Source organism: Thalassospira sp. (genome assembly GCF_048059015.1).
Classification (GTDB): Bacteria; Pseudomonadota; Alphaproteobacteria; order Rhodospirillales; family Thalassospiraceae; genus Thalassospira.
This window is the reverse complement of record NZ_JBLLNT010000004.1, coordinates 1-57,671: the sequence shown is the minus strand read 5'-3', so window position 1 is coordinate 57,671 and position 57,671 is coordinate 1. Positions and strand designations below refer to the sequence as shown.

The window sequence follows — 57,671 nt, the reverse complement described above, 5'->3', positions numbered from 1 at the left end:
CCATATCGGCATCGGTCATCATCGGCATGCAGCGGATTGACGGGTCTTCGACGTCAACCGGCATGTCTTCTTCCTTGATGCCAATCGGCTGCCACTGGGTTGCACCGGCCGGGCTTTTGGTCCGCTCCCACTCATAGTTCAGAAGCAGATGGCAATAGCCATTGTCCCACTTGGTCGGATGGGTGGTCCAGGCACCTTCGATGCCCGACGTCACACTGTCACGGCCAACACCACGGGTGGTGTGGTTGTTCCAGCCAAGGCCCTGTTCGGAGATATCAGCCCCTTCGGGGGCGTCGCCAAGAAGGCCGGCATCGCCGTTACCATGCGCCTTGCCAACGGTATGACCACCAACGGTCAGCGCAGCGGTTTCTTCGTCATCCATCGCCATACGGGCAAAGGTTTCACGCACCTGTGCGGCGGTTTTCATCGGATCGGAAACGCCGTTAACACCTTCCGGGTTCACATAGATCAGGCCCATCTGCACAGCGGCAAGCGGGTTTTCCATTGTTTCCGGTTTGGAAACATCGTCATAGCGATTGTCGCTTGGCGCGAGCCATTCTTTTTCCGAACCCCAGTAAACGTCTTTCTCCGGGTGCCAGATGTCTTCACGACCGCCACCGAAACCAAAGACCTTAAGACCCATGGATTCATAGGCCATGGTGCCGGCCAGGATGATCAGATCAGCCCAGGAAAGCTTGTTGCCGTATTTCTTTTTGATCGGCCACAGAAGGCGACGTGCCTTGTCAATATTGGCGTTATCAGGCCAGGAGTTCAGCGGGGCAAAACGGATATTGCCCGCACCGCCGCCACCACGGCCATCAGCCAGACGATACGAACCGGCAGAATGCCAAGCCATACGGATCATAAGCCCGCCATAGTGACCCCAGTCGGCCGGCCACCAATCCTGGCTGTCGGTCATGAGGTTTTTGATGTCGGTCTTGACCGCTTCAAGGTCGAGCTTTTTGAATTCTTCGGCATAGTTGAAGTCCTTGCCATACGGGCTGGACTTGGTGTCGTGCTGATGCAGAATGTCGAGATTAAGGGTTTTCGGCCACCACTCGGTGTTGCTGTTGCCGGTCTCGGTCATGCTGCCGTGCATTACCGGACATTTCCCTGCGGTATGTTTTCCGTCCATTTTTCTCTCTCTCCGTCGTGGCTTGAGATGTTCTTAAAACAGCTCCTTGACCCGTATCGTGCAGCCCGCAAGGCGATTTAAGGGGCGAAAATGACCGATCCCGATCTGTCATCTTCATCGCCTTTTGGTTGTTTATCCCTGAGCGGATTATTTAAACAAAACCAAGCTGATCACACCAGTAATTCTACGTGAAGCTTTCATGTTCAAGGTAATGTTCAACTCAGAGATCGCAACAAGACAGGGTCACATATTTCGATGCGACGGGTTTCCCCATCGCTTTACGCAGGCTAACAAGTGATGCGTCCATAGGGGAAATAGTTATTTCAAGTATCTTTGATAGTTTTTTTCGATGAAATGTTGCGGGCGCAGGGGCGGTGCCGTTGGGCTGTTTTCTCTGTCATTGACCAGGCCGATTCTAAATAGTATGAGGATATAAAAATCGGTGTGCCAAGCTGTGCATGCCACAACAAACATCAAAGGGCAGGATCTTGAGCGCAGCAGGAATTTCTCAGCATTCAATTACGCCAGGTGACGTGCTTTCATGGATTGCTGTTGACTGGGGCACATCCAATCTACGCGCCTGGGCGATGGGAAAGGCCGCAGAAATCCTTGCAACGGCTGAAAGCCCGCTTGGCATGAATGCGATTGCCGGTGATCCGAAGCTATCGTTCGAAGGTGTTTTGATCAGCCTGATTGATGAATGGCTGGGGGCGGGAAATACTCCGGTGCCGGTTGTGATTTGCGGTATGGCGGGGGCGAAGCAAGGCTGGCTTGAAGCACCCTATTGCGAAGTTCCGGCAAAGCCATCTGATCTGGCATCGGGGGCTGTGAAACCGAATGTGAGTGATCCTCGCATTACCGTTTCGATCCTGCCGGGCCTCTGCCAACGTAATGATGCCGATGTCATGCGTGGCGAGGAAACCCAGCTGGTTGGCTTCATCGCACGGCATCCCGATTTTTCCGGCTGGGTTTGTCTGCCCGGGACCCATTCAAAATGGGCCCATGTCAGCAATGGCACGATCACAGCCTTTCGCACCTATATGAGCGGCGAGGTGTTTGGTCTTCTATCGCAAAACTCGATCCTGCGTCATTCGGTGGGTGATGATTGGGATGATGCGGCCTTTGACGATGCCGTCCGTGCGGCAAAGGCGCAACCGACAGCGTTCCTTCATACCCTTTTTACCGTGCGGGCCGGGGCCTTGGTGGCAAAGGATGGCGCGAACGTACCACCGGGTGCTGCCGTTCTATCTGGCACTGTTATTGGTGCGGAGATTGCCGATGTGCTCAGCCGACTGACGCCGGGCGAAGACATCGCCCTGATCGGGGCGGGTAAGCTGGCATCGCTTTATCAGGCGGCACTTGCCGTTCATAACCACCAGGCTACGCCACAGGACGGGGCGGTGATCACGCTGGCCGGGCTTGGCCGGGCATATGATGTGGTGACAGGTAACTAGGGTCAGGACCTATTAATTTGATTTGAATGGCAGAGCTTATATTTGTGAAATCCAAGAAAAATCCCGCCGAGCGGGTTGGCATCCCGCGCAAGGGGTTTGACGCGGGAGTTCGCAAATATAAGCTCTGTCCGCTGGATCGCTCAGATTTGCGCGGGCTACTTTGTCGCAAAACCTTGAAAGATAAGTATCTTCCTGCGGCTTTGCTTCGCGTATCCGCACAAATCTGAGCGACCATTCGAACCAAATTAATAGGTCCTGACCCTAAGCATTCTGGCCGCCGAGCCCATTGATGGTTCCGGCAGGCTCAACAAACAGGAAGACAAAGATGGCATACCCGACCTCGGTCAATGATCAGATCACCGATAGCGTGTCCTCCACCAAGCATCGCAAACTGATTGCGATCCTGCGCGGTGTGCAGCCTCACGAGGCCGCCGATATGGCGCGCGCATTGGTCGGCGCGGGAATCACCATGATCGAAGTGCCACTGAATTCCCCTGAGCCGCTTAAAAGCATCGCCGCGATGAAAGAGGCGGTGGGGGATGCGGCCTTGATCGGTGCCGGGACTGTCCTGACGCCCGAAGATGCTGCGAACGTGAAGGCCGCAAGTGGCGAGTTCGTGGTGTCGCCCAATTGCGATATCGAGGTGATCGCCAAGACCAAGGAACTTGGCATGGGATCATGGCCTGGCGTGCTGACGCCAACCGAATGCTTTGCCGCGATCAAAGCAGGTGCGGACGGACTTAAAATCTTCCCGGCCAGCATCATCGGGGCGGATGGTATCAAGGCCATGCGTGCGGTTCTGCCAAAGGACATGCCAGTTTATGCCGTCGGTGGCGTCGGCCCGGATGATTTTAGCGTTTATGCCAAGGCGGGCTGTGATGGCTTTGGGTTGGGTTCGGGTATCTATAAACCCGGCATGACAGCCAGCGACGTCTCAAAGGCGGCGATTGCCTATGTTACGGCGCATGATGCGGTGTTTGGCTGAGGTCTTTGCTGTTAATTCGCCGTTTATTCTATGGGCAATTGATGGTGCTAAAGCCTACAGAACGTGTCGGTGTCGCCGCAGCAAAGAAACAGCTACCATCATTGGTCGTGTTCCCGGTTGATGCGACGTTGAAAATCGTTGCTCCGTTGCCGGTAATAACTCTTTTGGTGCCGGTGGTTGAAAGCGAAAACGTGTTGTTGGCAATGGTCGCATTGGTGGCGTTTCCAACAACAATTCCGTTCGTAGTGGCGGTATTGGATGATGCCGATAACGTGTTGTTACGAACGACCAGATTGGTTGAACCACTGGCTGCGATGGCAACGCTACTCGTTGTCCCATCAAAGGACGTAAGTGTGCTGTTTTCGATTGTGACACCGGTTGTGTTGTCAGCGCGAACGGCAAAAGTGCCAGTCCCATTATTCGAATTGCTGACAGTCATTCCGATCAGTTTGGTATTGTTTCTCATCAGCAGTGCATAGGCGTTATTTTGGTTCGTCGCCGCGATTTTTCCGCCAGAGACGGTCAGGACCGCTTCCCGACCGGAAGGGGATTTAACAGTGATATTGCCAGACCCGACAAGAGTTTGACCGGCAACCATATTTACCTGCTTATCTACATCAATTGCCCCGCCGATGATAACAGTGCTGGCACCTGCTGTCGTCAGGGCACTATTCAATGCATCTGTATCGGCCACCGATGAGGCGTTGATAACCGTCAAAGTTTGGCCATCGGCTGTTTCTGTGGCGGTTTCAACCGGGCCGAAGGCGCCAGCTTGGCTGACAATATCAATGTCACGGACCACCGGATCAGTCATGCGCCGTTCCATCGGTGTCAGGCGCTTGCGGCCTGCGCCAAAGAACTGCAGCGGAATGCGCAGACGTGCTGTAACAAATCCCTGTGAGCCACGCGGTTTGTCATGTTGCCATTCGCTGCCAAAGGAAAAGCGCGATCCGTTCCAAAGCCAGGGTACCTCGTCGAATGTCATTTCAGCCCGCAGTCGTGGGCCGGTTATGTCCTCGACTTTATCGGCAAAGAAATGATATCCACCGGCAAACAATCGGATTTGCCGGGGTTCTTCTGGTTCATAGACCGGCAGACGCCAGCCAATTTCGCCATCAAAGCCCGCCATGCTGCGTTCTTCGCCGCCGCGGAAGCTGATGGTTGTGCCCGACAGATTGGCCTCGTTCAAGGCGTTAACATTGCGAACACGGCTTCCCTGCGGGATATAGGCGTTGCTACGAAAATCCCAGTCGGTTGAAAGCGCTTCCGCACCAAGTGTTACCTGATTGAAGTAGTTGCCCCATTCGCTTTGTCGGCGATCAAAATAGGCAACACCACCCAGATTCCAGCCACTTTCATGCATGTGGCGGATGCCAAGGCCGAAATTGCCTTCAACACTGCTGCCATCATCCATGCGTGTACGTAAATTAGTAAAGAACAGCGTATCTTCATTCTGAAGAAGCGGAATGAAAAGATCGGTCTCACCGAGATTGCGGTCTGTGCCTGCTTTGCCTTCAAGATCAAGGTGCGCTCCCCATTTGGCAGAAGTTTGATCCTGTGCACTGCTGGGCGAGGTCAGACTGAGAAGCGTTGCAAAAACGGCAAGTGGCAGTGGTATCTGGGGGCGGAAGAGTGTCTTCACGGTAAAACCTGTCGGGCTACATATAAGCGTGTTGAGCGTCGGGCAGGCACGCCTTTGGATGTGCCCCGGTGCTTTGGTTGATTGATTGTTTGTGGGCGAAGGCTAGTGACGATCAAATGGGCAAGCCACGGAAATTCTTTATCAATTTCGCAAAAGTTATCATTTTCCGAACCGGCGGCGTCTGACCGGTGCTCAGATTATGTAAATGCACCGATGGTGATAAATGGCGGCGGCGCTTTTCTACTGGCGTTTGGGATTGTCGAATATTTTGGAACATTCGTTTTCCAAATCGTGGAAGGGCGTTTGACCCGGTTGGCCTGTGCGGGCTAAATTCCTGCCATTGTCTGAATTCCTGAAAATGGGAGGATCCATTGGATCTTGGAATTAAGGGCCGCAAGGCCATTGTGTGTGCATCGTCCAAGGGCCTGGGCCGTGGTTGTGCGATCAAACTTGCCGAAGCCGGTGTTGACCTTGTGCTTAATGCGCGTTCCGAAGGGCCGCTCAATGAAACGGCGGAATATATCCGTGATACCTTTGGCGTGAATGTCACGACGGTTGCGTGTGACATCACCACCGAAGAAGGCCGTAACAAGGTTCTGGCTGCTGTTGATGCGCCCGACATCCTTGTCAACAATGCCGGTGGTCCGCCCCCGGGGGTGTGGTCCGACTGGGGTCAGAAGGAATGGGAAGCCGCCGTTCAGTCGAACATGCTGACACCGATCCTGCTTGCGACCGCGGTTCTGCCGGGCATGATTTCGCGCCAGTGGGGCCGGATTGTGAATATCACATCGGGTTCGGTTAAATCGCCAATCCCGCATCTGGGCCTTTCAAACGGTGCGCGTGCCGGTCTGACCGGCTTTGTCGCCGGGACTTCGCGCCAGGTGGCCAAGGATGGTGTGATTATGAACAACCTTCTGCCGGGTCAGCACGACACAGATCGCATCAATGCCCTGATGACCAACAAGTCCAAGGCAGAGGGCATCAGCCTTGATGAAGCGCGCACCAAAACCCAGGCGGGGCTTCCGACCGGGCGTTTCGGTGATCCGCTTGATTTCGGTGCGACCTGTGCATTCATGTGCAGCGAGCATGCGAAATTCATGGTCGGGCAGAATGTCTTGCTCGATGGTGGCGCCTTCAACTCCACCCTTTAATTCGTCCCATGCTGGTCTGCAAACGGCTGGCTTCTGCGCTTCCGGTGCTCACGTACCTTAAGTACGTTGCGCGCCGGTTCTCAAAGTCAGCCGTTTTCGCCACAGCATGAAACGAATTCGGTCGTGTCATCAAAGACCGGGTAATTCGCAGATGGCGTCCTTCACTTTTGTTTATGTGCTGCGCGAGCTGGATTTTGTACCGGGGCAGGGCAAGGTTAAGCTGCCCCGGACCTATGTTGGCTGGTCAACCGATGTTGATGCCAGACTTGCGACCCACAATAGTGGCAAGGGTGCCAAAACCACGCGCGGGCGGCAGTGGGAACTGATTTATGTCGAACGGTTCCGCACATTCGGGCAGGCCATGAGCCGCGAATGGCACCTTAAGCGGGACCGCAAACTGCGCAAGATGCTGGCGGGCGGTTAGGAAAACCGTGCCAAGCCCTGCAAGGATTGCAATGAGGCATGGCAAATCAGAGCTTGCATGATCACGCCAAGTAACAGATATGTCCTTGCAAATACCGTATTTGAACCGAGGGGAGACCGGTTATGGCGTTCGTTCGCAAAAATCCGCTGAAACTCAATAAACTTCAGCTTCGTACACTCGTCCTGGCACAGGTTATCGCCAATGATCCGAATTCCGGTCAGGTGGATGATGAAACCGGTGAAGGCACGCTTCTGCGCGTCCCGCACGCCCATGGCGATCATGTCCATGTTGGCAAATTCACCGTTGCTGCGCGCGATGCCAGTGGTTTTGAAAACCCGGCTGTCTGGGTGGCGCTGACCCGCAAAGGTCTGGTCAAGGATGGCTATCCGGCAAGCATCGTTCTGACCAAGGAAGGCATGGCCTATGACACGGGTCTTGGCGATCACTTCCTGGAAGAAAGCGATCACTAAGGTCGTCTTGCACGATCCTGGAATTGCAAAAGCCCCGCCAAAGCGGGGCTTTTTTCATGCGCGGGTGATCGCTATGGCGCGTTACTGGACGCGGATAAATTTGCCGTCCTGAATGGCAACGAAATAGATGGCCCGGTTGCCATCGCCAAACTGATCAAACATCAATTCCTGATGCAGGCCCATCTGCGGTGGCAGGTTGGTCAGCGCATCGGCAAGGGTTTGATCCGGATGTTTGGTTTTCATCGCAGCAAACAAAACCGTTGCCGCGTCATAGGTCAGAACCGCGCTATAGCCCGGATGCTGATCAAACATCGCGGTATAGTCGGTGATAAAGTTCTGGAACCGCGGATTGGTGTCATAGCGATCATAAGCCTGCACCAATTCCATCCCCTCAACCGCCTCACCACCCATTTCAATCAGCGATTCCGATCCGGCCCATTCTGCTGCAGATAGCGGTACATCCGGGTCAAGTTTGCGGATTTCCTGTGCCAAGCTTGCGCTGTCCGCACTGTTGGCGATCAAAACGATGCCCTCGGGGCCGTCTTTCACAAGTTGTGCGGCGGCATCTGCATGGGTGATGCCATCGACATTGACCCAGACTTGCGAAATCACGCGACCGTCAAGCTCATCAAACTCCAACAGGAATTCCCTGTTCCAACTGCCGGTGAAAGCTTCGTTCTGGCCATCAAGGGCAACCGAAACCCGGCTATGCCCAAGATCAATACTGCGTCTGGCATAGGCACGCGCATTTTCACGCGTGGTGGTGTTCATGCGAAACAGGTAATCACGGAAACCGGCAAAGTCCGCAGCCGAAACCGTCGGCGATACAGTGACGATGCCAAGCTCGTTAATCACGGGCAGCATCGCCATGCCGATCGAACTAATGATCGGACCAACGATGGCATCTACGCCAATTTCCTTGAATTCGCGCACATGGTCTTGGGCAATATCGGGGGTTTTTTCATCATCACGCGGGATGATTTCAATCATCCGGCCATCGATGCCACCGTCATTGTTGATTTGCTGTGCGGCAAGTCTCAGTGCGTTCAGGGATGCTGTGCCTGTTTCTGATCCGGGGCCGGAAAGTCCGGCAATAAAGCCGATCCTGATCGGACCGGATTGATCACAGGCGACCAGAAGAAAGCAGCCGATCACAAAGGAACTCAGAATTCTGATGGATCGCATCATATCCCTAGGATGTTAATGCCGCACTGCTTGGGGCCGCAATGGGACGCGGTTGTTTTGGGTTGTGACGAGTGTCTGCAACGCTTTCGATATGGCAGTTGGGGACGCGCTATTCAAGAATTAGAAGATGCGTAAATAGTATTACCCAAAATCACGTCGTGCCTGTAACACTCGACCAAGGGTTGTCATCAGGCAAAGCCCGCCAAAGATCGCGGCAATTTGCGGGAACCACGCCGGAAACACACAGATCAGACACAGGACAAAGATGGTTTCGCTGCCCTCGGTAATGCCGGTCAGGTAATAGAAGCTTTTCTTGCCCTGTTGCTCATGGTTGCGGTTTTGCTTGGCGGCAATGATTGCATAGGCCAGAAAACTTGAACCCGTCCCGACAAAGCAGAAAATCAGAAAAGCCGCCATCAAGGCATGTTCCGGCCGACCGATGGCAAAGGCCAGAATGATGCCGGAATAAAACAAAAAGTCCGAAACAATGTCGTAATAGCCGCCCAGATCGCTTTCCTGGCTTTTCGCACCGGGATGGCGGGATCGGGGGATTGTATGGCGTGCAACAGCCCCATCCAACCCATCCATGATGCGCGATGCCAGGATCAGGACAAGGGCCGCGTAATCAAGCTTGAAGGCAAGCGATGCTGCTGCCAGCAACCCCAAAAAGAAGCCAAACCCGGTCACCATATTTGGTGTGATGCCACTGCCCGAAAGGGCGCGGGCAATCGCATTGAGCGGCTTATCAATCAAGGGGCGCAGGCTGGCATCAAGCATCGATCATGTCCGGTTAAGCTGTTGTTGTCGCACTATAAGCGTAACAGCACCGAATTGAAAATGACGTCTTGCTGATCAGATGTGAACGGGCCTTTGGGCGCGAAGTCGTGAAATATCCCCATGCCGCGCTGATGCGTGCGGGGCATGGGGCATAGAGGTCAGCTTTGAGCAGGCGCCGCGATGTTATTTGCGGAAATCCTGAAGACGACGGCGTTGCTTGCCATCTTCATTGAAATTATCCGGCGACATCCATGCTTCAAAGGCGGCATTGATCGCGGGCCATTCCTCGATCGTGATGGAAAACCATGCGGTGTCGCGATTGCGGCCCTTATAGACCATGTGATTGCGAAACGTGCCTTCATAGGTGAAGCCATAGCGTGTTGCCGCTGCACGGGACGGCGCGTTTTGATCGTCGCATTTCCATTCATAGCGGCGATAGCCCAGCTCATCAAAGGCACGCTTCATCAGAAGATACATGGCTTCCGTCCCGCCGATGGTCTGCGAAAGGGTTGGCGCATAGTTGATATTGCCGACCTCGATCGTGCCATGGGTCGGATCAATCCGCATCAGGGCGGCAACACCAACGGCCTTGTTGGTGGCTTTGTCGATGATGGTATGGAGGATCGCATCCTTGCTGTCGGCAACCGATTGAAGCCAGGCGCTATAGGATGCCAGATCATCAAAGGCCGGCGTGAACAGATAAGTAAAGCGTGACCCATCCATTGCCGTGCGGTTGGCGTCAAACAGTTGCTGTGCGTCGCGCGCGATATCAATCGGGCTTACGATCACATGGGTGCCAACCATATCGGTGCGCGGCGGGAAGTCACATCCGGTCCAGTTTTCGACCGGGTGGCCAACGGGTTTGCCGAATTCATCAATGTGGGGCGTGCTCATCATTCTTCCTGACTGGTTTTGGTCAGATTGCAGATTGCCGATGATTGGTCCCGTATAAAAGGTCCAGTTTTGTCAATCTGATAGGGCCAATTAAGGGCCGCATTATTGGGTCAGGCTTTCCTGATCGAGCATTTTGACAAAGCTCCGATTGCCTTCGGTGTCATGGCAAAGAAGCGGCACACCAAACTGTCGCACTGGCGGCAGATTGGCCGGGACAATACCGGCATGTGGACCATCGGCATCATTTTGCACATGGGATGGATCGGCCAAAAGCGCATCGATCCGGCCCGCACGCAAAAGATCAAATCCCTGTTGCAGGTTCTGGAGTGGCAACCAGTCGATCATGGTTTTCTCAATCGGCAAGGCAGGCGGCGGGAATTGCTTCATGCGTCCGACAAGGATTTCATCCTGCGCGCCAAGATCAAAGTCCGCGCGGGTAAACAGGCGCACTTCAAACATCAGGGCGCGCTTGGTCATTAATTGCGGATCATCATGGGGCCAGCCACCGGTCAGGATGCAATCAAGTTGATGCGCGCGATAAAGCTGATAGAGCCGGTCTGTCGGCAGGGTTTCGATTGCGCCGGATGCTGTTTTGGTACGTAAGCTCGAAACAAAGCTGCGGTTGGCTTGGCTGGTATATTTCGCCCATTGCCCATCCAAAACAACATGGGCGCCGATGCGAAACTCTTTTTCATCAGCCAAGGTCGCTATTGGCATCGCAGCAGACATAACTGCCACAACCGCCAACGCGTCCAACATGTACCGAACAGGCGGCAACACAAACCGCATCACATCCTCCATTCCGTGCCATATCATTGATGTTACGACTGAAATGCGGATTTACAAGATGACGCCCATGATATTGGTCGGGAGCGTATCGGTTAGCCGTGCTTGGGTAATTTCAAGCGACTGGTCAGAAGTTCGCCCTGATCTTTCAGTACTGGATAGGCCGCCGCCGCCACCAGATGGGCGTTGATGCGTTTAAGGTCGCGGACGATATCCAGATGCAGCGTGCTTGTTTCCGTGCTGTCCTGACGCCCGGCCTGCAGGCGTTCAAAATGTGCGCTGATCGTGCGTTCCTCAAGATCGCGGAAGGCTTCTTTTTCCTTGGCCAATTTGCGTGCCATGCGCGGGTCTTCATTCATGAAAACAGCCGATGCCGAACGCAGGTTATTCCCGAGGCGCTCAAGCATATCAAGCAATTCACGCTGCCCGTCCGGCGAAAAGGTCAGGCCGCGCTTGATCCGCTTATTCGTCAGGTTCACAAGATCACGTTCAATCACATCGCCCGCTTGCTCAAGATTAGTGGCAAAGGTCAGAATTTCACGCATACGACGATGATCACGTTCGTCAAATTTCCGCACATCAAGCGACGTCAGATATTCTTTGATCGCGGTATTGAGGTGATCAAGGATGTCATCCATCTGGCGCGTCTGGGCAGCACGTTTGCGATCACCGTTTTGCAGGGCATCTTCGACCCCTGCCAACATTTGTTGCAGGGTATCGGACATCCGAAGTGCTTCGCGCGCGGCAACGGCAATCGCCATCGGCGGGGATGAGCGCACATCTGCATCAAGATAGACCGGCTTGGCCGGATCGCTGCCGTCATTACGCGTTGGCAACCACCGGCACAGAAGCCTTGCATAAGGTGGCAGGATTGGCAGGAACAAAAACGCCATCGCCAGATTAAAGATCAGATGAAATGCCGCAACGGCCTGTGCGGGGTCGGGCACCAGTAGGGTGATATAGGCGGTGGCGGGTTCAAGTACGGCAAGCCCGATCACAGCACCAATCATCCGCCCCAAAAGATTGCCCAGCGGCAGGCGCTTGGACGCCGGATCGTTATTATTTCCGCCTTCAAGCCACGGATTGATCGCCGTTCCCAAATTGGCACCCAGCACCAGTGCAAGGCAGGCCTCAAGCGGAACAATGCCCGCCGTGGCAAAGGACATAATGATCAGAACCGTCGCGACACTTGAATGGGCAAGCCATGCCAAAACGGCCGCAAGCAAGACGTTGAGAACCGGCGCCACCGTGATCGCTCCCAAAACCGCACGCAGTTCCGGGGCATTGGCATAGGGCAGGATCGCGCCATGCACCAGATGAAGCGACAGCAACATCAGTCCAAGCCCGATCGCAACCCGGCCAAGATCGCGGGTGCGCGTGATGTGACCGCGCCTGAACATCAAAACGCCGATCAGAACGAAAATCGGTGCGATCTGGGTGATGTCAAAGGACAGGACCTGAACAATCAATGTGGTGCCGACATTCGCACCCAGCATTATGGCCAGGGCGGTGACCAGACTGATCAAACCCTCTGAGGTAAAGGATGTCGCCATCAGACCGGTGGCGGTGCTGCTTTGCAGGGCCGATGTCACGCCGATGCCCGCAAGGAACGCCTTAAACCGATTGCCAAGTGCGGCTGAAAGAAGCTTTCGAAGTTCGGGGCCATAGGCGCGCTGAATGCCGGTTTGCACCATATGAAGACCCCAAAGCAGAAGGGCAATCATGCCTGCAATTTCAAGCAGTTTCAGCGATATATCCATATTGGCGCCTTTTCTTGTGGGTCGGCTGACGCGGTGGTCAGCACAGTGAGGCCCTTTGATTTATAGATGTTGCCGCAGCTACATTTATTCAATGTCAGCTTGTAGGTATGGCATCCATGCAATTCACTTGAACTTTTAAAATGTTCATATGAACATAAAACATTTGCGTAAAAAGGCAAGAAAAGCAGAGCTGGCAGAACCAAAAGTGATCCTATCGAATGTTTCTAGGCGGTGCTGCTTTGAGATGCAACTTGATGAAAGCGCGTCATGGTTTGAAGGCTAGGTGTCTGAGAAGACAATATTTTTTCAACCGATAAGTGTTGCCTGCGCGGTGAACCTCCTTTAATTTCGAATGAACAAAGAAACATGATTTTTGCTTTTACAGTGTTATGCAGAAACTGCGCGTTTCGCAGCGCGTAAGGAGACAAAGCTTAGCGTCATGGCACTACTTTCCAAATTTACAGTACTGCAGTCGCGCGACTTGTCTGAGCTGCAAGAGATGGTATCGAGCTTTTCATCGCCTGTTCGACTGACACTTAATCGAAAAGGCGAGGAAGTAGATGCCAATATGGCCATTGCGCAGATTGGCGATGTGCCGTTGATGTATGGGACGTTTGGCGAAGCACGTGTAGATTGGCATTCGGACGGCGAATGCACTGATACCATGTTGATGTTTGCCCCAATTGAAGGGGGCGGCGAAATTACGCATCGTGGTCAAAGCTGGCGACTATCAAAGGAAACCGGGATGATGCGGGACCTCGGTATTGAGGCAACTGCCTATCAGGAGAAGTTCCACTCACTTGTAATGCCCATATCCAAGCTGAGCCTTCGCGAACATGCCAGAAATCTGGGCGGTGAGCAGTTTGGCCTTTATCCGATTGAGTTTAACCCGACGGCTGACTTCACGACGACGGGCGGGAAAATGATCAAACAGTATTTGCTGTATCTGGCAAACGCGCTTGATCATGGCTTGATTGATGTCGGTAACGTCTTGTTAACATCACAGATGCGCGACTTGCTGCTGACGCAGATACTCACCCAGATGGATAGCAGTGTAAGAGATGCCTTGACCGGGAGAGAGACGGCGTTGGTTGTGCCGCGACATGTAAAACGTGCGCAGGAGTATATTCATGCGCATACCGGGGAGGCGCTTGATATGCAAACGTTGTCTGAGGCGGCAGGTTGCAGTTATCGGACGTTGCAGCGCGGATTCTTTGATGCTTTTGGCCTGACCCCAAACCAATACATCCGGAAAATAAGATTACAGTTTGTGCGCAATGACCTGATCGGAGCAGATATTGGGACCCCTATTGCATCCATTGCCCGCAAATGGGGATTTGGTCACATGGGTAGATTTTCACAGGAATACGCGCGCGAGTTTGGCGAGCTTCCGACGGATACAGTTCGCTAGATTCTCGTCTGAACTATCCATTTCAAGACATCTATGTCCATATTAGGACAAAAAAGAAAAGGTATATAGATCATCGACTTGTCTGATCCGGAAGCATTGCCTAAGCACGTGAAGGCAGTTGCTTCTTAGGTTTTCAGATTGATTTTCGATGATCCGGTCCGAAGCGCTGTTAATCAAAAATAACAGTGGTAAGGAACGAGCAGTGATTTCATTGGCCTTGCGGGCGTTACGATACACAGGTCTTTTTGGGGCCGGTATCTTCGCGTTGCTATTCTTTTCGCACATCAATACAGCTCAGGCGCAGAATTATCAGACGCAAAGTGGCGCGATCACCAGTAACGCGACATGTGGTGCAGCAGATCTTTTTACCGGAAAACTTCTGGAACCTTGCGGGTTTGAAAAGGCAACAAAGATCGGCAAGGCCAGAGCAGAGTGCCCTCCTGGATCCTTCTTCGATGTTGGGCTTTGGGCCTGCTTCACTTGTCCGTCAGGCTATAATCGAACGGCCAATGCAGTTGATACCAATGTTGCTTGCTCTAGGGAAGTAAGCCCACCGCAGTTTCTTTCTGCAACGCGTGTCGGATCGCACAACATCTGCCCTTCTGGCAGTGTTACCGATCCGCGCAATGGCGGCGAATGCTGGAAATGCCCGTCAGGATACAGCCGTACCATGTCATCAGTTGATGCTTGGGATGCGTGTGGCAAAGTTTTCGCAACCGCGCGTTCTGCCGAATTTTTGGGGTCCGTTTGCCCAAATGGCACCTTCGCAGACCCGAATGGCAGTTGCTATAGTTGCCCGGAAAACTCGATCCGTACCTGGGAAGCCGTTACCCATCCGAAAGCATGTGTTCGTAACGAACTTCTGACGGCTGCAAACCGTGAAGCCCCGCTGACCTGCGAGCCGGGCGAGCATTTTGATTTCATTGATGGGGGTACTTGCTGGACCTGCCCGGCGGGTTCGGTGCGCACGGCGGGGCATGTCAAAGCAAACGATGCTTGCGAATTCGTCACCATGCGTTGGGAAAGTACACCGCGAACCACCAATGGTTTGTTCGCAATCCCCGGCGGCATGGAAATCGCAGCAGATGTTCTGAGCACGCCGAACGCAGTGGAAAGCGTGATCCGTCGCTATATGACAGCGCAGAACATCACCGATGAGTCATATTTCGCCCAGTCAATGGAAGTAATCCAAACCGCACCGGAAGAGTCGCCAGCCCTTCTTGTCGCGGTATATGAACGGATCATAAACATTATTACCAAGGGGCCAAAAACCAACTACGAACGCGATTTCCTTGGCTATTTTGCGATTTACATTCAGCAAACCCGCCAACTGACCGCAACGGAAATGAGCCGTTCCTGGGAAAGCTGGCAACGGGGCGTGGTGCTGCGCGCAGGTTCGAGCAACATGCGCACAAACATGGCACGTCTTTATGATGTTGGATACAAACCGCCATCGATCGAAACGCTAGTCAGTTCGTCTGTGCATTTGGCACCGAGTGCTGTGATCACTCTTGGCTATGCATCTTTGATTGGTGTGGAGTCAGTTTCTTCCGGCTTCAAGAGCGCAGCTGCAGGTCTTGCCAAACAGATATTGCCTTATACCTTCCAGCGAGCAGCAGGGTATGTTGGGATAATGTCCAAAAGCTTCGCGCTTCCCTTCATTGCCGTGACGGTTGCTTCGATTGTTACAAGTATTGCTGCTGAAAACGCGGGTGAAATGATCAAGCAGGAAGCTCTTGTTCATGATGCACAGGAAATTGCCAAACGCCCGATCAATCTGGCTTTGATGTTGCAGCGTCCCAACACCCGCGATGAACTTGTGACCAACTGGGCCCTGATGACCCAGGATCAAGTCAAGCCGAACCAGGTGCGTTGGGCATCCTTGATGAAGGATATTGCCAAGGCATCCCCGACTGTGATGGGGACCAAATGGGTCGACTACAACCAGACGGCGCGCGATATCGCAATTTCGTCGGATGGTTCGGTTTTCATTCTTTCTGACATGTTGCTTAAACGTCATCAGAGCACCGATGGCAGCATGATTACATTCCGTGATGTCGCAGAAGCAGATGAAGCTTCTCGGGTCATGATGTTCAATCACCAGACCGAAAAGTTCGAGGATATCTCAGGTCTGGCGGCAAAACGCATTGCCGTTGCCGGCAATATTCTTTGGGGCATCAATGATGAGGGGCAGACCTTCTACGCCTATGGCAATAGTCCGCCCTATCGCGTCAATGTTATCCAGAGCACAAACGCAGTCGACATCGCTGCGGCCGATGGCAACATCTGGATGCTGGATGACAAAGGGACGATCTATCGCCTGATTAACAACCGCTGGATGCGTGAGTCCGGACAGGCGACCAGCCTTGATGTCGCAAGCGACAATCAGGTCTGGGCAGTCAATGCCAACAAGGAAATCTGGATGCTTGATGACGGCAGGTGGCAGCGCATGAGCGGTGCCGCAACGGACGTTGCCGTCTTCCAGTCCGGTTTAAGCTACGTCGTTGGCACAGATGGGAAAATCTATGCCTATCAGGCCGATACCAAAAACTGGGCGGCGAAGGGGAATAACGGCGATGCTGCCCGGGTTGCTGCGGGTGGAAATCAGCTTTGGCGTATCACGAAAGCGGGTAAAGCGTCTCATTGGCGCTAAACGCTGATCTGAAAAAGGGGGCACGTCTTGGCGTTGCCCCCTTTCTTCCTTGTTTCCTTTCTTTTCCCACGCGGAAGACATCTGTTTTGAAATGATGGGACACATCGCTTTGCTTTGGCGGTGATCGATCCCCAAAGGCTTTACGAACATGATTTCAATTAAAAACCTTCTTCTCTCTGGTGCGGCATTGCCAATCATGATGATGCTTTCTGGCTGCCAAACGCTTGGAGATACGGGATTTTCTACCTCGAACTCGGTGTCGGATGTGCAAGGAGAAACATTTAAAGTCTCTGAGATGCGCAACGCCAGTGTCATCCATGAACTGGTCAACGCCACCATCGAGAAATTGAAATCAAATGAGTTTGATGAAGCGTCACGGCTTGTGAATGTGGCGCTGAAGATGGATATCACCAATTCGGATTTGCAGTTCCTGAATGGCTTTGTCTATCACCTGATGGGTAAGTCCGGCGATGCATCGAAATTCGAGCTGGCAGAGCAGGGCTATCAACAAGCTCTTCAGTTTGATCCGGGTAATCTGGTTGCCCAGTACCAGCTGGGCCATCTTTATATGGATCAGCGCCGCTATGGACTGGCGCAGCTTGAATTTGCCGCCGTTGCCCAGCATTACGGCGATGATGCCCATGTGCTTTATAATCTGGCGGCTGCGTCCTATTACGCGCATGATCCGGAAACCGCCGAAGGGGCGTTGAAACGCCTGATCGAAGTTGCGCCGGAAAAAGCGACGGACCCAAACGTGGTCAAGGCGATGACGGTCAGTCTGGCGGCGATGAATGATGCTGCTGCGCGTGACTATCTTGATAGTTATCGGGATTTTGTCGAAGATCCCTACAAGGTCAGAATGCTTGAGCGGCGTGTGTCTGGCTGGGACAGTTTTTATGATACTGATGCTCAGGTTCTGCTGGCACAGTTTCAGAGCACAGATCCTTATGCCATAACGTCCCAGTCCTCGCAGTCCTCCCAGTCCGGCCAATCGCCCTATGGAAGTTCCGGCTCGGCCTATGGCGGGTCGGCCTATGGCGGATCAGCCTATGGAGGGGCGACATCGCAATTGCCGACGGTTGATGTTGGATCGACCGGCGGATCGTTTAGTGACACATCCATGGTGGTGGTCGATGTTGTTCTGATCGGGACACAGGAAGACGTACGTAATTCGCGCGGCGTTAATTTGCTGAATGGATTGCAGTTGCAATTTGGTGATCCGCTTTCGGGGACGCCTGGCTTTTCGTTCGGATCAAACCGGGTGAAAGATTACCACAATGACGGGTATGAGCAGAGCACCCAGACCATCACGCGCATGATTTCCATTCCGGCTGTGACTTATTCGTTGAACATCGCAAACTCTGCCGATGCCGACAATCAGGTTCTGGCAAAACCAAGTCTTGTCGCGCAAACCGGTCAGACATCCGAATTCTTCTCGGGCACGGAAATTCTGGCTGCGGCGGTTTCGGGTGGCAATGGTGATAGTGTTTCTGTGCAAAAGGAAGTCGGCGTCAAGCTGGCGATCACGCCCGAAATTCTGCCTGACGATATGCTGCGTTTGCATGTCGTGGCAGAGCGTACCTTTTTGACCGACCCGTCAAACTCGGTTGTCTTTGAATTCCGTCTTGATACGACCAAAACCAACGTTAATTCGACCGTCACCATGCGGTTTGACGAAACGCTTATTCTGGGGGGCTTGAGCGAGCGTGAGACGTCGAAGTCGGTCGATGGTGTTCCGGTGTTGATGGATATTCCCGGGCTCAACATGCTGTTTTCTCAACGGACCGAGCGTGAGTTCGAGAGATCCGTTCTGATCTTGCTGACACCGCGTCGCCCGCAATTTACCCGCCAATCCGAAGAAAGCCGCGAAGTTGTACTCGAACAGCTTTCGCCGCTTGAGCAGGATCTTGAACGTCTTCATCGCCGTCATAAGGACTGGTTTACCCCGCGTCCGGCGTTTAACGAGATCCTCGATAAAATCCAGGGTCAGGAGTTCTTCGAGGAATTCCGTTCTGGTGACGTCGACCTTGTGTCCTGGCACGAAGACGAAACCGTTCAGGACAACATCGCCATGGTTCAGTCCCGCATCTTGATGCAGTGAAGTGGTCTTAGCTGGAAGGAACATTGCGTTTGAAAAAGCTGATGCTTGCCCTAATCGGGCTTGCCACGTTCGCGATCAATCTCGGCGTGACAACTACGCTGCCGTTCGCGGCTCAGGAAACATCAACGGCCCCGTCGGCCCCGTGGACGGCTCTTTCGGGATCGGTTGCCGATCTTGCGATGAATGCCGATGGTCAGGCCTATGCGGTGGGGCGTGATGGTACGGTCTGGCGGTGGGATCTTGTCGAAATTCGCTGGCGACCGATGTCGGGAAAGATGCAGCGTATTACCGCCGCCGAGGGCAATCGCCCTTGGGCGGTTTCGGGTGATGGGACTGTGTTTCGCTATAACGGGCTGTGGTGGGAAAACCGCGCAGAAGACGTTGTCGACGTTGCGGCAGACATCCTCGGCAATGTCTATATTGCCAAAAACGATGGCGCGATTTTCAAATGGTACGATCTGCGCAGTGAATGGCGGCCAATACCGGGTAGGGCGGTGCGCCTGGTGCTTGATTATGACGGGATGCTTTGGGCAATCGCGCCTGACGGCACGGTGCAATCCTTTGATGGAGAAAGCTGGCAGGCATGGAATGGACGTGCGCGCGATATCGCCGCCGGTAGCACCGGGCAGGTCGGGATCGCGACCCCTGAAGGTGATATTCGCCTTCTCAATGACACCGCGAAGGTCTGGAGCAAACTTGCCGGGATCAATGACGTGATCAGCCTTGTGATCGCACCAGATAGTGCTGTCTGGGCGGTTCAGGCGGATGGTGACCTTTATACCAACAAGCCAATTTCATCGGCAGGGGAGCAAACCCGAAACCAGCAGGCCAGATCGGCAAATGCCCGTTCGATGACTGCCGAGGGGATTGCAGTAGATACCCCATCCGCCCCAGTACAGTCCGCGCAATCAATTGTTGCCCCGTCCGTTGCGCCGCAAACCGCGGTGGTTAAAGACAGCAGGCCGACCGAAGATCGCGGCAGTGTGGTCGATCAGGCATCCATTACGGCCGATGATCCGATCACGTTCTTTGATACCAACAAATCGGCTGACCGGATCGCGATTGGCAAGGATGGCAGCATCTTTGCGCTTGATGCAGATGGCAATGTGCTGCGCTGGTCCAATAGCCGTCGTGATTTCGAAAGTTTCCCGGGCTCGCTCGTGCGGATTGCAGTGGACCCCGAAGGCAAGCCTTGGGGGATTTCCAATCTGGGTAGAGTGTTTTTCAATACCGGTGTCGAATGGGAACAGGTACGTGATGCAACCGCCTCAAACATTGCGATCGGATCAGACGGGACCGTTGTGATTTCTGATGCGTCCGGGACGCTGTTTGAATTTGATGAAAGCAGCAAACGGTTTAACCGGATACAGGGGGCGGGGATTGATGTGGCCGTGTCGCCCGACGGAGTTGTTTGGGTGATCAATGTTGACGGATTTGTTCAGCATTGCGATGACTTTCCCTGCAAACTTCTGCCGCAAAAGGCGACAGATATATCCATTGGGCCTGATGGCCGCGTCTGGATTGTGTCCGATCAGGGGCGTTTGATGCGCCTAAAAGAGGATGAGGCAACGTTCGAGATGGTGACCACCTTGGGGCAGGAGCCGCGTGATGTGGCCAGTGGCCCGAATGGCTTACCGTGGTTTGTTGCGACCGATGGCAGCGTTTATGCGTCATCCTATTTCGAGCGGGATGAAAGTGCAGATCGCATGATTGCTGCACGTAGCAGCGGCGATACTCTTGGCAGTGGGGCCAGCGAAAGTCCGGTGTCAGACAGTCCGTCTGCGATCACCTTTTCCAAGAACATGCGCTTTGACGTACTTGATAACGGCGATATCGCAAGCGGCGAAGCCTGGATCGAGGCCGGCAATGACGAGCTTGTCTATGTCTATAGCCTCCAGGATCGTAAATTCACGACCTATGACGAGCGACGCCGAACCTTTGTCTCCAAGTCGACACAACTGGGGGCGAATTCCTATGAGATCGACGGGTTTGTCGTCGATTCAGAAGGTGGCATCTGGGCGGACGTCAATGAGATGGGGCAGACGACCGTGGTTGGTCTATTTCGCGATTTCGAAGGCTCTTTGCGCGAATATGATGATCCCTGCAACACGATCGAGGATCTTGGCATGGCACCGGACGACACGCTTTATGTCGTTTGCAGCTTTACCAGCGGGAACAACCGGCTTTATCACAAGCCGTCCAATTCCCTGACCTTCCGTCAAATTCAGACGGATGTGAATATCAGCAAGGTTGCCGTTGGTCGTGCACAGGGTATCTGGATCATTGATAGCAATGATAAAGTTCGTCAGTGGGATGGGCGGAACTTTGTTCTGCGTCCCCGTAGCGGGCAGGAAGCGCAGGCGATCAGTGTCGGTGCAGATGGTTCGGTCTATATCCGCATCAATAACGATCTGGCGAAATGGAACAGCGCCAATCAGAGTTTTGATACCGTCAACAATATCGACATCAGCCACCTGACCGTCGATCACACCGGTCGGCCGTGGATTACTTTTGATACGACACCGGATGTTAAACGCGCACGCCAATAGGGGCAGCCTCAGCCAAGCCGATTGTGTGCTCCGTTGTATGCAGCCGGCAAAGCTTCTCGCGTCCGTGCCCCTTCCCGGGGATTTCGCAGTCTTCGGGAAACAGAAAACCCGGCAGGTGATCCTGCCGGGTTTTCTCTCATTTGCTTCGAGGCTCTGTAAAACTAGTTAACATCGGAAATTTGCTCAGCGGACGAGCTGATTTGTTCATTCTGCCAGTCGGCATAGGTTTTGTTGGTACCTGCAACTCGCCACGTTGTCCGTCCATTGTCTGGTCGACCAAAAATCGTTGCAGATGCTGCACTGGGACTTGAGAAAACCGTGTCTTCCCTGAAGCGGAGAATTCCATCGCGTTCTGGAACTAGCCTCTCCTCCTCAACAAGTTGTTCGTGAAGGCTACGATAACCTCCGGCATTGCTATCCCAAGATGATCTGGCATGGGAGCCCGCTAATACAACAAAGTCACCATCAACCTGCCGGGCTTTTGCCGCCAGTTTGTATTTTGGACTATATATTTCAAACGTAGGAGAGCGTTCTGTGGAAGAGTCCGCGATGACGGCTGACTCGGATGTGTTCGGCTTTTCTCTCAGGAAATCCATGCCAAGAACTGGCATTGTGATGCGGATCTGTTCTATGAAAAACTCCATGTCCGCAAGATCAGCTTCAGGTAGGTATCCATATTCAGGGGCTGTTGCGTTTACTAGATTAATACGACCGGCATTTGCCGCGATCGAGATCAACTTGCTTTCAAGGCATCTCACATGGGCTTTCGTGAGATTTTGATCTTTACTGGTGATTACGAACGTTTTGTCCCAAAAATCTTTCGTTTGATCGTTGTTGTGGCTGATTAAACGACGAGAGACATTGTCGCTTTCTCCGATGTAAACGAGACTTTTGGCTGGATTGTCAGGGTTAGGGCCGGTGAGAAAGTAAACGCCTGTCCGAGTAACTTCATGGCGCTTTAGAAGATGCGGCAGGCTATTTCTTGGCGCTGAAATGATATGGCCAGTCCAATTCATAATCTCAGCGGTGATGATACCAGTAGGGGTGCCATCTACTAGAAATAAGCGGATACTTCTGCCCAACGCCATAAGAGCTAATTGCCTTTGCTAATAAGTGTATAAGTCGAAACAGTTTAATCTTATTCATCTAATAGATGTCAAAAGAAAACCCGGCAGAAATACCTGCCGGGTTTTCTACGCTTGCATCTAATGCCTGATCAGATGTCCGGATACCACGCCCCCAGAACGCCGAACTCTTCGAGTTTTGCGACGATCTGTTCTGCGGCTGCTTCGGCACTTTGATCAACGGTGTTGACGATGATCTCGGCGTTTTCCGGGCGTTCATACGGGCTGTCGATGCCCGTGAAGTTCGCGATCTCGCCAGCGCGGGCCTTTTTATAAAGGCCTTTGACGTCGCGCTGTTCGCAGACCTCAAGCGGGGTGTCGATAAAGACTTCGATGAACTCGTCTTTTTCAACAAGGCTGCGGGCGAGCTGACGTTCGGAACGGAACGGCGAGATGAAGGACACCAGCGTGATCACACCGGCATCAACAAACAGCTTGGCTGTTTCGCCAACGCGGCGGATGTTTTCCACGCGGTCCGCATCGGTAAAGCCAAGATCCTTGTTCAGGCCATGACGCACATTGTCACCATCAAGGGTGTAGGTATGCTTGCCAAGCGCATGGAGCTTTTTCTCCACCAGGTTGGCGACGGTTGATTTACCCGCACCCGACAGGCCCGTGAACCACAGAACGACCGATTTCTGGCCTTTCTGATAGGCACGTGCGCCCTTGTTAATGTCCATTTCCTGCCATTTGATGTTGGTCGCACGGCGAAGGGAATGGTTGACCATGCCCGCACCAACAGTCGCATTGGTGAAGCGGTCAATGATGATGAAACGGCCCGAATGACGGTTCTGATCATAAGGATCAAACGCCAAAGCCTTATCGGCCGAGATATTGGCAATGCCGACTTCGTTAAGTTCAAGCGTTTTGCCCGCGACATGTTCAAGCGTATTCACATTGACCTTGTATTTAAGGTCGCTGATCTGCGCATTGGCAACCTGTGCGCCCATCTTGATCAGATAGGGGCGACCTGGCAGAAGATGGTCTTCATGCATCCAGATGATGCGTGCTTCGAACTGATCGGCGAAGTCCGGCTTTGCGTCGGACGCGGCCAAGATGTCACCACGCGAAATGTCGATTTCATCTTCAAGCGTCAGGGTGATCGCCTGACCGGCAATGGCAACATCAAGGTTACCATCAAAGGTGACGATTTCCTTGACCTTGCTGGTCTGACCTGACGCGGTCACGACAATCTCGTCACCCGGCTTAACTTTGCCCGATGAAATCGTGCCGGAAAATCCACGGAAATCAAGGTTCGGGCGGTTGACCCACTGAACCGGAAGACGGAACGGTTTTTCAATCGCGTCCTGTTCAACCTGAACATCTTCAAGATGGGCCAGAAGTGTTGGGCCGGAATACCAAGGCGTGTTCGCGCTGGGCTCGATCATGTTATCGCCACGAAGGGCCGAAAGCGGGATCGCGGTGATCGAGCTGTAATTCAGCTGTGCGGCAAATTTCTGATATTCGGCAACGATCTGATCAAATTTGGCCTGATCATAGTCGATCAGATCCATCTTGTTGACGGCCAGCACCACATGCTTGATGCCCAGAAGGGACGTGATGAAGCTATGGCGGCGGGTCTGGGTCAGGATGCCTTTACGCGCATCAATCAGGATCACGGCAACATCGGCGGTCGACGCACCGGTTGCCATGTTGCGCGTATATTGTTCATGGCCCGGCGTGTCGGCGACGATGAATTTGCGCTTGTCGGTCGAGAAGAAGCGATAGGCAACGTCAATGGTGATGCCCTGTTCGCGTTCGGCCTGCAGACCGTCAAGCAGCAGGGCAAAATCAATCTCGCCACCCTGGGTGCCAACCTTGCGGCTGTCGGCTTCAAGGGCAGCCAGCTGATCTTCAAAGATCAGTTTGGAATCCCAAAGCAGACGGCCAATCAGGGTCGATTTGCCATCATCCACACTGCCGCACGTGATGAAACGCAGAAGGCTTTTTTCTTCCTGGGCTTTGAGGTAGCCGAGAATATCGTCGGCAATCAAATCAGATTTATGCGCCATCAGAAATAACCTTCCTGCTTCTTCTTCTCCATCGACCCGGCCTGGTCGTGGTCAATCATACGGCCCTGACGTTCGCTTGAGCGGGTCAGAAGCATTTCCTGAATAATCTCGGGCAGGGTGGCAGCCTCGGACTTAACGGCACCCGTAAGCGGGTAGCAGCCAAGGGTCCTGAAACGCACCGATTTCATTTCCGGGGTCTCGCCCGGATTAAGCGGCATGCGGTCGTCATCAACCATGATCAGCATGCCGTCGCGCTCAACCACCGGACGTTTGGCGGAGTAGTAAAGCGGAACAATCGGGATCTGCTCAAGATAGATATATTGCCAGATATCAAGCTCGGTCCAGTTCGAGATCGGGAAAGCACGGATGCTTTCACCCTTGTTGATCCGGGCGTTATAGATATCCCACAATTCCGGGCGCTGATTTTTCGGATCCCAGCGGTGGTTCTCGGTGCGGAAAGAAAAGACACGTTCCTTGGCACGTGCTTTTTCCTCGTCACGGCGCGCGCCACCAAAGGCTGCATCGAACTTGTATTTGCTCAGCGCCTGTTTAAGCGATTCCGTTTTCATGATGTCGGTATGCAGGCTCGACCCATGGGTGAACGGTCCAACGCCCTGTTTCACACCTTCTTCATTGATGTGGACAATCAACTCAAAGCCGTATTCCTTGGCAACCCGGTCGCGAAACTCGATCATCTCGCGGAATTTCCAGGTGGTATCGACATGCATCAACGGGAAAGGCGGCGGGGCAGGGTAAAATGCCTTGCGCGCAAGATGCAGCAGAACCGATGAATCCTTGCCGATGGAATAAAGCATCACCGGCCGTTCAAACGATGCCGCAACCTCGCGGATGATATGAATACTCTCTGCCTCAAGCTGGCGGAGATGGGTCAGATTAGGCTGCATTCTCTTTCCTGACGATATATCAACACAAAATTTGTGTTTATAAATGTATTTCACTTGGCTTTGATGGGTAATACGGAACGCTACACAACGCAAGTGTGATTTCTATTTTTACACAAAAAATTGAGGCGGAATTTAGTTCAACACTGATTGGTGTGTTTAATGTGGATTTGTGTCAGAAACAAGATTAATCATCGCCCGATATTACGCGCCGCATTTTGACATGCGCAGTTTTGCGCAAGGGGTGTGTGCTTTTGCGGCTGGCGCAAAGCAAAATGCCGGGGCAAATTGACCGCGATCCAACCCGGTTCGGGTGGTATGACGTGCGTTTAAGGGGGCACTGTGTTTCGTCTCTGGTTCAAGTTCCAACAGGCATCCGGCCTGTTTTTCACATCGATGTTTGCCGCAAGGCTCGCTGATCAGTTTCTTTTGTTTGTTGTGCCATTGGTGGTCTATCAGACCACGCAAAGTGTTGCGTTGTCGGGCCTGGCCTATGCGGCCGAGACATTGCCGCGCGTCTTATTCTATCCCGTGTGCGGGGTGCTTTCAGATCGCTATTCGCCACTTCGTTTGATGCAGCTAAGCCAGATCGGGCGTGCTGTGATCTGTGTGCTCGGGCTGGGCGGTTATGCTTTGTTTGGCGGGCTTGGTTGGGTTGTCGGGATTTCAGCCCTTTGCGGGCTTTTGACCACGCAGGGGTTTATGGCGCGCGAAGTCATGTTACCGCAGATCTTTGCCAATGCCCGGTTTGAGAAAGTCCAGTCAATCTCGCAAAGTGTCAATCAAACCAGCATTGTCACCGGCCCGCTTTTGGCCGCCAGCCTGTTTGCGCTTAGCAACTGGCAAACGGTTGTTGGCGTTGCAGCCGTCATGTTTGTTGGTGCCGAACTCTCGATGATGATCTGGCGCAAAGGCAATAAAACGCCGATTGCAGCAACCGATGACAATCCATCCTGGGGCGCGCCGTTTAAAACCGCGTTTGGGCATTTGCTTTATCTGCCTGGGCTTAAGCGTGTGATTGGTCTGACGGCGAGTGTGAACCTTGTCTTTGGTATTACGCTTGCGACGTCGGCGGCCATGGTTACGGGGCTTCATGGCCAAAGCGAAGAGCATTATGCCCTGCTTCAAACCATCGGTGCGGTCTTTACCATCATTGTTTTGATGATGGCCGGTGCCAGCCGCATGTCGGTTGGCATGATCGGGCTTGTTTCGTTTGCCGGTGTGTTTCTGGGCGGGGTCATGACCGCGCTTAGCCCGGATTACTGGCTTTATATGATCGGTTTTGCCGTGGTGCTGGGTTTTGACGGCATGTTTAACATCTATATCCGCACCATCCGGCAAAAGATCATCCCGGCGCGCGATTACGGCAAAACCACCGGTGTCATCATTCTGTTTAACAATATGACCCAGCCGATCGCGGGTCTTCTGGTGGGCCTGACGGCAAGTCTTGAACAAACCAGTTGGTTGATCCTTGGCCTTTCGCTGGTGATGCTTCTGGGTGGGGCGATCCTGTCGCTGCCGCGTTTTCAGGCAAGAACGACCTGAAAACATTGAACTAGGCCCCCATACATCGCCATATCAAACGCAATGAAGTGCGACTGTTATGTGATGCGATTGTATGAGGATCAATGAACGCGAATGCGCGCCCGTTTAAAAGTTGGGTCGTTCAAGACGGCATGACGCTGATGTGGCAGGGGCGGGCGGTTATCGCCATTGCTGTTCTGCTGACGATCCTGCTTGCCGGGCTGAGTGCCGCCATTCCCGGTCCCGCATTGCTGGGGGAGGATGGGGCGCCCAGCCTGCCGGGCGCTATCTGGCAGGTGATTCTCTTTATCCTCCATGCTGCTCCTCTGATCCCCGTTGCTTATGTCAGCCACATCGCTGTTCTGCGCAGTGTTGTGGGCATCGCTGCCCTGCGATCAGATGGCTTGTGCGGCATTTTGCGGTTTGGGCGGGCAATGTTGGTTGCGGTCTTTGTGCTGGCGATCTTGGCGACGCTTTATCAGCTGATCTTTGTTTCAGACATCCTTCTCATGACGGCGGGGCGTTTGGAGGCGGATAGTTCGCTGCGTCTGGTGTTTGGTGCTGTGATGGTGATCGCGGCATTGGTGGCATTTGTGCTTTTGGGATCGTGGGGAGCTGTAAGCACTCAACGCGGGCAGGTGGCATTTGGGGATGTGCTGCAGGTCGGGCGACAAAGCTTCTGGTTTGCGCTGCTGCGCGTGATCGCCGTCATGCTGTTTCTGCCGATCATGTCTGCGCTGGGCCTGCCATTGATGGGGCAAGTGGGTGCGATTTTGGTGGCACTTGGTGTTGCGGCTGATCCGGCATTTCTGATCGTCAGCGCGGGATTCTCGGCACTGATCGCTTGCTTTGCGGTGGTTTTGGTTTCTGTGATCTTTTGCCGGGTTTGGCTGGAATCTGAAAAGGTGAAGCTAAAACAATAGTTTGGGTCGGCTTCTACGGTATAGGCTGAAATTAACTTTGTAATTTTATTTCAAAATTTTATTCCTTAATAAAATAAACTTGATTTAGGTCAGTGTTGCTTGCCAAATAATGGCAATGTTGCTGACCTAAAGAGAGCCGCCATGACCATCCAATGGAATGAAATGATCGTCCCCGATGCCCGTGCCCTGCGGGCTTCCGAAATTCGTGACCTGTTGAAAGTGGCCGAGCGGCCAGAGATTATTTCATTTGCCGGTGGCGTGCCCGATCCCAAGCTTTTCCCGCTTGCGACCTTTAATGATGTCTATGGTCAGCTGACGACGGATGATCAGGCCGGGCGTCGCAGCCTCCAATATTCGATCAGCGAAGGCCTGCCCGGTTTGCGCCAATGGATTGCCGATGATTTGGCGACCATGGGGACCACGCGCGTGATTGAGAACATCCTGATCACCTGTGGTGCGCAGCAGGGACTGGATATGCTTGCCCGATTGCTGCTTGAACCCTGTCGCGAGATCGTTCTGGAAAAGCCAAGCTATCTGGGCGCGATGCAGGCCTTTTCAATGCGTCGTCCCACCTATGTTGGCATTGCCATGGATGACGAAGGCCCGGTGATTGAGGAGCTCGATGCCGCCTTTGCCAATGGAGCGCGGGTTGCCTATCTGTCACCCGATTTTCAAAACCCGACCGGTCGATCCTATTCCCTTGCACGGCGCAAGGCTGTTTTGGCAACCGCACGTAAATATGGGGCGGTGATCCTTGAGGATGCGGCCTATTGCAAGCTGGCCTATGAAGGCGAAAGCCTGCCATCGCTTCTGGCACTCGATGAAACCAATGGCGATCCGGTTGAAGGCACGGTTATTCAGCTTGGGACGTTTTCCAAAACACTGGCACCCGCTCTTCGCATTGGCTGGATCACGGGGCCGCGTCCGGTGATCAAACAGCTTGTTCTGATGAAGCAGGCGGGTGATCTGCATGTATCGACCATCAATCAGGAAATCGCACTTCGTGCTGCGACCAAACTGTTCCCGGGCCATCTTGAAACCCTGCAGGATGCCTATCGCGCCAAACGTGATGTGATGCTGGGCGCGCTTGAAGAATTCATGCCCGAAAGTGTTCGCTGGTCGCGCCCGGAAGGGGGGATGTTTGTATGGTTAACATTGCCCGAGAATATCAATAGCCGAGAACTTCTGATCGATGCGATGGAAGACGTAAAAGTCGCCTTCGTCCCCGGTCAGGCGTTTTTCTGTGATCAAAGCGGGATCAATACCGCACGGCTCAGCTTTGCAACCGAAAGCGAACAACGCATCCGTGATGGTATTGAACGGCTGGCCTTGCTGATCCGGCGCAAGGACAATCAATAGGCCCGAAAACGTCGCATAAAAAGAGCCCGGCAGCAGGCGGGGGAACGCTGCCGGGCGATATGCCTGCCAGAAAGTTGGTTGGCAGGTATGGGGGATTTGTTTGCGACGGAGCTAAGCCTGTCCCAGCATGGCCTTAAGGATGAAGGCCGCCGTACCAATCACGACGATCCCGCCAAGATAAAGCGCTACAAACCAAAGAAGTCGTCTGGTTTTTTCCGATGTTACCTGTGGCATCAATGATATCCTTCATCACTGACCTTGCCGCGAAACACCCAATAGGCATATGCCGTATAGGCAATGATCACTGGCAGCAGGATGGCAGCACCCACCAGCATGAAGGCAAGGCTGTTATTAGGGGCGGCTGCATCGCGGAACGTGATCATTGGCGGCACGATATTGGGATAAAGCGTGATGCCAAACCCGACATAACACAGGAAAAAGATGCCAAGCGTGATGCCAAAGACGGTCTTTTCACGTTTGCGCACGGCATGCCAAAGCCAATACAATAAACCGGCAGTCACAATCGGGATCGGGGCGAGAAACGCTATATTGGGCATCGCAAACCAGCGATCCGCATAGGCCGGGTTCACATAAGTCGTCATCAATGACACGACCGCCAGATTGGCCGCCATCCAGATCACGGCCGGTTTGGCAAGACGGCGCAGATTGCCCTGAAAATCGCCCTCCATTTTCATGATCAGCCAGCCGGTCCCCAAAAGGGCATAACCCACCACCACGGCCGAGGCGCAAAAGATCGAAAACGGGCTTAGCCAATCAAACGCACCGCCAACGAACCGTCCGTTTTCAACGGCAATGCCCTCGATAAAACCACCCAACATCGCGCCCTGCATGCTTGCTGCAATGATGGAGCCAGCCGAAAAGGCAATGTCCCAGTGTTTTTGATGGTTAAGGCTTTTAAACCGGAACTCAAATGCCACCCCGCGAAACACAAGGGCGAGCAGCATGACAAAAACCGGAATGTAAAAGGCCGTCATCAGCAATGAGTATGCCTTGGGGAAGGCTGCATAAAGCCCGCCACCACCCAGCACCAGCCAGGTTTCATTGCCATCCCAGATGGGGGCAACTGTGTTCATCATCCGCCCGCGTTTGGCCGGGTCCTTGATGAAGGGAAACAGAATGCCGATGCCTAGGTCAAAGCCATCAAGCGTGACATAGGCAAAGACGGCAACCGCAATCAACAGAACCCAGATCAGTTGATAATCCATGATCATTCTCCTGCCTCCGAGGGTTTCCGGGGGGCATTATGTGCCGCCAGCTGCCGACCACCGGCACGAAGGACTTCGCCCTTGGGCAGGTGCGCATGACGTGGGTCATGGTTCATGGCGCGGATGATATAGGCCGTGCCAACCCCAAAGACGATCGTATAGACAGCGACGAAGGCCAGAAGCGATCCGGCAATTGCCGTTGCAGTGATGGGCGATCCGGCTTCGGATGTACGCATTACGCCATATACCACCCATGGCTGACGCCCGATTTCGGTGGTGAACCAGCCTGCCAGAATGGCGACAAATCCGCTTGGTCCCATGACAAGGGCAAATCGATGCAGGTGTTTGCAGTCATAAAGCTTGTGGCGGAACCGCGCGATCAGGCTTGCGACGCCCAGAAGCGCCATCAAAACACCAATGCCGACCATGATGCGGAAAGTCCAAAAGACGATGGTCGCATTCGGGCGATCCTCGGGGGCGAAATCCTTCAACCCCGTAATCCTGCCATCCCAGTCATGGGTCAGAATCATTGATCCCAGTTTGGGGATTTCAATCGCATATCTGGTTTCCTCGGCATCCATATCGGGCAAACCAAACAGGATCAGCGGTGCGCCATTTTGTGTTTCAAAATGGCCTTCCATTGCCGCGACCTTGGCCGGTTGATGCTCAAGGGTATTGAGCCCGTGCATATCGCCTGCCACGATCTGGATCGGGGCCACGATGGCGGCCATCCACATCGCCATGGAAAACATGATCCGTGCCGCACGGTTTTCCCGGTCGCGCAGCAAATGCCAAGCCCCAACCGCACCGACAACAAAGGCGGTGGTGAGGTAAGCTGCCAGAACCATATGCACCAGCCGGTATGGGAAGCTTGGATTGAAAATCGCATCGATCCAGCTTGTGACAACTGCCCGGCCATTTTCGATGACAAAGCCATCAGGCGTTTGCATCCAGCTATTGGCCGACAGTATCCAGAAGGCAGAAAACAAAGTGCCGACCGCAACCATCGTGGTCGCCATAAAATGAAGCTTCGGCCCAACCCGGTTAAGGCCAAACAGCATGATCCCAAGGAAGCCTGCCTCAAGGAAAAAGGCGCTTAGAACCTCATAGGCCATCAGCGGGCCGATCACGCCACCGGTGAATTCCGAAAACGGTCCCCAGTTGGTGCCAAACTGATAGGACATCACAATCCCGGAGACGACCCCCATGCCGAAGGCCAGCGCAAAGATCTTTAGCCAGAACTTGTAAAGCGCAAGATAGGTATCATCGCGGGTGCGCAACCACATCGCTTCAAGCATGAACAAAAAGCTCGCAAGCCCGATGGTGAATGACGGGAAGATGATGTGAAACGATACGGTAAAGGCAAACTGTATGCGCGCCAATATTTCTGCATCAAGCATTGGCCTTGGTCCTTCTAATAGGCGAAGCCTCCGGCCAATTCCGCATCATCGTAAAGTACGACGTGCCTGTTACCAGATACCATCAGGTTTGCTTGCGCCAACTGGTATGGATTGACCTGTCAGAAAGACCGATAAAGTTTTATGTGCAGTGCGACATTGCGAATGCGCAATTTGCAATTGGAATATTTAAAGTTGGAAAAATTACATTACGTATTTTCTGGTAAGCTGCATTCTACTGCACTTTAACCGCTGCTTGTCCTACACGTAACACTGAATTCAGAGTGATCGTATGTTATCTGCTATCGGATTGGTGTTAGATCTTATCGGTGCAATACTTATATTCTTCTTTGGCGTGATGCCCAAAGTCAGGTCGGACGGCTACGACACTATCGTCGTTGAGCAGGAGAATCAGGCGGAAAGGGTAAGAGGTGAGCGTTATGAGAGAGTTTCTCGGCTCTGTATAGTACTATTGGCGCTCGGATTCGTGTTTCAGATCGCCGGTAATGAGTATGTGCGTGCTTTGAATTGGTAGCCATGTTGTCGAAGGCCTAGTTTAGCGTCCACCCAATTGCATACACAGTTTCTCCAGCGCCAGCGAACTTTGGGTTTGCTGGCGTTCTTTATGGCGCAGCACCATGAACTTGCGCGGCGGGATCGGGAAACTTGCGCGGGCGAGCCTGCCTTGGGCGATCAGTGAGCTTACCGCGAATTGCGAGACGGCGGTGGCGGCAAGGCCGGTTTCGACCGCTGTGATGACGGCCTCGTTACTCGGCAGGACGAGGGCGGTTTTAAGCCGGGTTGGGTCGATGCCAAGATCGCGAAGTGCGCTTTCAAATTCCGATCGGGTGCCAGACCCAGCTTCGCGCAGGATCCAGTTGGTTTGCGTGATCAGGGCGCTTGGCGTTAGCGGCCTACCATCGGCCCAGGGGTGCTTGGGGCCAACCACAATGACCAAGGCATCTTCGGCGACTTCACGTTTGGCAAGGGCCGGTTCATCAATATCGCCTTCGATAAAGCCGATGTCGGCGGCCCCGCCGCGGACCGCGTCAGACACGGTCTTGGTGTTACCAATGGTCAGGTGGATTTCAATGCCGGGATATTGATCGTGAAACTTCATTAAAAAGGGCGGTAGCCAGTAACTGGCAATCGTCTGACTGGCATAGACGTTCAAATCACCGCGCTGCATGCCTCCCAGTTCGGCCAGTGTCAGCTCAGCTGCGCGTGCGCGGGCCAGTGTTGATTTGGCTTCATCTAGGAAAAGCCGCCCGGTCTGGGTCAGTTCAATCCGCCGACCAACCCGGTTAAACAGCGCGACACCATAAAAACCTTCAAGGTTCTTGATCGCCGAGCTGACCGCAGAAGGCGTCAGGCCAATCGCCTCGGCCGCGCGGGTCAGATGTTCGCGTTCGGCAACGGCGACAAAGATTTGAAGTTGTTCAAGTGTCATCATGGCGCTGGCCTATCCGGTGTCAGTTCGCATTAATCGTTCGATTTTATCGAATGAAATATGAATTTTTATTCGATGGAAGTAAATGGTTTGGCGTGAGATTTTCCGACTGTGATCAAAACACAGGAAAATCATGTTTTTTAACGCCCGCATCAAACCGATCCTGCCTGGCCTTGCCGTGACATTGCTTGTCGCATTGGCTGCCAAGCTTGCCGAACATGCAGAGCGCGTGTTTTTCGGGCGTGGCTGGGTGGAAAGTCTGGTCTTTGCCATTCTGATCGGGGTAGTGGTGCGATCGGTGTTCGGGCTTGCCCCGCGTTTCTATGCGGGTGTTCGGTTCTGCGGCAAGACAGTGCTTGAGATCGCGATTGTTTTGCTGGGCGGATCGATCAGTGCACAGGCGATTGGCTCGGCCGGGGGCGGGTTGATTGCTGCCATCATTGCGGTTGTCTGTGTCAGCCTGTTTGTCAGCTATCATATTGGCCGCGCGCTTGGATTATCCGAACATCTTTCAATGCTTGTCGCCTGCGGCAATTCGATCTGCGGCAATTCGGCAATTGCCGCGACCGCACCGGTGATTGATGCGAGGTCCGATGATGTGGCGGCATCGATATCCTTTACCGCTGTTTTGGGCGTGTTGTTTGTTTTCGTTCTTCCAATGCTTCATGCCGGGCTTGGGTTATCGGCTACCCAATATGGTATTTTTTCCGGTTTAACTGTCTATGCCGTGCCACAGGTTTTGGCGGCAACCGCCCCGGCCGGTGCACTTGCCGTTCAGGTCGGGACGCTGGTGAAACTAATCCGGGTTTTGATGTTGGGGCCGGTGATCTTTGCCCTTGCCCTGATTGGCGGGCGGGCGCGCGAGACCAGGCTTCCGGTCGCCCAGGTCGTGCCGTGGTTCATTATCGGCTTTATTGCCATGATGGCGGGCCGGTCGTTCGGGCTTCTGCCGGAATTTGCACTGGGCGGCATGAAAACCGCATCGTCGTTCCTGACGATCCTTGCCATGGCGGCCTTGGGTTTAAGCGTTGATATCCGCAATGTCATGCATGTGGGCGGGCGGGTTGTGATCGCGGCTCTGATGTCGCTGATCGTGCTGTGCATGTTAAGCGGTGCGGTGATCGTTATTCTAGGTGCCTGACCCTATAGGCTTAGCCCGATCGCCCGATTAATGATCTTCCCGGTATTCACCGCCTGATAGGTTGGAAACGGGGTTCGCTGTGAGACATCAATCTCGCGGCGAAGCCAGTCGCGTTCTTCGAGCATTCCCAGTGAATTGGAAAGTGCGCGATCCGTGATCGCCCCCAGACCGGACCGGATGGTGGAAAAGCGACTGGGGGCCTCCGTCAATGCCAGGATCGGTACAGGCCAGCTTCGTTTGACAAGATCAAACCCGTCCTCGTCCGGTGCGGCTTCGAGGATGCGATGCGCCATCGCGGCAACGACCTTTCCTTGTTCCGTTAACCGGAATTCAGGCCGCAGCGGGTGGCCATGGCCCGGATTTCTCTCAAGCAATCCAAGTTGGAAAAGATGTTCCAGACTGGCGGCAAAGGCGCTGCGCGTCGCCGTGGTGGCCGCGATCAGGGGCGCTTGCCGCCCGGGAGTACCGGAATGCAACAGCGCGAGAATTTTAAGGGACCAAGCTTTAGATGTGAGCTTGACAAGCAGTGGTATATCCATAAATGATAGTTACTATATTTTTACTACAAAGGAAAGTGTCATGTCTGTCGTTTCTTTGGATAACACCATCACGCTCGCCCTATCTGTGCGGGACCGTCATGCCAGTGCGCAATGGTATGAGAAGAACCTGGGTTTCCAGCTTCTCATGCATATTGACGAGGCTGGTTGGAGTGAAATGCAGACCAAGACCGAAGGCGTCACCCTTGGATTGGGGGAGCAGGTGGAGCCATTGCCGGGCAATATGGTGCCGGTGTTTGGCGTGGCAGACATTGCCGTTGCCCGCGCAGCCCTTGAGAAGGAAAACGTGAAGTTTGATGGTGATACCGAAACAATCGAAGGCATGGTCAGCACCGCGACATTTTATGATCCGGACGGCAATGCGTTGATGTTGGCGCAGGATCTGACGAAGTCGTAATTATCCGGGGTATGGGTACGCGTTTGCGTGCCCAGCGACCTCGTTCGGTTTTCGTCCTCGGAACCTTGGGTGCGGGCAAAAAAATGCCCGCTGCCTGAATGGGGGATGGGCAGCGGGCGAGGAGGAAGAAGCCGCACATAAGCTGGAAATACTGGCTGCTTCTTCCGGCGTTTCGGGGGTGTGTGACATCTTGGGAGAGGGTGTCAGAAACGAAACGCCCGGGTAGATAGACGTTGATATCGCTAGTCCGTGATCGGTGCCTTTTCCTCATGCGCCTTGAGCGCGATCCATTCATCATCGCTAAAGATGCGTGATCGGGTCAGGAAGCGTTTGCCTTCCGGGCCCTCGAGCGAAAACATGCCGCCACGCCCATCGACCACATCAATGATCAACTGGGTATGGCGCCAATATTCGAACTGTGCGCGCCCGATAAAGAACGGGCTTTCTTCAATCGTGCCAAGCAGCACATCCTGATCGCCGGTTTTGAACTCGCCATCGGGAAAGCACATGGGCGCACTGCCATCACAGCAGCCGCCCGACTGATGAAACATCACCGGTCCATGGATGTCCTTGAGCTTCCTGATCAGGGCTTTTGCCGCGTCTGTCGCGGTTACCCGATCGGGAATGGTGTCTGATCCGGTCAATGGTGCCTCCTTGAATGTAAATTGCGACCGGACGTGCATGGTTATGCGCGTCCGGCCCCATTCATGGATGGATCAGAAGAAGCCCATCGGTTTCGGATCGTAGGAAACCAGAAGGTTCTTGGTCTGCTGATAATGGTTGAGCATCATCTTGTGGTTTTCACGCCCGATGCCCGACTGCTTGTAGCCACCAAAGGCCGCATGTGCCGGATAGAGGTGATAGCAGTTGGTCCAGACACGACCGGCCTTGATGTCGCGACCAAAGCGGTATGAACGGTTGGCATCGCGCGTCCAGACACCCGCACCGAGGCCATAAAGCGTGTCATTGGCGATATGAAGGGCTTCGGCTTCGTCCTTAAACGTCGTTGCCGAAACAACCGGACCAAAGATCTCTTCCTGGAAAATCCGCATGCGGTTATGGCCCTTGAAGATGGTCGGCTGGATATAGAAACCATCCGAAAGATCACCACCAAGATCGGCCTTGTCACCGCCACACAGGACTTCAGCACCTTCCTGCTTGCCGATATCGAGATAGGACATGATCTTTTCCATCTGCTCGGTCGAGGCCTGCGCACCCATCATGGTGTCGGTATCAAGCGGGTTGCCCTGTTTGATGCTGGCAACGCGTGACAGGACGCTATCCATGAACTTGTCATAGATGGTTTCCTGAATGATGGCGCGCGACGGGCAGGTGCACACTTCACCCTGGTTAAGGGCAAACATCGCCATGCCTTCGGCGGCCTTTTGGCGGAAATCATCATCAGATGCCATGATGTCTTCAAAGAAGATGTTTGGTGATTTGCCGCCAAGCTCAAGCGTCACCGGAATTATGTTTTCCGATGCATATTGCATGATCAGGCGACCGGTGGTGGTTTCACCGGTAAAGGCAACCTTGGCAACGCGGTTGCTTTGTGCCAGCGGCTTGCCCGCTTCAACGCCAAAGCCCTGAACAACGTTGACCACACCTGCCGGGATCAGATCGGAAATCAGTTCCAGAAGGACACAGATTGATGCCGGGGTCTGTTCGGCCGGTTTCAGGACAACGCAGTTGCCCGCCGCCAGTGCCGGGGCCAGTTTCCAGACCGCCATCAGGATCGGGAAGTTCCATGGAATGATCTGACCGACCACACCAAGCGGTTCATGGAAGTGATAGGCGACGGTGTTGTCGTCAATCTCGCCAAGCGATCCTTCCTGTGCGCGGATGGCTCCGGCGAAATAACGGAAATGGTCGATGGCAAGCGGGATGTCAGCGGCCAGCGTTTCGCGCACGGCCTTACCATTGTCCCAGGTTTCAGCAACTGCGAGCATTTCAAGATTGGCTTCCATACGATCAGCAATCTTGTTGAGCATATTGGCGCGTTCGGTCACCGACGTTTTGCCCCAGGCCGGGAAAGCAGCATGGGCGGCATCAAGCGCGCGTTCGATATCTTCACTTGATGACCGGGCAACTTCGCAGAACGGTTTGCCATTTACCGGCGAGACATTTTCAAAATACTGGCCCTTGGCCGGGGCGACCCATTCACCGCCAATGAAGTTCTCATAGCGGCCCTTGAAGCTGACATTGCTACCGGCGTCATTTGGATTCTTGTAGATCATTGTGGTTCCTCCGTGATCCACAGGCGATTTTTTCGCCCGTTTTTTGATTGTGACGCCGCCATACCCGCAAAGCCCATGCCACCTGCGAAACAGCGTGCCAATTCATTGCGAAACCCTTTATTTGCAATTGGTTGAGGCGCTCATTTTCCCGTCGGGTATTGTGCCATCGCCGCCCGCGATACAGGACAGTTGGAACAAAATGTTCCAAAAATGGAACACTGGTGATTGTGCAGTATTTTTGACGTGAAACTGTTTGGCGTGCGGGGGCTTTGATGTGTTAGGATTTTGGCCGTGATCGGAGGTGGCAAAAGCTGCGCACCGGAAATTTCCGGACCAAAACACCGACACTAGGGAGATAACGTCTATGTCAGGAAACCTTCCCGGCGGACGGATTGAAGCGGCCCTGCAGCTAAGCGGCGGGGCGCAAAATCGTGCGGTGCTTGAAAGCTGGCAACGGTGTGAAGAACGCTTTGGCCTGGCTCATGACACCTTGCGCCGTCCCGAAGTGATGCCCGAAAGCCAGACCCGCCAATTGCGTGATCGCAACGGGCGGCTTTATCACCATGCCCATGATCTTGTGCGCACGCTGTATCGCAAGATTGATGCATCGGGCTATGCGGTGTTCCTGACCGATAATAGCGGCGTGATCCTTGACAGTGTCGCCGCCCATTCCCTGTTACCGTCATTTCGCACCAACGGGCTTTTGCCCGGCGCAGTCTGGAGCGAGGAGCGCGAAGGCACCAACGGCATTGGTACCTGTATTGTCGAAGGCCGCGCGATCACGATCCACAAGGACGAACATTTTCTGGCGCAGCATTCGGTTCTGACCTGCACGGCCGCCCCGGTATTTGATCCCGATGGCAAGGTGTGCTCGGTCCTTGACGTTTCGGCCGTGCGCGATGACATCAAACGAACCGATTGCCTGCGTGTGCGCGGCATGGTGGCCGATTACGCCGATGCACTTGAACGTATCCTGTTCTTTGACGAGCGCACAGGAGACGTGATTTTGCATCTGCATCCCGAAGCCCAGCATGTCGGATCGACCCGTGATGCGATGATTTCGATTGCACCCGATGGCACGATCAGCGGGGCGACATCAACAGCACGCCGCATTCTGGCTGCAGCCAATAATTCAACCGACATCAATGAAATGTTTGAAATGGATGTCGATAGCCTGCTGTCGAAATTCGCCGATCAAAGCCCGATGAAGGCTAGGTCAGGCCAATCGGCCATGGCACTTAATATCGCCGGTGGCGGGGTTCTGTTTGGCAGTCTGACGGTGCCCGAACGGATGCGTCGCAAATATATCGGCCGCTCAACCCCGGTTGCGTCAAAGGCGCCAATGCCAGCCAAGCCGGTTGCCGACATTCCCGATCAGGACCCGGCATTGCGCCGCATCTTTGACATCGGATCGCGTCTACATGCGCGTGATATCAATGTCCTGATGTCGGGCGAAACCGGAAGCGGCAAGGAATATCTCGCGCGCAGCATCCACGACGCCACCCTTGGCAAAGCCAAAAGCTTTGTTGCGATCAACTGCGCGGCATTGCCTGAAGGCTTGATTGAGAACGAACTGTTTGGTCATGCCGGTGGGGCCTTTACCGGGGCCGCGCGTGACGGGTTTGGCGGGCGTATCCGCGAGGCCAATGGCGGAACCTTGTTCCTTGACGAAATCGGCGATATGCCGCTGGCGGCCCAAGGGCGGTTGTTGCGTGTTCTTGAAAGCCGTAAGGTCGAGCCGCTTGGTAGTACGAAATCGGTGTCGGTCGATTTCCGTCTGATCTGTGCGAGTAACGTCGATCTCAACAAGGCGGTCGCTGAAGGCAAATTTCGCGAAGATTTGCTGTATCGGATCAAGGGCGCGCGTCTTGCTGTGCCGCCCTTGCGCGAACGCAGTGATCTCAGCCAGCTTATTGGTCGCCTGTTATATGGCTTGGCAGGCGAAAGCGTTGTTTGTGATGACGAGACATTATCGCTTCTCACCCGCCATCAATGGCCGGGCAATGTGCGCGAACTGATCAATGTATTGCAATATGCCAGTGTCTTTGCCGAAGACGGCGTGATTTCAACCAATCATCTGCCCGATGATTTCCGGGTGCAGACGATGGATGAGGAACCAACGGCGCGCCAAACGATTGAGCGCGCCGAAGGAGCGGCTTTGCGCGAACTTCTTGAAAATCATCACTGGCATATCAGCAACACGGCCAAGGCACTTGGCATCGGGCGCAACACGCTTTATCGCCGCATGGCACGATTGGGTATCGAGCGGTCCTGATCCGTCATTTCGGTGGGGGTTTTTCCGTTTTGTGGGCTTGTCTGAAGGGCAAGGCAAAAATTCTGCATCAATTGGCCTGAAGGGCAGTGATTGCAGAATGTTTTCATTGTAGAACTGCGCGATATTGTTTTAAGTAACTGCACGGTTTTACAGGATTATTTTATGTGCGGAATTGCCGGTTTATGGCTGTCTGATCAGGGTGACGCAAGCGGATTGCACGATACTGTATCGCGCATGAATACGGCGTTGCATCATCGTGGCCCAGATGGCGGCGATGTTTGGGTGGACCCTGAAAACGGGCTTGGCCTTGGTCAGCGCCGTCTGGCGATTATTGATCTTTCCGATGCTGGCAAGCAGCCAATGCATTCGGCCAGTGGCCGTTATGTCATGGTCTATAACGGCGAGATTTATAACGCGCCGGAGCTGCGTGAGAAGCTGGCAGCGGCCAATATCAACATCGCCTGGCGCGGTCATTCCGACACCGAAGTTATCCTTGAATGTATTGCCCATTGGGGGGTGCGCGACACGATCAAGCGCCTGATTGGCATGTTTGCCATTGCCCTTTGGGACAAGCAGAAAAAGAAGCTGACCCTTGTGCGAGACCGGCTGGGCATCAAGCCGCTTTACTGGTCGCGTTATGAGGGCAATATCGGCTTTGCGTCCGAGGTGAAGGGACTTCTGGCGGGCAATGCGATTTCACGCGAAGTGAACCATTCGGGTCTGGAAGCCTATTTGCGGTTTGGCTATGTGCCATCGGGGCTTTCGATCTATGCCCATGCCAAGATGCTCAAGCCCGGCCACATCCTTGAAATTTCATCGCATGATCAGGCGACGGAAACTGCCTATTGGTCGGTTGAGGACGCGGTTCTCAATGGTCAGAACCATATGTGGAGCGGCGATGATCAAAGTGCGATTGACGCGCTTGAAGACTTGCTGCGCGATGCGGTTCAGCGCCGCATGGTGGCCGATGTGCCGTTGGGTGCGTTCCTGTCAGGCGGGATTGATTCATCGACCATCGTTGCCCTGATGCAATCGGTCTCGGACCGTCCGGTGAAAACCTATTCCGTCGGGTTTGAGGATGAGGCCTTTAACGAGGCAGCCTTTGCCGGTGAAGTGGCCAAGCACCTCAAGACTGATCACACCGAGCTTTATGTCACGCCCAAAGATGCGCTTGATCTGGTGCCGAAGCTTTCGGAAACCTATGACGAGCCGTTTTTTGATAGTTCGGGCATTCCGACCTATTTGATTTCAGCGCTTACGCGCAAGGAAGTCACGGTAGCACTTTCCGGTGATGGCGGGGATGAGACATTTGGCGGCTATACCCGCTATCTCTGGGCAAAGCAGCTTAGTGCTGCTGCGGGTAGTATTCCGTTTGGCGCATCGCTTGTCGCGCGTGGCTTGACCATGCTGTCGCCGGAACAATGGGATAATCTGGTTGGATTGGTGCCGGGCAAACTTTCAACCAGTGCAATTGGCGATAAAATCCACAAGGCAGCACCACTGATCGCGATCAAGGATGACATCGAACGCTATCACGCGTTGCTGTCACTGTTTGATACCAACAAGCTTCTGGGCAGCAAGGCCGGGCAGAAGAAATTCCGCGTTCCGGGCGAGAAGTTCTGTCGTAACCGCAATCTTGATTATGTCTCTTCCATGCAGGTCATGGATACGATGATGTATATGGTCGATGATGTTCTGACCAAGGTTGACCGGGCATCGATGGCCAATTCGCTTGAGGTTCGCGTGCCATTCATTGATCACCGCGTGATTGAATTCGGCTGGCGTATGCCCGCACGGCTTAAGATGAATGGATCGGTCGGTAAACATGCGCTCCGCCAAATCCTGTATAAATATGTGCCGCGCGAAATGATCGATCGGCCGAAAACCGGCTTTGGTGTGCCGCTTGCGCAATGGCTGCGCGGGCCGCTTCGCGAATGGATGGGCGACCATCTGGCCAATGAGGCGCTTTATAACGATTTCGGTCTGGATCGTCGTTATATTGATCGCCTGCATCAGGAACATATGTCGGGCAAGCGCAATTGGGGCCATCAGCTTTGGACGATTTCCATGCTGTCTGATTGGCAGAAACGCTGGCTGGCATAAGCCAGCGCCGGGCGCGTTGCCCCAAAATCCCGCTACATGATGAACGCCCCGCCTGAATATCAGGCGGGGTTTTTCTATTTATTTCGCTAATGAACTTTTTGGGAAAAATGGTCCAATTCCCGGTTAATGGCGTAGAGTGATGTGTTTCTGACATGTCTGCGTCGAATAAATGTCACAATTTGAAACTTGAAAATTTTCGAAAATGAACTATTTATCGATGCAACGAGATATTCTTCCTGCACAGAGAGGCCCGAATGGCTGGCACTTCACAGTACGATCTGATCATTATTGGCGGCGGCATCAACGGTGCCGGCATTGCGCGTGACGCAGCGGGCCGCGGCCTTAAAGTGTTGTTATGTGAAAAGGATGACCTTGCCAGCGCAACCTCGTCGGCCAGCACCAAGCTGATTCATGGTGGGTTGCGTTATCTTGAACATTACGAATTCCGTCTGGTGCGCGAAGCTCTGACCGAGCGCGAAGTGTTGTTGGACAACGCGCCGCATATCATTTGGCCGCTGCGCTTTGTCCTGCCGCATCGCAAGGATCTGCGTCCGGCCTGGATGATCCGTCTTGGCCTGTTCCTGTATGATCACCTTGGTGGTCGTAAAAAGCTTCCGGCGTCCGAGGGGATTTCATTTGCCAAGCATGTATCGGGCGAACCGTTGCGTGATGAGATGACCAAGGGTTTTGTCTATTCCGATTGCTGGGTCGATGATGCGCGTCTTGTGGTTCTGAACGCAATGGATGCCAAGGCGATGGGGGCAGAAATCCACACCCGGACCGAATGCGTTGGTGCGAAACGCGTTGACGGTCAGTGGAATGTCAATTTGCGCGATCAGGAAAGTGGTGAAACCCGCTTGGTTTCCGGCCGCATGCTGATCAATGCCGCAGGGCCGTGGTGTGCTGATTTGATCAATCCGGAAAACGGTGTGGTCAAGTCAGATACCAAAGCCAATATCCGTCTGGTCAAGGGCAGCCACATTGTTGTGCCCAAGCTGTTTGACCATGATTATTGCTATATCTTCCAGAATGGTGATGGCCGCATCGTCTTTGCCATTCCCTATCAGGATGACTTCACCCTGATCGGCACCACCGATGTCGATTTCAAAGGCGATCCGGCCAAGGTCAAAATCGATCAGGACGAGATCGATTACCTTTGCAAACTTGCCAGCGGCTATTTCAAAAAGCAGATCGCATCAGATGATGTCGTCTGGACCTATTCCGGTGTCCGTCCGCTGTATGCCGGTAATGGCGAGGGTGAAAATGCATCCAAGGTATCGCGCGATTACACGCTGAAGCTTGAAAGCAATGGTTCTGCCCCGGCACTGCATGTGTTTGGTGGCAAAATTACAACCTATCGCAAGCTTGCCGAACATGCGCTTGAAATCATTTCCAAGGAATTGGGCGCAAAGGATACACCCTGGACCGCGCGCGAAGCTTTGCCGGGCGGTGATTTCCCCGATGCATCTTATGACGCGGCCTTTGCACACTATGCCAAGCGTTATGACTGGATGGGGGCGGTGATGCTCAAACGCCTGCTGCGTGCCTATGGCACCCGGATTGAAATGATCGTCGGCGATGCCAAACAGCTTTCCGATCTTGGTATCTGCTATGGCCATGATCTTTACGAGGCAGAGCTTCGCTACCTGATTGATCATGAATGGGTGCGCGAAGTGAATGATCTGATCTGGCGTCGCTCCAAACTTGGCCTGCGTCTCAGTGCTGATCAGATAGCGGTTCTGAAAACCCGCCTTGCCGATGAACGTTCTGCTGCCAAGCCGATTGCTGCTCAGTAACGTTTATACCGGTTATTTAGATGAAAGCTCCGCCCGAACCTGTTCCAGCATCAGGGGGAGCTTTTCTTTGAGGGCAGGGCTGATGTCACGCCAGTCTTGGTCATGCATCGCCCCTTCAAGCGCATAAAGGTAATTCACGCTGATCTTCTTTTCGCTGCCAAAGCGAAACAGCAATCGACGTGTGACTTCCTCAATCCCAAAGTCCGCCAAGTCTTCGCGCGTTTCAACGCCGATCTCGCGCAATTCACGCGATGATGTCGGCCCGATATTGCGAAGCTTTTCAGCACTCATGATGAAGCAGTTTCTTCCGTCAGGCGTTCAAGCGGCGGGGTGTCGATGTCTTTTTGCATGACCGTGACATCCAGCGCGCGATAGCCAAGATGGCGATAGAAATCCTGTGTCAGGTGGTTTTCCGAACGCACCATCAATTGCATGCGCCACACACCCTGATCACGCAGCCATCCTTCGGCAATATCCATCAGCTTGCGGCCAAGACCCGATTTCTGAAGGGTCGAGGCAACGGCAAGGTAATAGACCCAGCCACGATGACCATCATGACCGGCCATCACCGATCCGATAATGTTATCACTGTTATCTTCCCAAACCAGAAGGGTCGCTTCATCAGACTGAAGCGCGAATTTGATGTCCCAGGCCGGCGGGTTGTAAGGGCGATACAAACTGGTGTCCTGCCAAAGTGTCGTCAGGGCATCAATATCATCAAGGGTGGCTGTCCGTGGGGCCGCTTTGATCTCGGTGGCAGTCATGTTGTTGATCTTCTTGCTGTTTTGGGCGCAAAAACGATCAAGCAGAATGCGCTGCCGGTTTGGCATGGTCAAACCAAATTCCCGCAGTTTTTAGCAAAACCCAAAAATAACGCCCCCGAGGCGGGGACCTCGAGGGCGCAGGGGTAGGTCCGGGATATCGGTTGGGAGAAAAACTACCCCGGACCGGGTGGGGAAGGTGTCAGCTGTGTTGTAAGCAGACCGATCAGCTGATCGGGCGGCCGGTCACACTGCTGAGTTCCATTTCGCGAACAATGTCACCGGCCTGATTGGTGACTGTCGCGTTATAGGTTCCACGCGGGGTTTCTTTGATGTCGCCAAGTTTCAGTTCGCCATTGCCAAAGCGGATGACCATCGCATTGGCCAGAAGGGTCATCTGATCATTGTTGAATTTGCGGTTATAGCGTTCTGCCTTGTCCGGGCGCGGCATCAGTTTGCGCAGGTCATGACGCTCATCACGGTCAATGCGGCCGGACTTGGCGTCAAATTTGATGACTTCGACAACGTCGCCTGCGGCATTGACCAAAAGCACATCAATCTTGCCCGGCTCTTCTGCCATCAGGGCATCGCCGGTCTTAAGATCAACCGCGTTGGTTTTAAGCAGCATGGCATCGATCAGAATGCGGGCTTCTGCCGGGGTCAGCGGAACGGCGCGTTCGCGATCTTTGCGATGGAACTTGCCACCCTTGTGATGCTCGCCGCGCTCGCCGCGCTCGCCGCGTTCGCCATCAAACTTGCCGCCATGATGGTCGCCGCCAAACATGGCCCATTCGGTTGGTGCGCCATGATCACCCGGTGCAGCATAGGCCGTTGCAATCGGGGTGGCGATCAAAGTTGCACCGATCAGGGCTGCGGCAATTTTGAGCTGGTTTTTACGTTTCATTGTGGGAACCTCAGTTGGTTGGGGGATCGTTCGTTGAGGTCCGTTATCGCTGATGATTGTCGCGAAATGATCCCGAAGAACCGGCTAATTGGTCGCAAGATTTGCCAAACCGGCCATATGCGACAATTTGATACAAATTGCCGTTTTTGCCCCAATTGCCAACGCGCTAAGGTAAGCTGAGAAAACCGTATTTGATGCAGGACCGTTTATGAGCGAGCAGCCCCACATTCTTGTTGTTGATGACCACCGCGATATTCGCGATCTGCTGGGGCGTTATTTGCGTCAGCATGAATATCGCGTCTCGTTGGCATCCGATGGCAAGGAACTGCGCAAAATGATGGCCGATGATCTGTCGCCCGATCTGATCGTGCTTGATCTGATGATGCCGGGCGAAGACGGGCTTAGCCTGTGCCGATGGCTGCGCGAAAATCATGATGTGCCTGTGGTGATGCTGACCGCCCTTGGCGAAGAAACCGATCGCATCATTGGTCTTGAAATGGGGGCCGATGATTATCTGGCAAAGCCATTTAACCCGCGCGAGTTGCTGGCCCGCATCAAGGCCGTGATGCGGCGCGCCCAAAGTCTTCCGGTTGGGCGCAAGGGGCCGCTTCCTGGCGGGCAGGTGCATTTTGATCGCTGGGTTCTTGATCGCACGCGTCATGAATTGCGCGATGGTAATGATGTGGTCCTGCCGCTCAGTGCCGGGGAATATGGATTGCTCTGCGCCTTTGTCGAACATCCCAACATGGTGTTAAACCGTGACCAGCTGCTTGATCTGACCAAGGGGCGCGAAGCCATTCCGTTTGATCGCAGCATCGATAATCAGGTCAGCCGCCTTCGCAAAAAGATCGAACTTGATGGCAAAAACCCGACCCTGATCAAAACCGTCTGGGGTGGGGGCTATATGTTCACCTGCGAGGTCGTCGAGAAATGACCAAGCGCCGCCTGATCAAACATCTTTGGCCCAAAAGCCTGACCGCGCAGCTTGTCTGCCTTTTGCTGGGCGCGATCATCCTGACGCACATCGTATTGGGTATCTTGCTGGCTGATGAACGCCGCGATGCGGTGGCGTTTGAACGCAAGAACTATGCGCTTGCACGTGTGGCGGCCATTTCCCGCATCCTGACGACCACGCCACGCGAAAACTGGCATGATGTGTTGCGCGTTGCCCAGTCACCGCAAACCAGATTGCGTATCCTGACGCCAGATGAATTGCCAAAGGATGGTCGGGATGGTTCGCAATTCCTAAGCTCGAAACTCAATGAGTTTCTGGCCTCATCGCCCGAGACACCAGCACATGTCTATGTCCTGTCAGAAGACGGGTGCTGGGATCATAAGAAATCGCTGCATGATGCAAAGAACGAATATCTTAACGGTACTTCGGCCTATGGCGTGAAGCCACAGGATGGCGGGGAACAATCCCATCACGATAAACGTCGCGAAGATGGCAAAGCGCCATGGTCGTTACGCTATATGGAGCGCTTTGATTGCCATGCGGCCCCGGTGATGCAATTGACTGTGCCGATCACGTCCAACCTTGGCGATCAGGATGTGGCACCTGATCAACAACCGACCGTCTGGCTTGAAGCCATGATTGGCGGGGTGATGCCGCCGCCCTGGTTTGTGTTCGACAATCTGTTGCGTGTATTGCTTTCAACCCTTGTGATTGCAGTGATCGCCTATTTCCTGGCGCGCCGCATTTCGCGGTCCTGGGATGTTTTGACCCGTGCCGCCGACCGGGTTGGGCGCGGTGATTATCCCGAACCTGTGCCGGAAACCGGACCGATTGAAATTCGCCGTGCGGCCAAGGCGTTTAACCGCATGACGGCACGCCTGAAACGCTTTGTCGAGGACCGCACCAGGATGCTGGCCGCGATTTCCCATGATTTGCGCACGCCGATTACATCACTTCGCCTGCGCGCCGAGTTCGTCGATGATCCTGAAAACCGCGCACGCATCATCGAAACGCTTGATGAAATGGAACAGATGGTCGAAGCGGCCATGGCCTTTGCGCGCGAAGAAACCGCCAATGAGGAAACCCGCAAGATCGATGTTACCGCCCTTGTTGAATTTGCGGTCGAAGATCTGGCAGAAACCGGGCGTCCGATATCCTTTATCGGCGAAGCACCCGCGCGTGTTTATCCCTGTCGACCGCTTTCGGTTAAGCGGGCCTTTGGTAATCTGATTTCCAATGCGCTTAACTTTGCCGATCATGTCGAAGTCGCGGTGCGCGATGCCGATGATGGTGGTCTGTGGATTGAAATCGCCGATGACGGGCCCGGCATTCCGGTCGAAAAGCGTGATCAGGTGTTTGAGCCGTTCTTCAGACTGGAAGAGTCACGCAATCGTGATACCGGGGGCATTGGCCTTGGAATGGCGATCGCAAGAACCGCCATTCGCGCCCATGGTGGGGAGATTTACCTTGAAGATGCGCCAAAAGGCGGACTTTTGGCGAAGATCTATCTGCCGCCGGTTCAGGCCTAAGCCCGGGATAAATATCGCCCGGACAGTGGCTTAATTCACAGGGAATCAGCCTGTTGCGCTTTTTTGACAAAAGGCCCTTGCAATTTAACTGACCAATAGTCATTTGTGGGCCGGAAATTAATTGTTTCCAAATCAAGAATTGCGGTTTGGCATTGCTGTTCTATCTATGCGATGCCAAAATTAAGCATAAAAGGACGGAGCGGACATATGGTTGAAAATCAGAATTCTACAGGGGTGGTGATGCCACTTCCCGGGACCAATAACGCGCAGGCTGCGCGTGGGTTCGTTCGCTCGGTCAATGACTGGCTGATGGAATGTGCGCTTGATGACACCGATATCAGCGAACTTCTGTCGGGTATGGTCAGCCGCCTTGTAGCTTCGGGGATTCCGATTGACCGTGTGATGGTGGCGTTTAAAACCCTTCATCCTCTGTATGAAGGGGTTTCCTATATCTGGAACAAGGAAACCGGACAGGTCGAACGCACCACCCATATGGGCATGGGCGAAGAAGACCAGGATGAACGCGACTGGTCCGAAAGCCCGATGAAATGGATGCTTGATAACGATGTCAGCTTCCTGCGCCGCCATTTGATCGGCCCAAGCTCCGTACTTGATTTCCCGGTTCTTGAAAGTTTCCGCCGCAATCGCGGCACGGACTATTATGCGCTGATGACCCCGTTTGTAACGGATCGCGACAGCACGCTTGATAGCAACCGCATCTTCATGACCTATCTTACGCGCCGTCCAAGCGGCTTCTCGGACGAGGATCTGGCGATCCTGTCGGGTATTCAGCGCCGCTTTGCAGTGTCGTGCAAGATGCGCATCAACCACGAAGAAACAAGCACCATCCTTGAAACCTATTTGGGATCGGACGCCGGTGGGCGTGTGCGCAACGGTCAGATCAAACTGGGCGACAGCACCAAGACCCGTGCGGTGATCTGGTTCTCGGACATGCGCAATTCGACCTCGGTTGCGACCCATGTTGGCGATGATGCGTTTCTGGGTGAAATGAATGCCTTCTTCTCGGCAACTGCCGGTGCGGTGCTCAAGCACGGGGGGCAGGTTCTGCGCTATATCGGTGATGCGACGCTTGCGATTTTCCCGATTGGTGATGATGAGAACAACCTTGAAGAAGCCTGTTTGTCCGCCCTTTATGCCGCGGCCGAAGCACAGCTTAACATCGATGCGCTGAATGCCTCGCGCGAAGGTGAGGGCAAACCACCCTTTGATTACGGCCTTGGCATGCATGTCGGCGATGTCATTTACGGCAATGTCGGTGTGTCTGAACGTGTCGACTTCACCGTGGTCGGTCAGGCTGCCAATGAGGCCGCCCGCATCGAGCAGCTTACCAAGCAGCTCGGCAAACGCGTTCTGGTCAGCTCGACGGTCGCCAGCTTCATTTCCTGCCCGACCGAAGAAATGGGTGCCTATGAGCTGCAGGGAACTGGCGTCAGCGTAAAGTTGTTTGCCCCGGACTTTGCCGAAACATGCCACCGGATAGAGTTGATGCGGGCAGGCTGATCGAAGCGGTTCGCCAAAAAAAAGACCAGACACCCACATGGTGATCTGGTCTTTTTTATTTCTACTAGGCCTATGATCAGGCGAGGCTATCGAAATCCTTCACCACTGAACTGGCTGATGTGCCAACGCTTGAGAATGTCTTCTGCGCATCGGTGACGGCCTGTGTTGCCGCCTTGATGATGTCGGCATAAGGATCGACTTCCTTTTTGGCCAGCATCTGCTGCATGGCGACACCGGTGGTGGCAGAGGCCATCGACATGATGTTGCGCAGATAATCGGTTAAATCCTGCACCGCATAGGCCGCTGCCTGCGCAACCTTTTGATAGGCAACGCCATTGGCGCCCGGGATCGCACCATTAAGGACCGCATGATTGGTCGTGCCGACCGCCTGAACGATTTGCGGGTTCAGTGCGGTGCTGAGCGGCGGGGTGTTCGGGGCTACGTCCGCCGGGCTGCTTGGCGTGGCACTATCCGACCCGCTTGCCGGTTTGTCGCCATTGTCACCTCCGCTTGCGCCTGCGTCGCTGCTGGCGTCACTATCCGCGCTCGCACCGGCTGCCTTTGGGGCATCGGTGCTGTCCGTCGACGGATCAGTTTTGGCGTCGCTATTTGCGTCTGTGCTGGTGCCGGTATCGCTTGGCGTTTTGTCATCATCAGCCATCGGGAACCTCATGCGGGGTTAGGATTGCGCGTGTCTTTTGCGATGCGAGCTCGGGCGATCAGCCGCCGGATTTGTCACCGCCACCACCCATGCCGCCGCCAGTACTATCAAGGATCATGCGACATGCGCTGGAGGTCACGGCATTGCCGATTTGCTGCAGCCCGCCCTGGGTTTGCATGGCGTTTTGCATCGATAAGCTGATTGAATGGGCCATCGTTTGATACACAAGCCCCATGGCCTGTGCGGGCGCCTCGCCAAGGACCTTGACGTTGGTCTGTGTCACGGCGTCCGTGATCTGAGCATTTACAGGGGTGTTGTCTGCCATTTCACGCCCTCACGTTTGTGACCATGGCCCGGCGCAGAAAGACCGGACGGGTCAGGTGCCTAGCGGCGGGTTGCTGCCAAAATTACCAGAAAAGTCAGAAGCGTATCTGCATTGTCCGACCGGCCAAGCTTGGCGGTAGCCTGCGCGCCTGCCATGGTATTGACCGAGTAGAGCTGCATCACACCCTGATTGGTGGCGGCCTGCGAACAGATCGATGCCTGTTGCTGGGCCTGCACGGCATTCTGGAACAGGATCGATGTCGAATGGGCCGCACTTTGATAGATCGCGCCCATCGCATTGGCAGGTGCGGATCCAAGAACACTGACCGAGCTTTGCGTCACAGCATCGGTAATCTGACCGTTCACCGGGGTTGGAATAGCCATGTTATCCTCCGAAAAGGCGGTCCGGATGACCGCATGTCTTTAGACGTTGCTTGCAACGAATTGTGATCAAATTCCTGTTCGTCATCCCGCCTGTGCGGTGATCATGGCAACAAGCTTTGAGGTCGATGTATTCACAACCTGTTGCATGTTGCCCTGGGTAAGTGTCGCGTTTTCCATCGCAAGCCCCGTGGCGTGGGAATGCGATTGCAGGGCCATTGAAACAGCCTGTGCCGGGCTTTCGCCCAGTACCTTGACGTTGGTCTGGGTGACGGCATCGGTGATCTGTGGATTGACGATATCATTCATGCTTCGTCCTCTTCGTTCTCACCGTCGTGCTGGCCGGGCGTTCCACCGGCTTTGTGATAGTTGAACTGTTCAGCAAATTTCGAACCATCACCAATGAAGCGCTCATCAAGGGCCATGTACCAGGGAAGCTCCTTGGGCGGTAACTGTCCGGGCGGCGGGGCTTGATCGTGATCTATGCCTTCGACACCTTCGACACCAAAACCACCGCCAAGCCCGCCTAGGTCGGCGAATTCGGATCCTTGGGCTGTTGCGGCCGTGCCGGCGCTTGTGGGCGGGTAAAAAAATTCGGCTTGTTATCCTGAACCGAAAGGGTCGCCTTGGCGCATTCCATGGTGGTGGCAAGGCTTGCGACCGATTGCTGCTGCTGTTCATTGACCATGTTGGCAAACAGGATCCCCTGCGCCTGGGCCTGTGACAGATAGGACTGCATCGCCCCCATGGCCGGGCCATTGGCAATGACCGATGTGTTGGTCTGGGTGATGCTGTCGGTGATTTGTTCGTCGACTTCGTTCGGGTTGCTCATCGCTTTGATCCTTAGTGGTTACGACGATTCATCAATTGCAGGATGCTTTGGGTCATGGTCGTCATGCCGATCATGGTGTTTTGCTTTTGCGCCGAGACCATGTTCGCCATCAGAATGTTCTGGGATTGGGTCTGCCCCAGCATCGATTGCAGGGCGGCATAACCGGGACCAGCCCCCAATGTCGCGACATTGGTCAATGCGACGCAATCCGTGACCTGATCGGACACCGTGCATTGATGGGTATCAGATGAATTTGCATCAGGACTGATCTGGGTTTGGCTGGGTTGCTTGCCGTCTTGGGCCGATGGCATGTCGATCTCCTTGGGTAGCGGTAAGGGAGCTTATCGATATGACGCGGGATCGGTTCGCTTGTGACAGAAAAAGCCCGGCAAGCGTTTGCATGCCGGGCTGGTTCGGCGGCGAAACCAGTTTTCGATTACGACACGGAAGTTCCGGTCGTTGCTTTGAGTGCGGTCAAAAGCGACAGCATGTTGTCGGGAACGTCGCTTGCGGCGAGCTTTGAAGTCGCAACAGCACCAGCCATGGTGTCGACAGAGTAAACCTGAATGACGCCCTGATTGGTGGCTGCCTGCGAAGAAATGCCGACCTGTTGCTGGGTACTGACAGCGTTCTCGTAGAGAATGCCATGAGAATGCGCCAGCGACTGGTACAGCGAGCCCATGGCCATTGCCGGCGCATCACCCAGAACCTTGACGTTTGCCTGGGTGACAGAGTTGGTAATCATGCCATTGACCGGAGTGTTATCAGCCATTGTGTATCTCCTGGTTGCCTAAAGAAGTGCCGGATGAAAATTGTCCCTCGCAACCGGCCTTTCCGCATTTCTTGCGGTCAGCCTTTTGACGGGGGGCGCTTGGTGTTGTGACGGGTTGCCCGGAAAAACTTGAAGCGTTTTAAAGGGCGCTTCGTAACGAAATCGGGCGGGCGCAGTTGGATGCGACCGCCCGATTTATCGGTAGCCTGTTTTGGGGGAAACAGGACTTCAATCAGCCTTTGGTCGCCTGAAGGGCGGTCAAAAGCGACAGCATGTTGTCGGGCACATCGCTTTTTGCAATTTTCGAGGTCGCAACAGAATCTGCCATCGTGTCGACGGAATAGATCTGAATGACACCCTGATTGGTGGCGGCCTGCGAAGTGATGCCGATCTGCTGCTGTGCGCTGACCGCATTTTCATAAAGAATGCCGGTGGAATGTGCGAGGGACTGGAAGATCGAGCCCATCGCCATTGCCGGGGCATCGCCCAGAACTTTCACGTTAGCCTGGGTGACTGCATCAGTGATCTGACCATTTACCGGGGTCGGAATCGCCATTGTAAAGTCTCCTTCGTCTGCTTTGCTGTATGCTGCTTGCTGGTGTGATCATGACGGGGTTTCGCCGTCCCGTTTTCAGTCTAAAGACGCTGGTGGTTTTGCCTTGTGACGCGTCTTTTTATCTTCGAGGCTGTTTTTTGCCCTTTATTGAATACCCGCACCGCGCAGATGTTCGCGGGCGAGCTGAACCCTTTTGCGTACCGCGCAATTGCTTAGTCCCAAGGCCTCGGCAATCTCGTCATAGGTGCGGTCCTGAACGCAGCGCATCAAAAGCGGTTTGCGCAGTTTTTCCTGCATGGCAAGAAGTGCTGTCTCGAGTTGATCGAGTTTTTCTCCCGCCAGATAAGATTCTTCGGGGCTGGGAATGATCGGCGCGGTCATCGGGGATGCCGGTGTATCGGCACTGCCATGGGTTTCTTCACGATATTCCGCCTTGCGTCGGTTCTGACGGTGCAGATCAATGCAGGCATTATGAACAATGCGCGAAAGCCAGGCCCGATGATTGCGGATTTCATCCATGGATTCTTCGAATTTGGTCGATGCCTTGACCATGGCTTCGGACAACGCATCCTGCGCGTCATCCATATTGCCCGACATCAGTTTCAGGCACTGCTTTAAAAGACTGTCCTGTTGATCAATCCAAAGCGGCCAGAAATTTGGTGCGGCCGGACCCAGATCGGCATCAGTTTGCACATCCGGTGTCTGTGCTGGCTGGCTGGGTTGTGGGGCGGGGCGCCGCATCGCCGGGGCTTCGGCCGGGTGTGGCAGAATACCGCGCAAAACATCAAGCGGGCTTGTGCCCGTTTGGCCGGATTGTCCGCCAAGGGCACCGGCAATGATGTCTTCGGGGCTTGGCCCGGTGCGCGATGGTTCAAGCCCGGGGAAGCCTGCCAGCGGATTGAAATCCGCCGGATAGCCGCGCGGCGGGCGGTATTGATTATCTGGTGTGGGACGATCTTCAAAGCTGGGGGCAGGCGTTTGGGCGATGAAGCGGGCATCAAAGTCGCGGTTTGGTGCTGCATTTGGCGTATGCGCATCATCATATTTTGGGCATTCGTCATCTTCTGGATCATCAGAACTTAAAAGCTTGCTGAGATAATCTTCGGCGATGCGTGCCCTTTGATCGGGTTTTAGGCGTGACCAGATGGATGTCACCTTGTCACCATCCCCCAATGCCTGATTAAGCGTCTGTTCAAGGCTTTGTGCGAATTGGAGTTCGGCCTGGGTCAGGCCTGCCTCATCCTGTTGGTTGTTCTTTTCGTTCTGCACTATGGACCCCTCCAGTTGATAGATTGCAACCATAGGCTGATTAAGATCGCAGTGTTTTATTATGACGCGTGACGTAAGTAATTGTGAATAATAATTTTAATACATCCTAAGGTTGCACATTCACGCATGACGAATGGTCCGGCTCCGGTTGAGGCGGACATTCAATCGGGGCGTGGTTGGCGTTGTGACACGCGTCAAAAAATGTGGGCGAGGTGGCGAGCCACCTGATCATGCTGATCAGGAATGGCGCTGTTGTCTTTGCCCCTGATCAATCACCGTTTGGTGTTCGATCCACGGGGTTTGGGCGTTCTGGCGTCGCGCTTTGTCGCAGTCGCTGGGGGCGCCTTGTCTTGCTGTTCTGTTGGAAATGCGTTGGCAAGGGCAGTTTCGACCTTTTCCGAAAGGACCTGCATGCGCAGATCAATCTCACGCGTGATGATGTTTCGGATTTCATTGGCGATATCGAACATGATCTGTTGATCGCCCGAAAGATTGGGATCGGATGCCATATGCGGTGCACCTTGATGGGGTTGCGCGTTTGCATGCGCGTTTGGCTGTGCCGGGCGGTTCGGGTGACCATGCCCGATTGGGGGCTGTGGCGCTTTGGTCCCGGATTTGACATCCTCGGCATGGCTGGCGATGGTGTATCGCTGATCAAGAACCTGGGCGCGGGCGCGTTCAGCCGCCTGCGACATGGCCTTTTGGGTTGCCAGATATTCCTGATTGAACGCCTTGCGCACCGCATCCTTGCGACCACTTGCGGTGGCGACATCGTTTTGCGCCGGGCCGGGCATCAGGAACCTCCCTTGGTGCTGCTGGTGCCAGAATTGCTCGTGCTGCTTGGTTTGCTGGTGCTATTGCCGCTGCCTGATCCGCCTTTGCCGGTTGTCGATGCCTTGGCCGTCGTTCCAGCATCATCGGATTTGGTGCTGGTGGCATCGTCGCTATCCGCCGTCGGGCTGGATGGCTTGGCAGCATCAGAATTGGTTTTGTCATCATCGCTTGTAGCGGTGCTCGCAGCCTTCGCGTCACTGCTTGCGGGCGCTGTGGGCAGGATAAAGCCATATTTCTCAAGAATACTGTCATCCGGGCTATCGGCAAGCCCGGTCAGGCTGGTTTCAAGCCGACCAGAACTATTGGCGACCATGCTGGCCGCCCGGCAGGCGGAATTATCGCTCTGCGCGCTGCAGCTTAAGATCGCGGTCGGCGTGCAGGTTTTGTTTTCGGTCAGAAGCTGGGCTGTGACGTCAAAGCTTGCTTCTTGCTCATAGCGGACCAAAATCACCAAGCCTGCGCCCTTGTCCCCCTCGCTTGGTGGAGTGATCTGTACCCAAAACGGGATGGTATTGTTGGGCCCGGTGACGATGCTGCCCGACATGATCGGGCTTGGCAGGCTTCCGACATATTCAAGCTGGGCCGGGATCGGCGCACGATCGGCAAACACCAACCGGATCAGGGCCAGATTGGGTTCACTGCCACTGACCGGATTGCCAATCGATTGTTCCAGATGCAGGGCAAAGGGCCCGCCACCATAAAGCGGGACTTCGGATACCTGCGGGCTGTTCGCATCCCGGCTGGTATCAAACAGCATCGCGCGCATCATCGATGGCACGCTTTCAGGCAGGGATACGGAAAGCTCCGACTGTGCATCTGCATTTGGCCCAACCCTTACTGACCATTTATTCAGCGCATCGGGCGTGGTGCTTGCGACCATGCGTGCGCCGATTGCTGTTTGCGCATTGGTGCGCCCGGGTGCTAATGGCGGGCCCTGATGAAGTGTGATCGACCAATCGGGATCGGCTGCATCGCCGGTTGCCTTGCCCTGAAGCGAAGGCATGGCAGTTCGAAACATATCATCGCTGATCACGGGGCCATTAAGCTCGGTCGTGCTGCCATCAGAATGGGTGGTGCGAACGCCCCATTGTGCGGCGCTGGTGTCAGAGGATGCAGTGTTCATGGCATTGGCCTCGTAGAGATCAGATGTGGCGGGGGAGTAGTCATATTCCGGGTGATGAAAGCCAAAGATCGGCTCGGAAACGCTGTCATAGCCGTTTGTCGGCGCATGCGGTTCACCACCGTCGAGGAGATAGCGCTGTATGATCTGAAACGCGGTTTCGGTTGGTTGATCCAGATGGCCCGGAAGTGCCGATGGATTGCTCGCCACCGTCGGATTGGTGCCGATCAGCCCAAAATCCCGACAAAGGGCGGCCATCATATCAAGCGCTGCCTGCTGCGCGCTTTGGGGCTCGGCTCCCACCGTCGGCTCGACCGGTTCGTTCAAGTTGCTTTCTGCCGCGGCCGATTTGGCTGCGGTCGTATCGGCTGCATCTGCTGATGCCGCATCGGGCGTGACGGTTTTGGCTTTGGTCTGATCTGGTTTGGGCGCGTCATTGTCGGTCATGCATGCATTCCCCAATACGGTCCGTGCCGCGGGCGATTGGCATGCAGATTTCGCCGCCAAGCCGGACAAGGATTTAAACGGTTCCTTGCAAACAGACGGCGGCGGGGGGGGTGTGTGAACTGGATTTGTTGTTTAAGGGAGAGATTGCGGGTGCTGGCACATTGGGCTTCAGCTTGACTGACGACTAGAAACCACAATCATATTCGTTTGGAACGAAGAAGCATGTGCCGCCACAGCGCGAGACAAGGCGATAGCTGTTTTGTTTGAAGTAAGTGTATGCCTCGGTTTGGATCACTTCTTCCATGTCGTGTCCATGGATCTCGCACAATACCAATGTCGGTGAAAATTTAGATATCGTGAAGCCTTGAAGAACGCTGAGTTCATGGCCTTCCACGTCGATACTAAGAATATCGATTTTCCTGCCTGACGCGTTTTCATCAAGGATTAAGTCAAGCGGCTTTACAGGGATTTTTGCAATCTCGTAGTTTTTCTTAAGGATTTCTGCCCATTTGTCGGCAAATGATTTGTCCAGGGAGTTCAGTGAAAATGACTTAGAAAAAACAAAAGAGTTGACTTCTCCGGCCTCAGAGGAGACACCGGTCAGCAAGTTTGTGTCGCGTTTTCGGATGGAGCGACACAGCTTGATGTTCCGTTCCATCATGTCGATGTTGATGCCTGACCACCCTTTTTGATACAGGCGATAAAAATTGTTCCCGATCCGGGGGTTGTTGCATCCGACATCAACGTAGAACCCGGATTTTTTCCGGAACTCCGGCATCAGCAAGAAGTGATCAATTAGTATGTCCTCGCCCCACTGCGAGAAGGCCTTTGCTGATTTAGCGGTGGTCGTTTTGTAAAGCGCGTATCCGAAGGAGTGCTTCCAATACTTGTTCTTTAATCGCTTAACAAAACCCATCTTTATCCCCGAAATTTATAGCAGATCTTTAGTTTCTGCGAATGTGAACGGGAATGACACCAAAAGCAAAGCAAAATGACGTTGAAATA

Annotated in this window: 53 protein-coding genes and 1 pseudogene (1 of these 54 running past the window's edge); 21 read left to right on the top strand and 33 right to left on the bottom strand. The window is 54.1% G+C overall.

Annotated elements, in window-relative coordinates:
• Positions 1-1,135: the 5' portion of a catalase/peroxidase HPI gene (gene katG / locus ACMZ66_RS06860; protein ID WP_416935732.1), read on the bottom strand. It extends 1,049 nt beyond the left edge of the window; only the first 1,135 of its 2,184 coding nucleotides appear in the window; its start codon is at positions 1,133-1,135; its stop codon lies off the left edge, out of view.
• A 488-nt stretch (positions 1,136-1,623) separates the two neighbouring features.
• Between katG and ACMZ66_RS06855 the strand changes: the two genes are divergently transcribed.
• Together ACMZ66_RS06855 and ACMZ66_RS06850 are read left to right on the top strand one after the other, a co-directional pair.
• Entirely contained in the window at positions 1,624-2,589 is a 966-nt protein-coding gene (locus ACMZ66_RS06855; RefSeq protein WP_416935730.1) for a 2-dehydro-3-deoxygalactonokinase, read from the top strand.
• A 325-nt stretch (positions 2,590-2,914) separates the two neighbouring features.
• Positions 2,915-3,574: a 2-dehydro-3-deoxy-6-phosphogalactonate aldolase gene (locus ACMZ66_RS06850; RefSeq protein WP_416935728.1), complete on the top strand. Its 660-nt coding sequence runs from the start codon at positions 2,915-2,917 to the stop codon at positions 3,572-3,574.
• Positions 3,575-3,602: 28 nt separating this feature from the next.
• Here the strand turns inward: ACMZ66_RS06850 and ACMZ66_RS06845 are convergent, their stop codons facing one another.
• The gene (locus ACMZ66_RS06845) at positions 3,603-5,216 is read right to left on the bottom strand and encodes an inverse autotransporter beta domain-containing protein (protein ID WP_416935726.1); all 1,614 of its coding nucleotides are present in this window, start codon (positions 5,214-5,216) and stop codon (positions 3,603-3,605) included.
• Positions 5,217-5,321: 105 nt separating this feature from the next.
• On the opposite strand from ACMZ66_RS06845, the gene ACMZ66_RS06840 reads away from it, so the two are divergent.
• From ACMZ66_RS06840 to ACMZ66_RS06825, 4 genes are all read left to right on the top strand, one after another.
• Positions 5,322-5,546: a hypothetical protein gene (locus ACMZ66_RS06840; protein WP_156518954.1), complete on the top strand. Its 225-nt coding sequence runs from the start codon at positions 5,322-5,324 to the stop codon at positions 5,544-5,546.
• A gap of 41 nt (positions 5,547-5,587) precedes the next feature.
• Positions 5,588-6,367 (top strand): SDR family oxidoreductase, encoded by a 780-nt coding sequence (locus ACMZ66_RS06835; protein ID WP_416935724.1) that lies wholly within the window; start codon positions 5,588-5,590, stop codon positions 6,365-6,367.
• A gap of 151 nt (positions 6,368-6,518) precedes the next feature.
• Positions 6,519-6,791, top strand: a complete 273-nt coding sequence (locus ACMZ66_RS06830; RefSeq protein WP_416935722.1) for a GIY-YIG nuclease family protein — start codon at positions 6,519-6,521, stop codon at positions 6,789-6,791.
• A 122-nt stretch (positions 6,792-6,913) separates the two neighbouring features.
• Positions 6,914-7,261, top strand: coding sequence for a hypothetical protein (locus tag ACMZ66_RS06825; RefSeq protein ID WP_416935721.1), 348 nt, complete (start codon positions 6,914-6,916; stop codon positions 7,259-7,261).
• An 81-nt stretch (positions 7,262-7,342) separates the two neighbouring features.
• Here the strand turns inward: ACMZ66_RS06825 and ACMZ66_RS06820 are convergent, their stop codons facing one another.
• The 5 genes from ACMZ66_RS06820 to ACMZ66_RS06800 all read right to left on the bottom strand — a co-directional run bounded on the left by ACMZ66_RS06820 (position 7,343) and on the right by ACMZ66_RS06800 (position 12,663).
• Entirely contained in the window at positions 7,343-8,446 is a 1,104-nt protein-coding gene (locus tag ACMZ66_RS06820) for an ABC transporter substrate-binding protein (RefSeq protein WP_416935719.1), read from the bottom strand.
• Positions 8,447-8,587: 141 nt separating this feature from the next.
• Complete coding sequence (locus ACMZ66_RS06815; protein ID WP_416935717.1) at positions 8,588-9,223, bottom strand: CDP-alcohol phosphatidyltransferase family protein; 636 nt, start codon at positions 9,221-9,223, stop codon at positions 8,588-8,590.
• A gap of 183 nt (positions 9,224-9,406) precedes the next feature.
• Entirely contained in the window at positions 9,407-10,117 is a 711-nt protein-coding gene (locus tag ACMZ66_RS06810; RefSeq protein ID WP_416935715.1) for a GNAT family N-acetyltransferase, read from the bottom strand.
• A gap of 102 nt (positions 10,118-10,219) precedes the next feature.
• Positions 10,220-10,906 (bottom strand): hypothetical protein, encoded by a 687-nt coding sequence (locus tag ACMZ66_RS06805; protein WP_416935714.1) that lies wholly within the window; start codon positions 10,904-10,906, stop codon positions 10,220-10,222.
• Between the two features lie 92 nt (positions 10,907-10,998).
• Positions 10,999-12,663, bottom strand: coding sequence for a Na/Pi cotransporter family protein (locus tag ACMZ66_RS06800; RefSeq protein WP_416935712.1), 1,665 nt, complete (start codon positions 12,661-12,663; stop codon positions 10,999-11,001).
• 439 nt (positions 12,664-13,102) lie between these two features.
• Here ACMZ66_RS06800 and ACMZ66_RS06795 point away from each other — a divergent pair, with 439 nt between their 5' ends.
• From ACMZ66_RS06795 to ACMZ66_RS06780, 4 genes are all read left to right on the top strand, one after another.
• Positions 13,103-14,074: an AraC family transcriptional regulator gene (locus tag ACMZ66_RS06795; RefSeq protein ID WP_416935710.1), complete on the top strand. Its 972-nt coding sequence runs from the start codon at positions 13,103-13,105 to the stop codon at positions 14,072-14,074.
• A 670-nt stretch (positions 14,075-14,744) separates the two neighbouring features.
• Positions 14,745-16,727: a tectonin domain-containing protein gene (locus ACMZ66_RS06790; RefSeq protein WP_416935708.1), complete on the top strand. Its 1,983-nt coding sequence runs from the start codon at positions 14,745-14,747 to the stop codon at positions 16,725-16,727.
• A 148-nt stretch (positions 16,728-16,875) separates the two neighbouring features.
• Positions 16,876-18,828: a hypothetical protein gene (locus tag ACMZ66_RS06785; protein ID WP_416935706.1), complete on the top strand. Its 1,953-nt coding sequence runs from the start codon at positions 16,876-16,878 to the stop codon at positions 18,826-18,828.
• Positions 18,829-18,857: 29 nt separating this feature from the next.
• A complete protein-coding gene (locus tag ACMZ66_RS06780) occupies positions 18,858-21,377 on the top strand; it encodes a tectonin domain-containing protein (RefSeq protein WP_416935704.1) in 2,520 nt (839 codons plus the stop codon).
• 161 nt (positions 21,378-21,538) lie between these two features.
• On the opposite strand, the gene ACMZ66_RS06775 is transcribed toward ACMZ66_RS06780, so the two are convergent.
• The 3 genes from ACMZ66_RS06775 to cysD all read right to left on the bottom strand — a co-directional run bounded on the left by ACMZ66_RS06775 (position 21,539) and on the right by cysD (position 25,418).
• Entirely contained in the window at positions 21,539-22,465 is a 927-nt protein-coding gene (locus tag ACMZ66_RS06775; protein WP_416935702.1) for a GIY-YIG nuclease family protein, read from the bottom strand.
• 128 nt (positions 22,466-22,593) lie between these two features.
• On the bottom strand, positions 22,594-24,513 hold the full coding sequence (cysN, locus tag ACMZ66_RS06770; RefSeq protein ID WP_416935700.1) for a sulfate adenylyltransferase subunit CysN: 1,920 nt from the start codon (positions 24,511-24,513) through the stop codon (positions 22,594-22,596).
• On the bottom strand, positions 24,513-25,418 hold the full coding sequence (cysD, locus tag ACMZ66_RS06765; RefSeq protein ID WP_416935698.1) for a sulfate adenylyltransferase subunit CysD: 906 nt from the start codon (positions 25,416-25,418) through the stop codon (positions 24,513-24,515). The genes cysN and cysD overlap by 1 nt, the downstream gene beginning before the upstream one ends.
• Before the next feature lie 339 nt (positions 25,419-25,757).
• On the opposite strand from cysD, the gene ACMZ66_RS06760 reads away from it, so the two are divergent.
• The 3 genes from ACMZ66_RS06760 to ACMZ66_RS06750 all read left to right on the top strand — a co-directional run bounded on the left by ACMZ66_RS06760 (position 25,758) and on the right by ACMZ66_RS06750 (position 29,221).
• Positions 25,758-26,960: an MFS transporter gene (locus tag ACMZ66_RS06760; RefSeq protein ID WP_416935696.1), complete on the top strand. Its 1,203-nt coding sequence runs from the start codon at positions 25,758-25,760 to the stop codon at positions 26,958-26,960.
• An 83-nt stretch (positions 26,961-27,043) separates the two neighbouring features.
• Entirely contained in the window at positions 27,044-27,862 is an 819-nt protein-coding gene (locus tag ACMZ66_RS06755; RefSeq protein WP_416935694.1) for a hypothetical protein, read from the top strand.
• A gap of 141 nt (positions 27,863-28,003) precedes the next feature.
• Entirely contained in the window at positions 28,004-29,221 is a 1,218-nt protein-coding gene (locus ACMZ66_RS06750; RefSeq protein WP_416935692.1) for a PLP-dependent aminotransferase family protein, read from the top strand.
• A 111-nt stretch (positions 29,222-29,332) separates the two neighbouring features.
• On the opposite strand, the gene ACMZ66_RS06745 is transcribed toward ACMZ66_RS06750, so the two are convergent.
• From ACMZ66_RS06745 to ACMZ66_RS06730, 4 genes are all read right to left on the bottom strand, one after another.
• The gene (locus tag ACMZ66_RS06745) at positions 29,333-29,455 is read right to left on the bottom strand and encodes a hypothetical protein (protein WP_416935690.1); all 123 of its coding nucleotides are present in this window, start codon (positions 29,453-29,455) and stop codon (positions 29,333-29,335) included.
• A complete protein-coding gene (cydB, locus tag ACMZ66_RS06740) occupies positions 29,455-30,453 on the bottom strand; it encodes a cytochrome d ubiquinol oxidase subunit II (protein WP_416935688.1) in 999 nt (332 codons plus the stop codon). Before cydB ends, ACMZ66_RS06745 begins: the two co-directional genes overlap by 1 nt.
• Positions 30,450-31,847 carry a cytochrome ubiquinol oxidase subunit I gene (locus tag ACMZ66_RS06735; protein WP_416935686.1) on the bottom strand — a complete coding sequence of 466 codons (1,398 nt, stop codon included), beginning with the start codon at positions 31,845-31,847 and terminating at the stop codon, positions 30,450-30,452. The genes cydB and ACMZ66_RS06735 overlap by 4 nt, the downstream gene beginning before the upstream one ends.
• 553 nt (positions 31,848-32,400) lie before the next feature.
• Positions 32,401-33,297, bottom strand: coding sequence for a LysR substrate-binding domain-containing protein (locus tag ACMZ66_RS06730; protein ID WP_416935684.1), 897 nt, complete (start codon positions 33,295-33,297; stop codon positions 32,401-32,403).
• 130 nt (positions 33,298-33,427) lie between these two features.
• Here ACMZ66_RS06730 and ACMZ66_RS06725 point away from each other — a divergent pair, with 130 nt between their 5' ends.
• Positions 33,428-34,435 carry a YeiH family protein gene (locus tag ACMZ66_RS06725; RefSeq protein WP_416935682.1) on the top strand — a complete coding sequence of 336 codons (1,008 nt, stop codon included), beginning with the start codon at positions 33,428-33,430 and terminating at the stop codon, positions 34,433-34,435.
• A 2-nt stretch (positions 34,436-34,437) separates the two neighbouring features.
• Here the strand turns inward: ACMZ66_RS06725 and ACMZ66_RS06720 are convergent, their stop codons facing one another.
• Together ACMZ66_RS06720 and ACMZ66_RS06715 are read right to left on the bottom strand one after the other, a co-directional pair.
• Positions 34,438-34,728, bottom strand: a complete 291-nt coding sequence (locus ACMZ66_RS06720; RefSeq protein ID WP_416936208.1) for a winged helix-turn-helix transcriptional regulator — start codon at positions 34,726-34,728, stop codon at positions 34,438-34,440.
• A pseudogene (locus ACMZ66_RS06715) lies at positions 34,729-34,974 on the bottom strand (winged helix-turn-helix transcriptional regulator); the annotation flags it as partial.
• Positions 34,975-35,014: 40 nt separating this feature from the next.
• Here ACMZ66_RS06715 and ACMZ66_RS06710 point away from each other — a divergent pair.
• Complete coding sequence (locus ACMZ66_RS06710; RefSeq protein WP_416935680.1) at positions 35,015-35,389, top strand: VOC family protein; 375 nt, start codon at positions 35,015-35,017, stop codon at positions 35,387-35,389.
• A gap of 242 nt (positions 35,390-35,631) precedes the next feature.
• On the opposite strand, the gene ACMZ66_RS06705 is transcribed toward ACMZ66_RS06710, so the two are convergent.
• Positions 35,632-36,033 (bottom strand): DUF779 domain-containing protein, encoded by a 402-nt coding sequence (locus tag ACMZ66_RS06705; RefSeq protein ID WP_416935678.1) that lies wholly within the window; start codon positions 36,031-36,033, stop codon positions 35,632-35,634.
• A gap of 72 nt (positions 36,034-36,105) precedes the next feature.
• A complete protein-coding gene (gene adh, locus ACMZ66_RS06700; RefSeq protein WP_416935677.1) occupies positions 36,106-37,626 on the bottom strand; it encodes an aldehyde dehydrogenase in 1,521 nt (506 codons plus the stop codon).
• Between the two features lie 364 nt (positions 37,627-37,990).
• Here adh and ACMZ66_RS06695 point away from each other — a divergent pair, with 364 nt between their 5' ends.
• The 3 genes from ACMZ66_RS06695 (at position 37,991) to glpD (ending at position 43,800) form a co-directional block, all read left to right on the top strand.
• Positions 37,991-39,901, top strand: coding sequence for a sigma-54-dependent Fis family transcriptional regulator (locus tag ACMZ66_RS06695; RefSeq protein ID WP_416935675.1), 1,911 nt, complete (start codon positions 37,991-37,993; stop codon positions 39,899-39,901).
• A 162-nt stretch (positions 39,902-40,063) separates the two neighbouring features.
• Complete coding sequence (asnB, locus tag ACMZ66_RS06690) at positions 40,064-42,004, top strand: asparagine synthase (glutamine-hydrolyzing) (RefSeq protein ID WP_416935673.1); 1,941 nt, start codon at positions 40,064-40,066, stop codon at positions 42,002-42,004.
• A gap of 254 nt (positions 42,005-42,258) precedes the next feature.
• Positions 42,259-43,800, top strand: a complete 1,542-nt coding sequence (glpD, locus tag ACMZ66_RS06685) for a glycerol-3-phosphate dehydrogenase (RefSeq protein ID WP_416935671.1) — start codon at positions 42,259-42,261, stop codon at positions 43,798-43,800.
• Between the two features lie 12 nt (positions 43,801-43,812).
• Here glpD and ACMZ66_RS06680 read toward each other — a convergent pair whose 3' ends face one another.
• The 3 genes from ACMZ66_RS06680 to ACMZ66_RS06670 all read right to left on the bottom strand — a co-directional run bounded on the left by ACMZ66_RS06680 (position 43,813) and on the right by ACMZ66_RS06670 (position 45,465).
• A complete protein-coding gene (locus ACMZ66_RS06680; RefSeq protein WP_416935669.1) occupies positions 43,813-44,091 on the bottom strand; it encodes a TfoX/Sxy family DNA transformation protein in 279 nt (92 codons plus the stop codon).
• Positions 44,088-44,630 (bottom strand): GNAT family acetyltransferase, encoded by a 543-nt coding sequence (locus ACMZ66_RS06675; RefSeq protein WP_416936206.1) that lies wholly within the window; start codon positions 44,628-44,630, stop codon positions 44,088-44,090. The genes ACMZ66_RS06680 and ACMZ66_RS06675 overlap by 4 nt, the downstream gene beginning before the upstream one ends.
• 157 nt (positions 44,631-44,787) lie before the next feature.
• On the bottom strand, positions 44,788-45,465 hold the full coding sequence (locus ACMZ66_RS06670; protein WP_416935667.1) for a hypothetical protein: 678 nt from the start codon (positions 45,463-45,465) through the stop codon (positions 44,788-44,790).
• A gap of 208 nt (positions 45,466-45,673) precedes the next feature.
• On the opposite strand from ACMZ66_RS06670, the gene ACMZ66_RS06665 reads away from it, so the two are divergent.
• The 3 genes from ACMZ66_RS06665 to ACMZ66_RS06655 all read left to right on the top strand — a co-directional run bounded on the left by ACMZ66_RS06665 (position 45,674) and on the right by ACMZ66_RS06655 (position 49,470).
• Positions 45,674-46,399, top strand: coding sequence for a response regulator (locus ACMZ66_RS06665; protein WP_416935665.1), 726 nt, complete (start codon positions 45,674-45,676; stop codon positions 46,397-46,399).
• Complete coding sequence (locus ACMZ66_RS06660; RefSeq protein ID WP_416935663.1) at positions 46,396-47,949, top strand: ATP-binding protein; 1,554 nt, start codon at positions 46,396-46,398, stop codon at positions 47,947-47,949. The genes ACMZ66_RS06665 and ACMZ66_RS06660 overlap by 4 nt, the downstream gene beginning before the upstream one ends.
• A 207-nt stretch (positions 47,950-48,156) precedes the next feature.
• On the top strand, positions 48,157-49,470 hold the full coding sequence (locus tag ACMZ66_RS06655) for an adenylate/guanylate cyclase domain-containing protein (RefSeq protein ID WP_416935661.1): 1,314 nt from the start codon (positions 48,157-48,159) through the stop codon (positions 49,468-49,470).
• A 76-nt stretch (positions 49,471-49,546) separates the two neighbouring features.
• Here ACMZ66_RS06655 and ACMZ66_RS06650 read toward each other — a convergent pair whose 3' ends face one another.
• The 12 genes from ACMZ66_RS06650 to ACMZ66_RS06595 form a co-directional block, all read right to left on the bottom strand.
• Positions 49,547-50,131, bottom strand: coding sequence for a hypothetical protein (locus ACMZ66_RS06650; RefSeq protein WP_416935659.1), 585 nt, complete (start codon positions 50,129-50,131; stop codon positions 49,547-49,549).
• A gap of 58 nt (positions 50,132-50,189) precedes the next feature.
• Entirely contained in the window at positions 50,190-50,456 is a 267-nt protein-coding gene (locus tag ACMZ66_RS06645) for a RebB family R body protein (RefSeq protein WP_416935657.1), read from the bottom strand.
• Positions 50,457-50,515: 59 nt separating this feature from the next.
• Positions 50,516-50,839, bottom strand: coding sequence for a RebB family R body protein (locus ACMZ66_RS06640; RefSeq protein ID WP_416935655.1), 324 nt, complete (start codon positions 50,837-50,839; stop codon positions 50,516-50,518).
• An 81-nt stretch (positions 50,840-50,920) separates the two neighbouring features.
• Positions 50,921-51,145, bottom strand: a complete 225-nt coding sequence (locus tag ACMZ66_RS06635) for a RebB family R body protein (protein ID WP_416935653.1) — start codon at positions 51,143-51,145, stop codon at positions 50,921-50,923.
• 217 nt (positions 51,146-51,362) lie between these two features.
• A complete protein-coding gene (locus ACMZ66_RS06630) occupies positions 51,363-51,668 on the bottom strand; it encodes a RebB family R body protein (protein ID WP_416935651.1) in 306 nt (101 codons plus the stop codon).
• Positions 51,669-51,679: 11 nt separating this feature from the next.
• The gene (locus ACMZ66_RS06625; protein ID WP_416935649.1) at positions 51,680-51,979 is read right to left on the bottom strand and encodes a RebB family R body protein; all 300 of its coding nucleotides are present in this window, start codon (positions 51,977-51,979) and stop codon (positions 51,680-51,682) included.
• Between the two features lie 125 nt (positions 51,980-52,104).
• Positions 52,105-52,440, bottom strand: coding sequence for a RebB family R body protein (locus ACMZ66_RS06620; RefSeq protein ID WP_416935647.1), 336 nt, complete (start codon positions 52,438-52,440; stop codon positions 52,105-52,107).
• 232 nt (positions 52,441-52,672) lie between these two features.
• Positions 52,673-52,996: a RebB family R body protein gene (locus ACMZ66_RS06615; RefSeq protein ID WP_008890488.1), complete on the bottom strand. Its 324-nt coding sequence runs from the start codon at positions 52,994-52,996 to the stop codon at positions 52,673-52,675.
• Between the two features lie 144 nt (positions 52,997-53,140).
• Positions 53,141-54,265: a sigma-70 family RNA polymerase sigma factor gene (locus tag ACMZ66_RS06610; protein WP_416935645.1), complete on the bottom strand. Its 1,125-nt coding sequence runs from the start codon at positions 54,263-54,265 to the stop codon at positions 53,141-53,143.
• A gap of 272 nt (positions 54,266-54,537) precedes the next feature.
• Positions 54,538-55,059: a hypothetical protein gene (locus ACMZ66_RS06605; protein ID WP_416935643.1), complete on the bottom strand. Its 522-nt coding sequence runs from the start codon at positions 55,057-55,059 to the stop codon at positions 54,538-54,540.
• A complete protein-coding gene (locus ACMZ66_RS06600; RefSeq protein WP_416935641.1) occupies positions 55,059-56,666 on the bottom strand; it encodes a hypothetical protein in 1,608 nt (535 codons plus the stop codon). The genes ACMZ66_RS06605 and ACMZ66_RS06600 overlap by 1 nt, the downstream gene beginning before the upstream one ends.
• Before the next feature lie 184 nt (positions 56,667-56,850).
• On the bottom strand, positions 56,851-57,582 hold the full coding sequence (locus ACMZ66_RS06595; RefSeq protein WP_416935639.1) for an FkbM family methyltransferase: 732 nt from the start codon (positions 57,580-57,582) through the stop codon (positions 56,851-56,853).
• Between the last annotated feature and the right edge of the window lie 89 nt (positions 57,583-57,671).

Coding starts and splice junctions, on each gene's coding strand:
- ACMZ66_RS06850 (WP_416935728.1), top strand. CDS start 2,915: ATGGCATACCCGACCTCGGTCAATGATCAGATCACCGATAGCGTGTCC.
- ACMZ66_RS06830 (WP_416935722.1), top strand. CDS start 6,519: ATGGCGTCCTTCACTTTTGTTTATGTGCTGCGCGAGCTGGATTTTGTA.
- ACMZ66_RS06825 (WP_416935721.1), top strand. CDS start 6,914: ATGGCGTTCGTTCGCAAAAATCCGCTGAAACTCAATAAACTTCAGCTT.
- ACMZ66_RS06820 (WP_416935719.1), bottom strand. CDS start 8,446: ATGCGATCCATCAGAATTCTGAGTTCCTTTGTGATCGGCTGCTTTCTT.
- ACMZ66_RS06815 (WP_416935717.1), bottom strand. CDS start 9,223: ATGCTTGATGCCAGCCTGCGCCCCTTGATTGATAAGCCGCTCAATGCG.
- ACMZ66_RS06810 (WP_416935715.1), bottom strand. CDS start 10,117: ATGAGCACGCCCCACATTGATGAATTCGGCAAACCCGTTGGCCACCCG.
- ACMZ66_RS06805 (WP_416935714.1), bottom strand. CDS start 10,906: ATGCGGTTTGTGTTGCCGCCTGTTCGGTACATGTTGGACGCGTTGGCG.
- ACMZ66_RS06800 (WP_416935712.1), bottom strand. CDS start 12,663: ATGGATATATCGCTGAAACTGCTTGAAATTGCAGGCATGATTGCCCTT.
- ACMZ66_RS06795 (WP_416935710.1), top strand. CDS start 13,103: ATGGCACTACTTTCCAAATTTACAGTACTGCAGTCGCGCGACTTGTCT.
- ACMZ66_RS06790 (WP_416935708.1), top strand. CDS start 14,745: ATGTCATCAGTTGATGCTTGGGATGCGTGTGGCAAAGTTTTCGCAACC.
- ACMZ66_RS06785 (WP_416935706.1), top strand. CDS start 16,876: ATGATTTCAATTAAAAACCTTCTTCTCTCTGGTGCGGCATTGCCAATC.
- ACMZ66_RS06775 (WP_416935702.1), bottom strand. CDS start 22,465: ATGGCGTTGGGCAGAAGTATCCGCTTATTTCTAGTAGATGGCACCCCT.
- cysN (WP_416935700.1), bottom strand. CDS start 24,513: ATGGCGCATAAATCTGATTTGATTGCCGACGATATTCTCGGCTACCTC.
- cysD (WP_416935698.1), bottom strand. CDS start 25,418: ATGCAGCCTAATCTGACCCATCTCCGCCAGCTTGAGGCAGAGAGTATT.
- ACMZ66_RS06755 (WP_416935694.1), top strand. CDS start 27,044: ATGAACGCGAATGCGCGCCCGTTTAAAAGTTGGGTCGTTCAAGACGGC.
- ACMZ66_RS06750 (WP_416935692.1), top strand. CDS start 28,004: ATGACCATCCAATGGAATGAAATGATCGTCCCCGATGCCCGTGCCCTG.
- ACMZ66_RS06745 (WP_416935690.1), bottom strand. CDS start 29,455: ATGCCACAGGTAACATCGGAAAAAACCAGACGACTTCTTTGGTTTGTA.
- cydB (WP_416935688.1), bottom strand. CDS start 30,453: ATGATCATGGATTATCAACTGATCTGGGTTCTGTTGATTGCGGTTGCC.
- ACMZ66_RS06735 (WP_416935686.1), bottom strand. CDS start 31,847: ATGCTTGATGCAGAAATATTGGCGCGCATACAGTTTGCCTTTACCGTA.
- ACMZ66_RS06730 (WP_416935684.1), bottom strand. CDS start 33,297: ATGATGACACTTGAACAACTTCAAATCTTTGTCGCCGTTGCCGAACGC.
- ACMZ66_RS06725 (WP_416935682.1), top strand. CDS start 33,428: ATGTTTTTTAACGCCCGCATCAAACCGATCCTGCCTGGCCTTGCCGTG.
- ACMZ66_RS06720 (WP_416936208.1), bottom strand. CDS start 34,728: ATGGCGCATCGCATCCTCGAAGCCGCACCGGACGAGGACGGGTTTGAT.
- ACMZ66_RS06710 (WP_416935680.1), top strand. CDS start 35,015: ATGTCTGTCGTTTCTTTGGATAACACCATCACGCTCGCCCTATCTGTG.
- adh (WP_416935677.1), bottom strand. CDS start 37,626: ATGATCTACAAGAATCCAAATGACGCCGGTAGCAATGTCAGCTTCAAG.
- ACMZ66_RS06695 (WP_416935675.1), top strand. CDS start 37,991: ATGTCAGGAAACCTTCCCGGCGGACGGATTGAAGCGGCCCTGCAGCTA.
- asnB (WP_416935673.1), top strand. CDS start 40,064: ATGTGCGGAATTGCCGGTTTATGGCTGTCTGATCAGGGTGACGCAAGC.
- glpD (WP_416935671.1), top strand. CDS start 42,259: ATGGCTGGCACTTCACAGTACGATCTGATCATTATTGGCGGCGGCATC.
- ACMZ66_RS06680 (WP_416935669.1), bottom strand. CDS start 44,091: ATGAGTGCTGAAAAGCTTCGCAATATCGGGCCGACATCATCGCGTGAA.
- ACMZ66_RS06675 (WP_416936206.1), bottom strand. CDS start 44,630: ATGCCAAACCGGCAGCGCATTCTGCTTGATCGTTTTTGCGCCCAAAAC.
- ACMZ66_RS06670 (WP_416935667.1), bottom strand. CDS start 45,465: ATGAAACGTAAAAACCAGCTCAAAATTGCCGCAGCCCTGATCGGTGCA.
- ACMZ66_RS06665 (WP_416935665.1), top strand. CDS start 45,674: ATGAGCGAGCAGCCCCACATTCTTGTTGTTGATGACCACCGCGATATT.
- ACMZ66_RS06660 (WP_416935663.1), top strand. CDS start 46,396: ATGACCAAGCGCCGCCTGATCAAACATCTTTGGCCCAAAAGCCTGACC.
- ACMZ66_RS06655 (WP_416935661.1), top strand. CDS start 48,157: ATGGTTGAAAATCAGAATTCTACAGGGGTGGTGATGCCACTTCCCGGG.
- ACMZ66_RS06650 (WP_416935659.1), bottom strand. CDS start 50,131: ATGGCTGATGATGACAAAACGCCAAGCGATACCGGCACCAGCACAGAC.
- ACMZ66_RS06645 (WP_416935657.1), bottom strand. CDS start 50,456: ATGGCAGACAACACCCCTGTAAATGCTCAGATCACGGACGCCGTGACA.
- ACMZ66_RS06640 (WP_416935655.1), bottom strand. CDS start 50,839: ATGGCTATTCCAACCCCGGTGAACGGTCAGATTACCGATGCTGTGACG.
- ACMZ66_RS06635 (WP_416935653.1), bottom strand. CDS start 51,145: ATGAATGATATCGTCAATCCACAGATCACCGATGCCGTCACCCAGACC.
- ACMZ66_RS06630 (WP_416935651.1), bottom strand. CDS start 51,668: ATGAGCAACCCGAACGAAGTCGACGAACAAATCACCGACAGCATCACC.
- ACMZ66_RS06625 (WP_416935649.1), bottom strand. CDS start 51,979: ATGCCATCGGCCCAAGACGGCAAGCAACCCAGCCAAACCCAGATCAGT.
- ACMZ66_RS06620 (WP_416935647.1), bottom strand. CDS start 52,440: ATGGCTGATAACACTCCGGTCAATGGCATGATTACCAACTCTGTCACC.
- ACMZ66_RS06615 (WP_008890488.1), bottom strand. CDS start 52,996: ATGGCGATTCCGACCCCGGTAAATGGTCAGATCACTGATGCAGTCACC.
- ACMZ66_RS06605 (WP_416935643.1), bottom strand. CDS start 55,059: ATGCCCGGCCCGGCGCAAAACGATGTCGCCACCGCAAGTGGTCGCAAG.
- ACMZ66_RS06600 (WP_416935641.1), bottom strand. CDS start 56,666: ATGACCGACAATGACGCGCCCAAACCAGATCAGACCAAAGCCAAAACC.
- ACMZ66_RS06595 (WP_416935639.1), bottom strand. CDS start 57,582: ATGGGTTTTGTTAAGCGATTAAAGAACAAGTATTGGAAGCACTCCTTC.